Genomic DNA, 47747 nt, shown 5'->3' with positions numbered 1-47747 from the left:
AAAGTATAAACAACTTCTATTACTGCTGCTTTCTGACCATTGCCCTGCATCAGTGCCGTTGGTATTCTGGCCCAGGCCGTCCAGGTATAATCCGGTAGCACGATTCTTCAGCTTGATATAACTTCCTGATGTAATCTGCTGCCATTGCTGGTTATAGCTGTTACTATTGCTCCATTGTCCCGCTATAGAGCCATTGGACGTTCTGCCCATGCCATCAAGATATAGGCCTGAAGCACGGTTTTTAATCTTTACATAGCCATCGTTAGTTTCCAGGGACCATTGCTGTGCATCACTGCCGCTGTTACTCCATTGCCCCACATTGGATCCATCGGAGTACCTGTACATACCATCCATCAGTAATCCGGTGGCACGGTTAGCCATTGTCACGTAAGTAACAGGAACAGTGGCTTTATTCAGCAGCATTGCCGTTGTAGAAAGAGCCGGCACAGTGATGGTAATTGAATTTGAGTTTGCCGCTACTGTATTTTGTTGAAGGGCATTTTGCGTGTGCGATACAAAACTTTCCGTTGCCGGTAAAGATGACAACTGCAACGTTTGGTAATTTCCATTGGCAACATCGAAATTGCTTAAATTGATGGTAACAGTGCGGGAATTAGTCCTATCACGGTTTACGAGTATCACGGTTAAAGAGTCGGCATTTTCATTTACAGAAGAGTAAGCAGATACAGTATTTTCGAGTGAGGAAGTACTTGAAACACTATATTTCTTTGCATTCCTGCTAAAGAGGTGCAATGTTTCCCACATGCCAATAGACCAGTTCCAGGGAGAAAAGAATTCAACGCCATTGTTGGCAAATGTGCCAAGATGCGAAGCATATATTACAGATTCAAGGCTTGGGTTACTGCTTGACATGGTCCCCCATTCGCTTATACCACATGTGATGCCATGGTTCGCGCCAAAATGTTCAGTCAGCCAGCCCTCGATACGCTTGAATATATATTGTTTTGTCAATGAGGCATCCCATCCGCCAGTGAGTGTTTTAATACCGTTTGAACCCGGATAGTCATATGTTGTATCATAATAAATCCGGTGCCCCTGCAGTGCAGCATCGTCATCGCTATTATACCAGGGATAGTTGTGAATATCTACTACATCAACCAGCTTGATACCGGTTGCTTTATACTCATCTCCAAGGCGTTTTATAAAATACTCAAGCCAGCAATAATACCTGCCATTTACGTAAATACTTTCATTTGACCATTTGTACCATTGCCATTCCGAAGTGGTAACAGGTCCGCAGAGCTTAATATCAGGATATAAAGCTTTGGCCTTTTTTGCCAGTGTAATGTAGTTATCCATAAAAGTTGCGGCAGAAATCTGCGTTGGCATGGCATAATCATGGGTACCACTCCAGATATCTACTTCATTATCCATATTCCAATATAAAAATTTATTTTTGTTTAGTCCTAAACCATTGGTTCCAAACCAGTGATTAAGGATTCCCACAGAAGAGTCGGCAGGCCATAGCTGTGTAAATAAATTAACATCGCCTTCTACCAACGCCTTACCGGAAGGGTCCTGCGTATTGGGTACACCTCCGCCGGCTAAATTCTGACCAACCCCGGCCCAATACTGGGATTGGTTGTAAGCCCAATCATCGAAGTTGTTATTGGTGTTGGATGCAGCTCTACCGAGTAATTGAAAGGCAAACATGCCCTGTATATCAGGATAATTGGCCGCAATGTTTTGTGCGTATGCATCCCAATCCGTTCCATACACATTATTATACCAGTCCGGATGGACCGTAATTTTTTTACGCCAGTTGTAACATGTTGCGTTATTGCCTCCGTTCATACGGGCAAAACGTAAACCTGCGTCTTTATAAAATTGTACCGCCTTATCAAAGCCTTCGTTTCGGCCATATATGTATGGGGAAATCAAACGTTTGTTTTGAGTCGGATTAATTGAAATGGTAACATTTTGTGCAATGGCTGTATAAAGTATAACGTGGCACAACAAAAGCAATATGGTTTTCTTACGCATTGTTTTGTTTTTTTACTAATTGTTTGCAATAGAATTTTCATCCAATAGTTCTGCCGCAATATCAACCTGGAACGGCGTCGTTTAATACTTATATCATTAAAGTTTGATCATATTCAAAAAGAAAACATCGTTCTCACGAATCTCCAACTCTTTTGTAAAAGGGACGCCGGCTTTTACAGCAATCATTTCCCTGGTAACGGGCGAACCATCGTTTTGCTTCTTTATTTGTTCTACTTCCTGTCTGTTTAGCTGTACCGGCTTGCCCAGGGCGAGATAACTGGAGTATGCATCATTGCTATGATAGCCTACTTTATATATTTCAAGTGCATACATCCCATCAGGCACATTTACAATATTTACCTTCAGTTTTCCTTTTGATTTTGAAGGAAGATCGCGGATATAATATTGCTGGTTATGTACGGAATCTCCTGGATGAGTATTGGTAAAGTCCCATGCCAGCGCCTGGATATTTCCTGTGGAATCCCTGCATACCCATGAAGTGGAATCGTTATTGACCAATTCAATACTCCCCAGCCTGTTCATAAACTGGTATGCATAGAACACCGGTTTGTTGATGCCCTGTGTGTTCAGCATACCGAAGCCTCCATGAAACGGCGTAAAACGCGGTCCTGGCTCTTCGAAAATGTCAGTAAATACCCAATATGACATTGAATTGGCCGCCTTTCCTACCTGCTTTATTTTTTGCAGCACATAGGCAGCTTCATGATAGCTGTCGTGGATAGGATCAGCCGGGGTATAAGAAGCGCTCCATTCAGTGTAATGAAGCTCCAGGTGAGGCATAGTGGAACTGTCAATTTCCTTCCGCGATTGGAGTACATCCCCGCTAACGCTCATGGGATTTTTATCAAGTACGGTACCTGAGTTCCCAAATTCATCGAGATATCCCTGCTTTACGCCATAGGCGTGGGTGCTGATGAAATCTATCGGCACATTATTTTTTTTACAAAAGGCAATCATTTCCGGCTCCCAGGCAGCTCCGGCTGTTCCCGGACCACCAACGCGATAAGAGGAATTAACGCTTTTAATAGCCTTCGCGCTGTAGGTATATAATTTGAAGTAGTCTTCCTGTGTTCCTGCCCAGAAACCATCCAGGTTAGGCTCGTTCCAGACTTCGAAATACCAGGTTTTTACTTCCTCAGCGCCATAACGTTCCGTAAAATGCCGGGTAAGATCCTTCACCAATGCGGCCCATTTTTCGTAATCCTTTGGCGGGGTTACATTCCCCCGCCACCAGAAGATAGTTTTGGACCCGCTGGCCAGCGCATTAGGCATAAAGCCTAACTCAACAAAGGGCTTCATGCCTATGCTATGTAAAAAGTCGAATAAAACATCGATGTACATATAGTTGTACATCGGGTTGCCCTTACTGTCGACTGTATAAACCGCCATGTCGTCTGTCAACAGGCCATGCATACGGATATACCTGAAACCGCATTCTTTTTTTACATAGGCAAGCTGCTGCTGCCAGTCTGCCCGAAGTCCTTCGTTCGCACGGCCTGCGCCAACACAGTCATTAAACATTGTGTTCAGCTTTCCTGATGTTTTGTTGAAATCAATATTGATAACCCTTTCCGGGATGATTGGCGGTTGCTGTTTTTTTGTTTGGGCAACCAATATGTCAGAAATGGATAAAAGCAGTAGTGTCAATAACAATAAAATTCCTTTCATTTTTTAATATTTTAACTTTTGTTATAATTACTCACTCCAGACCAGCACTCCACCAGGCGCTAATATTTTATCGCCCACAATAATATTGGCTGTTTGCCCCATATTCATTGTATAATTCTCCGAAGAATAATTTACGGCCACATAAAAGCCATCCCGCCAATAAACAAATACGCCAGGGGGATAATTTTCAGTGGTAATACCTGCTCTGTTATAAATCTGTTTCAGTATGTCCGCTTCCAGTTTAGCATCATCCGTATCCACACCGATATAGGTAACAGTACCTTTGCCAACCTTATGTTTCACTACTGCTGCTTTTCCGCTGTAAAACTGGTTATCAAATACGGCGAGTGTTTCTGTATGCTTATCAGGTGCAAGTAAATCGGCCCAGTTATTCCAATTGTAATGAGTAGTACCCATCAGGAGATCGCCTTTGGCGTTACCAGAAAGCATATCTGTTGCTTTCACCTGTGCACCTATCAGTCCTGATATAGGAGCGGCGCATTCGGCCTCCCAGAAATGTCCCATGCGATCTTTGGTGGCTGTACGGCAGGTAAGAATCAGGTGCCCTCCGTTTGCTGCGTATTCCTGCCACTTCTTTATCAAAGCACTATCCACCATCTCGTAGGCCGGAACAATCACAAATTTGTACTTCGACAAATCAGCCGTCTCCGGGATCACATCTACAGGGGCACCAAATGACTTTGCTATTTCCAGGAATTTAATCGGATAATTCCAGGTATCCCATTGCGAGGTCTGTTTTTGCCGGTCAATCGTCCAGTAATTTTCCAGGTTCCAGAGAATAGCTGTTGACCGGGCAGCCAGTTTTTCAGGCATGGAAGTTCCAGGCTTATATCGTTTCCGCAGTTCTTTTATTTCTTTCATGTATTGCATGTATTCCTCTCCACCTTGCGAAGGGGTTATACCATCTGTTTGTATTACACCCGCATGGTATTGCTCCGCACTATAATTGATCTGACGGAACCGGTAGGAACAGGCAAGCTTTCCGCCCGCTGCAAAAGTGTGGTATAGCCAAATTCGTACAGTACCGGGTAACAGCAATGGGTTGTAACTGCCCCAGTTTACCGGGCCGGGTTGAATTTCCATTACTCCCGACACGCCCCCTACTGATTTATAATATTCAGCCGCAAACAGGATAACGCTGCTGTTTCCCAGCCTGAATCCAAGGTCACCAATATTATGGGTACCTCCATTTGGATAAGCGGTATACGTCGCAAAATCCAGCTGTTTTGTCCGCCGCGGATCAGCACCCGTGGATACTGCTGTATAATTGGTCGTCACAAACTGGTCCTTCGAAATGAAGCGTCGTAGTGTAACTGCCTGAAAATCGAGGAATTCCGCCTGGGCGTCGGCCGAATACCTTTTAAAATCAAGCAAAGCATGCGGATTATTGCCCCACCAGCCCACCAGTGTGGTATTGGGAATGATAACCTGGTTGAAGTCGTTGTACCACTGACTCCAGAAGGCAGTTCCCCAGGCGGTATTCAGCGCATCTATGGTGTTGTATTTGTTTTTTAGCCACTGCCTGAATGCTTCCTGAGAAGCCGGACTGTAATCAGGTTTGGCATCAGGCTCATTATCAAGTTGCCAGCCAATCACATTTTTATGTTGTCCGTAACGCCTGGCCATTTCAACTACAATTGTTTCTACAAACTTGCGATAGCCAGGATGAACGATTGATCCTAATCCACGGGTGCCATGCTCTCCACGGATATAATGACCGTCCATCACAAAAGTTTCCGGATAATTTGTCCTCATCCAGGCTGGCGTGGTGGCGGAAGGAGTACACATCACCACTTTCAGGTTGTATTTGGTACAGAGGGCTATCACCTTATCCAACCATGCAAACTCAAATTCCCCTTCTTCCGGCTCCATTTTAAACCACGCAAATTCAGCCAGGTGTACAAACTCATAGCCCATACCTGCAATTTTCTTTATATCCCTCTCCCACTGGTTTTCGTTCCAATGCTCAGGATAGTAATAGATGCCGGTCGTTGTGAGATTCTTCTCCTGAAAAAAAGGATTGACTACCTGTGCGGTCGCATTCAATCCTACGATCAAAATGGTGATAATAACAAGTATAGAAAATTTATTCATCTGAAGATTTTTTAATGACCACCGGCAACAAGGGCATCAATTGTACGTTTATCAAGCACTGTATTATTTCTCCTGTCCAAAGCACCGCCTGTATCCCAGAAAAAGGGTTTCATACCATTGGCGAGTGCCTGTTTGGTTACATAGGTTAACCAATAATCCACCGCGTCGTTGTGAGTGGCTGGATCTTTAGGAACATACTTACTCCCGTTTCGCCTGTAGGCTCCGTATTCACCCAATATAACAGGAATTTGTTTGTCAGTGAATTTGGTCTTCATACTACCAAAGGATTTGTTTACGTCACTTTCTTCTCCGAAGGTGGCATTCCGATCAGGTTCAATGGTAGAATGATGTCCTGCACCCCAGTAATAGCATACTTTACCCCAGGACGCATCTTCTTCCATTAAACAGAACTGGTATGGTGTATAGTAATGGACTTCCACCATCATGCGATCTTTCACGATATCTGTGGGGAGAGTATTCATCAGGTTATTGGTTTTGTCAATATCCGTTGACGGCCCCTGGACCACAAGAACCCGGTAGCTGTTACGTCCACCAGTGGAGCGAACTGCATTGATGAAGGTTTGATGATACCCGGTGAGTATTTCCATTTGCTCCGCATTTTCAGCCGGAGGTTCATTGGCGCTGGCAAACATCAGGTGCTCATCAAAATCACGCATGGTGGTCGCAATCTGTTCCCAGAATGCTTTTTGTTTGGCATTGACTGAATCCTGCTTTGCCTTGTTGATATTGTGATCCAGCCAGCCGCCATCCCAGTGAATATTGAGTAAAACGTACATGTCATTATTTACACAATATTGAACCACCAGTTTTACCCGGTCGAGCCATGCATCCTGGATCTTAGCGGTTGCTTTGTCGGAATGCTGGTTCCACGAAACCGGAAGCCGGATGGCATTAAATCCCTGCTGTTTTACAAATTGAATATAACTTTCACTAATCAAAGGATTGCCCCACGCAGTTTCTCCTCCAATAGCTTCCATTGTATTGCCAATGTTCCAGCCCAGTTTAAATTTAGCGGCCAACTGTACTGCGGTACTTTCCATACCGGTTGAATTGGCTGGAGCAGGTGATGTGTTGTAGCCAGGATATAAACTACTGGCTTGTGAGATGTTAATCCTGCGCATCTGGCTATTTCCTGCATTCACCACCAGTACAGCCGATCTGGTCGCGCCAGTGGTATTGGGCGTGGTCGTCAACCGGACGGAAGCCTGGCTACCATTACCGGTAGACTGACTTAACTCCAACCAGGCAGAAGCAGGATTATCAATAGTCCATTCTACGTTACTGGAGATCGTTACATCAGAGGCGCCTCCATCTGCCTCAAAAACAATTTCAGATAAGGAAACCGCTACTTCAGGCGTAATTACGCTCTTTTTACTACAATAGGAAAACATTACAACGGAAATCATTAATCCGATAAATCCACACAAACCTCTGGTTGTCATATTTATGATATTTGGTTAAAAATTTCGATACTATTGAATCTTAACTACCCTGATATTATCGATGGCGGCATGTAAACCTGAGGCCGAAGGAGAGGCAGAAAAATTTCTGGTATGGATATTTACAGATCCATTGGCCGAACTGCCCAGCAAAGTGGTCAGGTTTTCAGCTGCCGCACCTTTACCGTCATTGGTCCTGAACATTGATAATGGAATGGTGACAGTACGCCAACCCTTTGTTGTAAAAGGAGAAATAGTGCCATCTGAGCCTTGCCACGGCTCATAGCGAGCCATATAGTCAAATGAGTTCCCTTTTACTACATAAACAGAAGTGCCTGTCCATGCAGCAGGAACACTGATCTCAAACTTAATAGCGTATTGATCAACCGGAACAGCTAAACTGTCCTGAGGAATCCACTGTACATCGTTGGTATTTATACTCCGTTGCCAATTCCACCAGTTGCCATCGCCAGCGGGCAGAATATCATTGTTTAACACAGCATAATAGCCCCTGTTACCTGGGAAATTGACGCTGCTATTATCTGTGCCGGTACCCCAACTTAAAGTATTGATATTATCAAAATCACAGAGAACGCCGGTCACAGGATCGTTTACATTAAAGGTAGTGAACACCGTACCGGATTTAGTGCTGATCTCTACGGGTCCACTATGTGAAAGCGCCGGCAGTACAAATCCGATGGATGTACCATTACTGGCTGATGTATATTCGGTAATTGGCGTACCGGCAAAAGTTATTTCGTTTATAAAAAACAGATTTAACCCGGAGATATAAACGGAATCCCCCTCGTGGGCATTTTCGTTGGAAATGCTGCTAATAGTGGGCGGAGGCGCCACGATGGCGAATGAAAAAGTGGTAGTTCCGTGTTTGGTAACATAGCTGATAGTATTCAGGCTTTCCGCAGGCACTGTTGGAAATGGAATTATATCGGGTACCAATACGGTAGCACTGGTATCTGAAAACATGATGCTATTGATAGTGGCGGGTACGCCGTTGAAGGAGATCTGTACGGCATCCTTTAAGTTATGTCCTATCAACACTACCCATTGACCGGTAGTGATGTAATTAACAAGCGTATCAGCAGGAGAAGCTGCATAATTTCTAACGTTTGTTATGACAGGTGCGCCATCCAAAGAATCCTTCTTACAGGCAGCATGCAGCAGGGCAAATGCAGCAGTAAGCACCCAAAACAGCAACCTGGGGTAACTCTGGTTGAATATTATTTTATTCACGGTATAATAGTTTTAGTAATTATTAATAATAAGATACCGGATCTTCCAGCAGTTTAGGATTGGCCGTCACCTCTGAAGAAGGTATGGGAAAAGTGAAGCTTTGAATGGTAGCAGGCGTAACAGCGCCAAATGGATCTTTTGGTGTTACCACACCATCCGAAATGGAAAATGTTACACGACTTTCCCCATTTAATTTGCTGATGGCTTTGGCAGCGTTATAATAAGATAACCTAACCAGGTCTATCCAATATTGTCCCTCTGCCGCGAGTTCAATTCTTCTCTCAATTATCAGGCTGTCAATATCTATCATAGGGGCTGGATCCATTCCGGCTCTTTCACGAACTTTGTTAAAGTAAAGCAGCGCGTCGCCGTCTGCAGTAACACTGCTGTTACCAAGTATTGATTCTGCATAAATGAGGTAAACATCTGCCAGTCTTAATAAAGCATTATGTTCTGTAGAGGAAGTCAGGTTCATCGTTGGGGCATTGTTATCTTTGTTTGTGCCAATAACATGTTTTTTCAATCCTGCATCTCCCCCAAATTTATATCCTCCGCCTGCTGCGTTCAACTCAGGGTAATAATCTCCTTTAATCATAAAAGTCGCTTTCCGCCTTATAGAATCCCGTGTGGCATAAAGATTATACATATCCACGGTTGGGGCGATAGCAAACCAGCCCGCCGAGCCATTGGCAGATATTTCTGTACCTCCCGGAGAATAGATCTGCAGCATATTTCCTTCCAGCCAACCTCCTCCCGGAGCCCATTGCAATGCAAACAAGGATTCCGGGTTGTCGTTAAACTGGGTTTTAAAGATGTCGGCATAGTTAGCGACCAATGCGAGGCCACTGTTCTTACATACATTCCCGGCGTATTTTCTTGCACTATCCAGGTAAGCCTGGCTCCTGGTACCTCCGGACTGATTTAATCCGGATGCTGTCAGATAAACCTTACTTAACATACCTTGTGCTGACCACGTAGTTACTCTTCCGGCGGCATCGGTAGTTGGGAGATGCCCGGCTGCAAAAGTCAGGTCATTGATAGCGAATTTATATACGTCCTCCGTTTTTATACGGTTAACCAGTGGAGATACAATCAGTTTACTGTTATCTTCAATAACGGGTACAGCTCCCCATAATACCGCCAGATTATAATACGCAAATCCACGTATAAAACGGGCTTCAGCGATAGCAGCATTCTTATCCACGTCTGGAATAGAAGCCGGCGCCTTTTGAATAATAGCATTAATGGTAACATTACAATATGCAATGACTTTATACATTCCTTTCCAGTTGGCAATCATGATGCCGTTTAATCCGGTAATAGTAAAAGTATTAAGCTGTACAGCATCTCCCCAGAAATTAACTGCCATATTTCCACTCAGCACATCGCCAACAGGTAAATAACAATTATAATTCCAGTCAGCCCATGGTGTACCTGCATACAATGCAGCAGTTGCCAACCGAAGATCATCGGAAGTTTGATAAAAATTATCAGCACTTATCTGCGACAGGGGCGGACGATCCAAAAAGCTTTTGGAGCATCCTGTCATAGCTATCGTAATTAACAGCAAGACAATAATTTTATTCAATATTGATCTCATAACTATATATTAACAGATGAATATTTTATTTGCTCAATCTTACGTTCGCACCAAGGGTAAACACACGGGGCTGCGGGTAAAAACCGCCGTCAACACCAGCACTCAGCGGGTCCCATGATCCGATCTCAGGATCCATTCCTTTATAGTTTGTAATGATAAATGCGTTGGAGACATTGAAATATACCCTCAGGTATTTAATGCTGGCTTTAGAAAGCTGCTTTCCAGAAAAAGTATATCCTAAAGAAATATTTTTACATCTTACAAAGGAGCCATCCTCTACGAATTTGTCCGAATTCCTGTTGTTATCATTGGTATTATCATTTCTAAGCCCTGGGATCCTTGTTTCCGGGTTAGTCACTCTTACGTTATTGATATCAGTGGCTTCTCCGGCGGGATCAATTAAAGTAACTTTCGCATAGTCGTTTAATGACTTGAAATAACCAAAGCTGGTACCAGGGTATTCTCCATTTACGCGAAGCTGGTTAAATACTTTGTTACCAACGTTTGCAGCAAAAAATATATTCAGATCAAGATTCTTATAGGAGAAAGTATTATTGAAACCAATCTGGTATTTCGGTATAGGAGAACCCAGAAACGTTTGATCATGTTCATCAATAATGCCGTCACCATTCAGATCTTTGAACTTCAGATCACCATACCAGATGCTTCCGCCGGCAGCCCCTACTGGCAATGGCACGCCATTTTTAGTGGGTCGTGCGTGTGTTTCTAAATCTTTTTTGGTTGCATATACGCCTCCATCAATAACATATCCGTAAAACTCGCCGATAGATCTGCCTACAACTGTTTTGTTGTACTGCTTGTCCAGTGAAGCGCCATCTGTATTGAGCCTAAGTACTTCATTAATATTGCGGGAAACGGTTATGTCAGTTTTCCAGGTAAAATTTTGGGTCTTAATACTGGTAGAACTGATCCTGAAATCGATGCCCTTATTATTCACCATACCTACATTCACATACGGCGCGTCCATCGAGCCTGGCGAATAACCAATCGCTGTTCCGGAATACATAGGTAAAGGAATCTGCAGGACGAGACCATCAGTTCTGCGATTATAAAAATCCAGGGAGAAGTTTATTCTCCAGTTAAACAGCGTTCCGTCTACCCCTATGTTGGCATATTTCGTTTTCTCCCATTGTACATAAGGGTTTCCTACATTCTGGGTAAGCTGTGCAATGCCCGTCAGCCCGGTAGCTACAGTAGCCAGTGTGGAGGTATAGGCATAATCCCGGATATTCTGATTATTCGTTAATCCATAACCCAGACGCAACTTTAACTCATTAATATTCTTTACTGTTTTCAGAAACCCTTCATTATTCAATTTCCATGCAAATGCGCCTGAGTAGGTAGTCACCCAGCGGTTTTCAACGGCAAACTTTGAAGAGCCGTCTGCACGAAGATTGGCAGTAAACAGGTACTTATCATTGATACCAAAATTAATACGGCCAAAGTACGATTCCTGGGCATTTTGTCCTTTACTTCCGCTATTGGTGGCAGTGGTTGGATCACCACTACTGATTACCTGCACATTATTGGAAGGGAAATTCGATCTGGATGCACCGACACCTTCACTGGTGCCAAGTTGCGCTTCATGTCCCAGTAATACATTTACATTGTATCTGTTTTTAAACAGATGTGCATAGGTAAGGAAGTTCCTTATCGTTGTATATAAATTTTGCGAATATTCGTAAGACGCGCTGTTGGTATTATTTTTTACAAGGCCAAAGGTATAGGAAGGGTTAAAACGATCTTGCGTTGCCATCGAAAAGCTTGCTGTTGCTTCATTCCGAAGGCTCAGATCTTTGGTAAAGGCAACTTCAGCATATAAATTTCCAAAAAGCTGATTCCTTTTTGCCAGGTCTTTATTAATGAGGGCTATCGCATAAGGGTTCACGGTACTATTCACCCATCCATTCGGATTATAAGCCCCTCCCCAGCTACCGTCCTCATTTTTTACGGCGATATCGGGCGTCTGACTTAATGCAGTGTTAATTACATTCGAACTGGTCGAATTCACACTCTCTTTCATACTAACTAATTGCAGGCTGGTACCAATCTTTAACCAACTGGTTGTTCTATTGTCCAGATTGAGTCTTAATGAAATCCTTCTGAAATTGGAGCCAAGGGCAATACCTTCCTGGTTGAAATAAGACCCTGACAGCAGATACTGTGTTCTTACATCTCCTCCATTAATAGTTAAAGTATGGTTGGACATCGGCGCATTTCTAAAAAGTTCTTCCTGCCAGTTAGTGCCTTCACCCAGGTACTTTGGATTTACAAATTCCGGCCGGGTGTCAAATCCCCATCCTAAACCTGTATTTCTTTCATTTATAAAAGTTGCGTATTCCCTTAAATTCATCACAGGCAACTTTTTAGGTATTTGCTGGTAGCCTGCATACATGTCATACGAAATACTAGGCGGAGCCACCTGTCCTCTCTTGGTGGTGATTACTATTACCCCATTTGTTGCCTGTGAACCGTAAATGGCTGTAGCGGATGCATCTTTCAACACATCAATAGACTCAACTTCAGAAGGATTGAGCCCTGCCAATGGATTCACTCCCGAGCCCAATGAAGCTGTACTGCCAATGATGATTCCATCTATTACATACATCGGAGAACCTCCGCCAAAAGAAGACAAGCCACGGATCTGTACAGACACAGCTCCACCTGGTTGACCTGATATTTGTTGAACCACTAATCCGGAAACCTTTCCCTGTAAAGCCTGGTCCAGGGTTACTGGTTGTGTTTTACGAATCTCATCACCGGAAACCGAAGAGATGGCGCCGGTAACGTCTGGCCGTTTTACTTTGCCATAACCAATTACCACCACATCTTCCAGCTGTGAAATATTCTCCGTCATTTCTACTTCGACGAAGGTGGTTTTGGCAACAATTTCATTTTTCTGGTAACCAATCATGGAAACTACTAATACACTTCCAGTAGAAGCATCTATCGTAAACCTTCCGCTTTCATCGGTAATAGCGAAACGGCTTGTATTTTTTAAGGTAACGGTAGCTCCCGGAATCGGAGACGATTTATCTTTACTGATGATTCTACCATTAATTTTGGTTGTTTGTGCGGAGAGGTTTATACCAGACAGGAATCCCAAAAGGATACCCAATAGCGGTAGTATTCGCAAGCGAATCATTTTGGTTGACTTCATTTTTCATAATTTTAACGTACGTGGATGATGATCCTCTGCTGACATTCTTCAGCGAGGAGGACATTTTATAAAGTCAGAACATAGTTGACAGGAGTGCGGCAACGGCTTGCGCTGTCCTCATAAGTCACTTTTTCTTATATGATTTGTAAGAACCTCAGATTCAATAACCTGAGGTGAACGATTAAGTAAAGGAATTAAAAAAGGAAACAGGTGATCTGGATCTGCAATATAGGCAGATGGACTTGCCAATAAGTCTCCATACGAGACATAGGGCGGCAAGCGAAGTAGCAGCAATTGTAGTTTCATATACGTGGATTGAATATTGTAAAGCTATTCTGAAGTTGTCGGAAACAGGGGGGTCAAATGATTCAACAAGGGGGGACAAATGTTACAAATGACTGAATATCATAGGTCATATTTCGATGAACAGGTTATTAAAGACTTTTATTCTTAAGGTTTTCCACATACTCGGAAGGTGTAGTTTTGAACTCTTCTTTGAAAAGCTTACGGAATATTTTGGGATCATTAAATCCTACCTGGTATGCCACCTCAGAAATAGACAATCCACTTTTAGCAAACAATTGAACAGCTCTTTTCAAGCGGATCGAACGTATAAAATCCAACGGCGACTTGCCGGTTAGCGAATGTATCTTTCTGTATAAGGTAGCCCTGCTCATATACATTTCCTTACTGAACTCATCCACTGAAAATTCCGCGTTGTCTATTTGATTTTCAATAATTTCCAATGCCTGTTTAAGGAATTTTTCGTCTACGGGGGTTATAGTTACCTCTCCGGGATTGACCTCAATCTGCTTTTGGAACCTTTTCTGCAATAATCTTTGCTGGGCCAGCAAATTATTAATGCGTGAAGCCAGGATCTCAAAGGTGAATGGTTTCGTAATGTAATCGTTTACGCCTGCTTTCAACCCCTCCAGTTGTTTTTCTTCACTTCCCATGGCAGTGAGCAGTATGACAGGAATATGTGCGGTGAGCATTTCGCTTTTAATTTTTTTGGCGAACTCAACACCGTCCATTAAGGGCATCATGATGTCGCTTACCACAAGATCAGGATTTAGCAGTTTTACTTTCTCCCAGCCTTCCTTTCCATTTGTGGCTTCTTCAATATGATACTCCCCTCTCAGGTTATCCTTTAAATAAAAGCGTATGTCTTCATTGTCTTCAACTATGAGTATTGTCTTCTTCCTGTCACCTTTTTTATGCGTTTCAACTACTATTTGCTCCCCATCTTCTGAGAATATGGGACTAGTTAAGGTTCTACCTGAAGCAACATATATTTTTCTTGCAGGAAGCAATACTGTGAAACAGGTACCCTGATCTGGTTCGCTTTTAACAGTGATGATGCCGTTATGTAATTTTACAAACTCTTTTGTGATGGCCAGGCCTATACCGGTTCCCTGGTTTACCATGCTCTCCGGAACATCTGTCTGAAAAAACCTTTCAAATACCCTTGCCTGTTGATCCGCGGGGATACCAATACCTGAATCTTGTACCTCGATAGCCAGCGTTCCATCGCCCTCACTATTTTCCGGTTGTTTATACGTCAGTTTAACGCTTACCGTTCCGTTATCATGCGTATATTTAAAAGCATTGGACAGCAGGTTGAATAAAATCTTTTCAATTTTATCCTTATCAAAGTAAACCTCCAGGCTATCTATGTTAGACGAGAATGAAAATCTGATCGTCTTTTTTTCTGCAAGATCCGTAAAAGAATCACTGGTTTCCTTGCAAAATCTGACGATATCACCTATTGAGGGATGCAATTTTATTTCCTGTACGTCCATCTTCCTGAAATCGAGCAGCTGATTTACAAGATTTAATAAGCGTTTAGCATTACGCTGTACCAGATTTAATTGTTTAACCTGTTCTTCATCCACAGTCTGTTTAATGATCTTATCCAACGGCGCTATGATAAGGCTTAACGGCGTGCGGAATTCGTGGCTTACATTGGTAAAGAATTTCGTCTTTACCTGTTCCAGTGCATGTGCTCTTTCTGCTTCTGTGCGTTGTTGCCGAACTTCAAAGCGCATATGTATCCTGTCTAATGTAATACGCCGGATAAGCAAAAACAATCCAGTAATGATCAACAGGTATATAATATAAGCGATAGAAGTTCTCCAAAATGGGGGTTCAATATTGATCTGCAGTGTTTTTACATCACTCCACAATCCGGCCCTGTTCAAAACTTTTACTTTGAAAACATAATGACCTGGATTAAGATTTGTATAGGTGGCTCTCCGCTGGTTGCCATCGGCATACAACCAGTCTTCATTAAATCCTTCCAGCATGTATGCATATTTATCATATGCATTATGAAAAAAATCCAGGGCAGCAAAGTCAATAGAGAAAACATTTTCTTTATATTTCAGGTCAATACTTTGAAGCTGAGATAAAGAACGTTTGAGTAGCACCCGGTTGTTGACGGATTCTCCGGGTTCAACATTCTTATTTAATATCTGAAAACCGGTGAAAACAATCTTAGGATGATAAACGGATTTATTGATAAGAGCAGGATTAATAATGTTAAAGCCCGAGGGTCCGCCAAAGATCAATTCGCCAGTGCTCGTCTTTAATGCTGCGTTATCGTTGAATTCACGGTTTTGCAGGTTATTGGTGGCATCATAACTGATGACAGAAAAAACAACATGGTTATTTTCCTGGTGCGGTATAGCGTTACATAGCCCATTAGGCGTGGAAATCCAAAGCGTTTGATGGTTATCCTCAAGAATATTCAGGATCATATTATCGGGAAGACCGTCAGCTATTGTGAATGCCTGAAACTCCTTTTTTTGATCATCAAACAAATTCAGACCTTCTCTGGTTCCTACCCAAATCCGTCCCTTACTATCTTCCAAAAGACAAATAATACCATTATCGCTTAAACTATTCCTCTTATTTGTATCCTGATAAAAAACAGCCGCAGTTTTATTCTTTTCCATCACCCCAATACCTGAGGCTGTCCCAATCCATAAATTGCCCTTTCTATCCTGCATCATAGCGGAAACATAATCGGAAGGTAAAACTCCCTTTCCACTTTTATAATGATGAAACTGATTTGTTTGTTTGTCAAAACGATCTAGTCCCCCTCCCAATGTGCCGATCCACAAATTCCGATCGCTGTCTTCAAAAATTTCCCAGACTTTGTCATCTGCCAGACTTGAAGAATCATTGTCACTATGCCGGTATCGGGTGAATTTCTCACCGTCGAAACGATTGAGCCCTCCCAGGTAAGTTCCTATCCAAAGTATATCTTCATCATCTATCCACAAACTCACTATTACATTTTCGCTTAGGCTGTTTCTATTTTGGGGATCGTACAGATACTGTTTGAAAGTATTATTTTTCCTGTCAAAATAAATCAATCCTCCGCCATTGGTACCAATCCAGATATTACCTACCTTGTCTTCAGCAAACCGGTTTACATCATCGAATTGCAGGCTTTTTGCATTTAATTCCTGGTGATGATAATATGAAAACTGAACGATATTACTATTATAATAATTCACGCCTTGCTTGTAGGTTCCCAGCCAAATAATTCCCTGATCATCTCTATACATGGTAGTGATACTGTTTTGGCTGATGCTCTTAGGATCATTGGGGTTATTTACCAGATAACTGGTGTTGAGGCCGTTCTTCTTATCGATCAGCGTTACCCCTCCATGATCGGTTCCGACCCAGATCAAACCATTACTATCCTGCACAACCTGGCTGACCAGTTCTGAATTCAATCTGGTTGGATAAGAATGCTTATCAAACTGACTGATGGTATTATCGGCCGGGTGAAAAAGAAAAATGCCAAAGTTGTACCCCCAAATCCAGATATCGCCATCATTATCTATAAAAAGACGATAGAAGTTATCACCTTTATGCCGCTTCTGTAAAGCAGTGGTGGAAGAAATTATTTTGTCCTGATGGATGTCATATTCCTGTAAAAAACCGGATTGATATACCAGCCACAACTTTCCGTCCTTTGTTTCATTTATGGAAGTAATTTTTTCAGTAAGAGAAACAACTTTCTGCTTAAATGGCTTTACAACTTTATCACTATCCGAGTACAAAAACAAACCCTTGTCTTCATACAGGAACCAGTATCTATGGTTGTTTCCTTTTACTATATTAGAAATAGCACCGGATGGCAAACCGATGGAATGTAAATAGTTATCATAGTTGGTATTAAACTTCTCTGTATCCGGATTATAAATACAGGGACCGCCCATTGTTGACACCCACAGTTTTTTATCCGGAAGCTCATAAAGTGACAATATATTGTTGTCCCTCAGTGAAGAACTGTCATTATGATCTTTACGAAAAATTCTACAGGAATATCCATCATAGCGATTAAGGCCATACGTAGTTCCAAACCATAAAAACCCGTCCCGATCTTTTAACAATGCGGTCACCTGATTATGTGACAGACCGTTATAGGTATTAAGTCTGGAAAAATTATAATGTTCGCTTTGTGCTAAAACAGAAAGAGATTGTAAAAACGGAATAATCCAGAAAAGGTAACGCATTGCATCAGGTTTGACATTTAAAAAATTGCGTTTTCCAACTAAAACCAGGTCTACAATCTCGTAATATAGGAGCTAATAAATTTAACAGAAGTATGAGTTTCATAAAAAAGCTGAAATATCACTTCAAAAAAGGTGTCAAAATAACAATAAAAAAATAAAGAACCAACTCTTCGTAGGGAAACATATTTCCGATATGTATTATTCTACCTATATAACAGCTTTAACAGGACTTTTCTTTACTTAAAACTGGCTATCAATTTATCATTGATGTGCCGAAATTTTAATGCTTATATTGGGAAAACCAGATACTGCTTTCCAAAAAGGTAATTTCAATTGACATAGTAATTAATTTTACAACATGATTGAAATTCACTAAAAGCAATTAGTGGTTTCATGTTAAGTGTTTTTTGTACAAACTTTTCTATTTATTTTGAAATTATTGATCTATTCCCGGCATCAAGCCTGGTAAATAGTCATTAACGTATCAGCTAGTTCTTTTTAATATGCAGACTTCGCTTGGGGCTTCCCACAGATAATTTCTACTATGCCAATTCAATTATTTAACATGAAATCCCTCCTCTTAATTCTATTCCCGGTTCTGCTCACCATTTCTACAACAGGCCAAACACACAATACCGTTAGCTTCCAAAATTCCACAAAGCATCTTTCTTATTGACATCATTTCGGTTACAGTGGGCTTTTTATTGTACAAGGACTTTTGGTCATAACGGGAAAGTGACCAGAAGCCGCCCCCATTAGGATATGTTCATATCAAAACTCAGGGAAAACTGGAATTTGATCGGAATACTTTGTAATTTGTGTTCTATGATCCGGTTATATGAAAACTTCAACCAGCGCAGGGCAAAGGTAGAGCTATTATATGCTGATGGCATAATGAACATGGCTTTCTGCCAGTACCACCGTTCTTCCGAGGATGCGTTCTTTATGCCTTACGCTGCACTTACCTACGTACGCGAAGGCCGGAAAGTGGTTTTCCTGAACGGTGAACAATATGATATGAAAGCTGGTGATGCGCTTTTCGTTCCGAAAAATTCCATATTATATTCTGATATCCTTGTGAAGAGGGAGCCTTTCGTAAGCCTGAACCTACTGCTTGGCGATGCGGATATCCTGCTCAGTCCCATGGCATGCCATATTACAGACCGTATGCAGCTACAATATTACGCCAGCGCTCACAACATGAGTCTGAGCACTTTTAAACGATGGTTCAAAAAGAACGTGGGCTGTAGTCCTGGTCAATGGATGATCGAAAAACGTTTACAACAAGCCAAATACCTTCTGCAACACAAGCGTCTATCCGTGAAGGAAGCCTGCTATAGGAGTGGATTTGAAGATGTATCTTACTTTATTCGCAGGTACAAACTGGCCTTCGGCCATACACCAGGTCAAGTAGCAATTTGACCTTTTTGTCTTATTCCCTAATATTCCTACGCTGTACTTTTATCAAAAAAATATGATCTCACGCGAACAATCCCTACAATTTGCGGACGAATGGGTAGCCGCATGGAACGCGCATGACCTTGATGCGGTACTCGAACATTATACAGAGGATTTTGAAATGAGCAGTCCCTTTATACTACAAATGGGCATCAGCCCGGATGGCCGCCTGAAGGGAAAGGAAAACGTGCGGAATTATTGGGAAAAGGCGCTGGTGAAATATCCGGATCTTCATTTCGAGCTGCATGAAATCTTATCATGCATGAATACTGTGATCATTTACTATACGAGTGTTAATGGAAAGAAAGCGGCAGAATTTTTTGTGTTTGATGAGGATGGGAAGGTGTTTCAGGCGATGGGGCATTACAATTAGAAAGATCGCAGTTAGTTTTGGCTAAGCTATATTGAAACCCCTGGCTACAACCTTCGCCATTGTATCTCGTACGGATGCCATGCATCTTTTAAATGCATGGCATTCTGCATAGCTTATATCTATTTCCCATATTATATAATTATATCCGGTACCAGCTCATGTAATTTCAGTTATTAATTATGTCAAGTCGGTCATTTTAAGAAATTCCTCTCCATTCTTCGTCCCACATTTGCCTAAAATCAAGCACAAAAATGAACTGGACCAAGACGAAGAAAATATTGTTACTCCTATCCGTAGTAATTATTTTATTTGCAGGTATTTATTTCAAATTAAGTGAAAATCAGGCAGCTGTTCAAAACGAAATTAAAGAAGAGCAAAGCCTGGGATGGTATAATGCACAGGCAACTATTGTTCGTGATTCTGTATTTATAGATTCTCTTATATATCGTGGTTCAGTGGAGGCGGGCCAGACTATTTCCGTAACTACTGAAACAGAGGGTAAGATAATTTATTCAGGCATCGAGAAAGGAAAACAGGTATCAAAAGGAACGCTGTTAGCAAAATTAGACCCCGTTACCAAAACAGCCGCGCATAAGATCAATCAGGATGCATATGACAAAGCGGTTAAAGATTATAATAACCTGAAAGCCCTGTTAGCGACTGGTAATGCGTCAGCGATCGAAGTCTCAAATGCAAAATTGCAAATGCAAAATACGGAATCGCAATTAAGTATCAGTGAAAAGCAATTGTCCCAGACAATAGTAACTGCTCCTGCCAAAGGCGTCATTTTTGAGAAGAAAGTAAATATCGGTGAATTTGTTGGTTCCGGCACACAATTATGTGCAATTGCAGCCCTGGACGAAGTTAGAATCACTGTCTATTTACCTGAAACATTGATTGCAGGTATTAGGATCGGTGACAATGTAAAAATAAAAGCAGATGCCTATCCAGGTTTGATATTTTCAGGTAAGGTAAATGCTATCATTCCAGTTTCTTCTGATGCTAAAACTTTCCCCACAGAAATTATAATTAAAAATGATCGTCCATCTAAGCTATTAGCAGGGATGAGTACATCTGTTGTTTTTAACGCAGATAAAACAAGCATAGGCATTGCCATCCCCCGTACTGCTATAACTGCAAATAAAAAAGGAAATTTTGTTTATGTGATCCACAGATCTGACAAAGCAGTATTGACACCTATTACTATTGGAAAATCATATGGTGATTATATAGTGGTATCTGATGGTCTTCATAAAGGAGATACCATCATGATCAATGGTATGCTGAATGCAGCCGATGGTAAGCAAATTCAACATCTGGATATTCACCAATCATTCTAAACTATTTAATGTTTCAATATGAGCATCACCGGACTGGCTATTAAAAGGCCGATCTTATTTATAGTACTATTCCTGATTTTAGGTGGATTAAGTTTTCTTAGTTACCAGAATTTAAAATATGAATTACTCCCAAATCTTGCTACTCCCTCAGTTACCATCATCACCGCTTATCCTGGTGCTTCACCGGAGGACGTGGAAAACAGCGTGACAAATAAAATTGAAGAGGCTGTATCCACAGTTAGCAAAACCAAAAAAGTAAGCGGCAATTCTGCTGAGAATCTTTCTGTTGTTTCTGTCGAGTTTGTGGCAGATGCAGATCAGGACCAGGCATTACAAGATGTTCAGCGTGCTATTAATACTATACTTGCAGACTTCCCCGCTGGCGTGAAGACACCTGTGTTAGAAAAATTCAATGTGAATGATTTACCTGTGGTAAAGCTGGCGGTAACATCAGATCTAAGTGCAGGTGAATTATATGACCTGGTAAATAACCAGATTAAGACAAGATTAGCGCAGCTAAAAGGAGTAGGTAAAGTAAAGATATTAGGAGGGACACCAAATGAGATTAAAGTACTTGCCAGGCAGAATAAACTAACAAGTGCGGGACTACCGATCACCGCTTTGTTTGAAGCCATTCAGAGAGAAAACCTTGACTATCCGGTTGGTACAATTAAAGACGACGATGCGCAATTTGGTGTACGGTTAAGTGGCAAATTGACGGACACCAACCAGGTGAAAAGCATTGTGGTAAAAAAATTCGACGATGGCAGCATTATAAAAGTAGGTGATCTGGCATATGTCCATAGTGGCCCCAGGGAAGAAGATGTGCGCTGTCGTTTAAATGGAAAATCATCAATAGGCATTTTTATAAATAAACAATCTGGATCTAACGCAGCAGCGGTGGCAAAATTGGTCCGGGAGTCCATTGTTGCTATTGAGAACGATTATAAACAGGATCATTTGCAATTCAATGTTGCACAGGATAGTTCTGAATTCACGCTTGCCGCAGCTCATCAGGTATATGAAGATATAGGAGTAGCTATTTTTCTTGTGGCAATTGTAATGTTGGTATTCCTGCATAGTCTTAGGAATGCAGTCATTATCATGGTATCTATTCCTGCATCTCTTTTCAGCGCATTTATCATGATGTATGCGCTTGGGTATTCACTTAATCTGATGACATTACTTGCTATAAGTCTTGTAATTGGTGTATTGGTAGATGATTCAATAGTGGTCCTTGAAAATATATACCATCACCTTGAAATGGGGAAAGATAAAAGAGTAGCTGCCCTGGATGGGCGTAATCAGATTGGTTTTGCGGCCTTATCGATCACGTTTGTGGATGTAGTTGTGTTCTTGCCAATGACATTAGTAACCGGACTGGTAGGCAGTTTGATTAAAGAGTTTTCACTGGTAATTGTTGTATCTACCTTGTCAAGCCTGGTTGTCTCTTTTACACTAACCCCTATAATGGCTTCAAGGTTTTCAAAACTTGAACACCTGGATGCTCAGACATTCTTAGGTAAATTGGGACTTTGGTTTGAAAGCCGGATCCAACAATTGACACAAGGGTATGGGAGACTACTTAACTGGAGCTTAAAACATAAAATCATCATTGGGATTGTTGCTATTTCAACACTTGGAGGGGCTGTTTCATTATTGACAACAGGAATCGTAGGAACTGAGTTCTTACCTGCAGCGGATAAAGGGGAAATGAGTTTGTTTATTGATTTAGAAGCAGGTACAAAACTTAAAACAACAGATTCAACAGTGAAAGTGATAGAGAAAAAGTTGAAAAACATCACGGAAATAACCAGGACATTTTCAAATGTTGGTTATCAGAATGACGGATTTGATGAAAGATATAATACCAATATTGCTACTATTAATATTACTCTGGTACCAGTAAACGAAAGGGGAAAATCACTGACAAAATTAGCAAGGGAGGTAAAGTCGCTTGCTATGCAGGTGGCAGGTGTGAAAAGCAGAGTATCACCAATAGGTCTGTTTGGAGCAAATGAGGCTCCTATACAATTATTAGTTACGGGTACAAACCGGGACAGTGTAAACCTGGCTGCTGAAAAGATCTTGCAAATTATTAAATCTATCAGGGGAATATTAAGTCCCCGTTTATCCACTCAGGATGGAAAGCCAGAATTGAAGCTGGTGCTTGACAGGGAAAAAATGGCGAGAATGGGATTAAGTACAGCTGTTATAGGAGAAGCATTACGTATGAGTATTTACGGATATGATGAGATGAAATTCCGTGATCATGATAAAGAAAAGGATATTCATATCCAGTTAAATGAAAGCGACATTAATCATACAGCTAACCTGATGCAGCTGAGTTTTATAAATGAACAGGGACAGGTAGTTTACCTCAACCAGTTTGCGGAAGTATCAAGACAGGCAGGTTCATCAGTACTTAACAGAAGGAACAAACAACCGGCTGTTACTATTATAAGCCAGGTGTCAAGCCGCCCGGTAGGCGATGTAGGTGAAGATATTAAAAATGCGATAAATGGTTTACATCTCAATAGTAGTATTACAGTGAGATATGAAGGTGACCTGGAAATGCAGGATGATTCATTTGGTAGTCTGATAACAGCATTACTTGTATCCTTAATATTTGTATATCTTATCATGGTATTACTATATAATAACTGGATCTCCCCATTTATTATACTGTTCTCTATCCCGCTGGCACTTTGTGGAGCATTATTAGCATTGGCCCTGACCGCGAAGTCATTGAACGTATTTGCGATATTTGGTTTAATCATGATGATGGGACTGGTGGTAAAGAATGGTATCCTGTTGGTTGACAGAACAAATGAATTGCTGGGAGACAATGTCAGTACTGGTAAAGTAATTCAGGCTCTGATAGAAGCTGGTGAATCCAGGTTCAGGCCGATCCTGATGACCACCCTTGCAATGGTAATTGGCATGTTGCCACTCGCTTTGGCAAGTGGCGCCTCTGCTGCCTTTAGTAGCGGACTGGCATGGGTACTGATTGGCGGCTTAAGCAGCAGTATGTTCCTGACCCTGGTGGTAGTACCCGTTGTATATTACCTGGTAACAAAGGTAAAAAGACTGCTTCACGCCAGAGGTGGCAAACGCATGGCATATATACCGGCTAAAGCTATCCTGTTATTAATGGTACTATCCGGTTTCACAATGAGGGGTAAAGGTCAGGAGCAAGTATCGATATCTTTAAAGCAAGCCATTGATTCAGGTTTAAATGCCAACCAACAAATTAAATTAGCTCAGATTGAGGCTAAAAAGGCTAAATACGGCCTGAAGGAAGCCCAATCTTATTTATATCCGCAAATAGAAGCAACTGCTACTTATATGCGTAATATAAAACCTGCTGTATTTTATCTACCAACCTTTAGTGTGAATGCAGCCGGGCAGGTTACCTATGATGCTAAACAACTACAGGCTGTTCCTGCATCTGCTGCAAATGCTTACAATGGTACAGTCAATGTCAGCATGCCTTTATTTAATGCCTCCGTTTTTGGAAATATTAAATCAGCAAAATTGAATGAAGATCTACAGATGGCAAATTTAGCATTATCCCGCTGGGAGCTTGCTGATGAGATCCGTAAAGCCTATTTCAATATCCTGGTTACAAAGCAGAATCTGGTGACAGCAAATGCAGCATTGAATAGGGCCGAGCAACAGTTAAATGAGAGTAAAGCACTAATGTCAAATGGGTACGCGAGTAGTAATGATACATTGATGGCCTGGAGTAAAGTGTCATTGATGAATATAAATGTTAACAAGGGGCAAACAGCTGTAGAAATGAGCTCCAATTATCTGAAAAGCCTCCTGGACCTTTCCCCTGATGCAGATCTCGATTTGACAGATAGTATATCAATGTCATTATTAGGTAATCAGCAGCAATTATTGGATGAAATATCCAAAGCAGCCAGTAAACGCCCGGATCTTCAGGTGAATGACTGGAAAAGACAGATGGCTCAGCAGGAGATTAGTAATGAAAAAGCAAAACGATTGCCATCTTTAGGATTTGTAGGCCAATATGGTATACAGGCTCAATCCGATAATTTCAAATTCGGTAATTATCAATATCCCAATAGCCTCTTTGTAGGATTACAATTAACCATACCCATTTTTACCGGCTTCAGAACAAATGCCAGCGTGCAACAAAGTATGTTGCAACTGGACCAGCTTTCAGCCGAGCGGGCATTATTGGATAACCAAATGAGCTTACAGATACGTAACAGTATAGCATCATTAGTAGAGAATAAGAAAAATATAGAACGGTTAAAGGAGGTATGTGCGGCAAGAGAAAGATCCCTTGACTTTATGCGTAATCGCTGGAAGATGGGTTTTGTTAAATATACTGAAGTAGCGGATGCTGATCTGGCATTGTTACAATCAAATAATGACTATACACAAGGTGTCTTTGAATATTTATCCTCCATAGCCACTCTATCTAAGGTGACGGGGAATATCCATTAATATTGTTTTAGGGTTTTGCCAAAAGCAAAACAGTTGTAGGATAAGTAGACGGGCCTGATAATCATATCAGGCCTCCCTAAAAAACAATAAAGATATGAACAGCCAGCATCTGAATTTGTTCTAAATAGTAGTAAGTTAGCGTATGCGTAACCATAATTATAAATTATTTAGATTTTACGGGTACCCGATCTTTGGGATTTTATTATATCTTTTTTTTCAGCTGATCAATCCAGTCGGGAATTGGTTAAGAGACGTTATGCAAATGGGTATCGGTGAATTCTTTTTACAGATCTTATTCTGTATTGGTTATGCTTCTATTTTATTTGAGCTGGGAATTCAGCTTACACATTTGTTAAATAAATGGTATCCGTGGGAGAGAAGTATAGGTAAAAGGATTGCAATCCAGTTAGGGATTCATAGTGTTATTACCTTACTGCTTATACTATTCTTTTTTGAGGTATATCTATCAGTATACTTTCATGATGATACACTCTTCAGGCAGGTAATTATCATTGGGATGATATTGTGCCTGCTCATTAATGCAGTATTTACAGCTGAATACTTTTTCTATAAATGGAATGATGCCAGCGTAAAGAGTTTAGAACTTGAACGTCTTTCCAATCAAGCGCAGCTGGATGTCCTTAAACTGCAATTGGATCCGCATTTCCTGTTTAATAATTTAAGTGCTGCGATTTCATTCATTGAAGACGAGCCAAAAATTGCAATCAATTTTATGACAAAATTGGTATCAATTTATAGGTATATGCTTTCAAACAAAACCCAGCATATTATTTCCTTGCGGGATGAGCTGGATTTCATTAAGGGCTATTTATTTTTATACCAAACCCGGTATGGGGATAGTATTAAAGTTGAAATAGGGGAACTTGCGTTTGCGCACAAATATGGTGTACCGCCTTTAACTCTTCAACTGTTGATTGAAAATGCCATTAAGCATAATATGTTTTCCCTGGACCAGCCGCTAACAATTCAGATATATTTTACAAATGAAGAATTGTTGTCCGTTAAAAATAATAAGTCCCCGCGTTTACACAAAGAAAATGGGCTGCAGATGGGATTGAAGAATATTGAGCAGCGATATTTGCTGTTGAATAAGAAGGTGCCTGCTACTATTGATGATATTGATTTTTTTACTGTTGAGATACCTTTAATAAAATTGAGAGATCAGGAATAAATTTTTCAAATGATTACAGCGTTAATTATAGAAGATGAATTGCCCAATATCAAAAGGCTTGAAAAATGTCTTTTGGAATTAGATGTAATTATTTTGGTTGTTGGCAGGCTACAAACTGTTAAGTCTAGTGTGGAATGGTTCCAAATGAACACCCATCCTGATATTGTTTTTATGGATGTTCAGTTAACGGATGGTAACAGTTTTGAAATCTTTAACCAGGTAGAAATTAAGTCTTCTGTTATTTTTATCACAGCATATGATGAATATGCATTGAAAGCATTTCAGGTAAATGGAATTGATTATCTCTTAAAGCCATTAGAAACAGATAAACTTGAACGGAGTATCCGGAAAGTACAGTCAATGAACCACAAAGTAAGAGATGAAAGTCTGGTACAGCTGATAAAAAACATGCAACATAAGCAGGAGGTCTATCGGTCAAGATTTCTTCTTCCTCATCGTGACAGACTGGTACCAATAGGAGGATCAGAGATTGCCTACTTTAAATCTGCAAATAAAAATACTTATTTGATTACTCATAATGGCGATTTGTTTGTTGTTGATCAGACATTGGAAGAATTAGAAAAAGAAATGGACCCTGCCAATTTCTTTAGATTAAACAGACAGTACTTTGTTAGTTTAAAATGTATAAAAGCTATTCATCTTTCTCATAATGGACAATTAAAAATTGAGTTAGCACCTGCGGTCGATGAAGAAATATTAATTAGCCGCGAGCGATCCAACCAGCTGAAGAAATGGCTGAATCAAGCCTGATCCATTAATCTTTGATCATAATCATTATTAGTCACATGCGCTGATTTTCAGCGTACGGAAATCTATTACCAAATAAATAATATCATGAGGAACCTGTGTCTCTTTTTTCTGCTCTTTTTTACCTGTGCTCATGCCAGCGGCCAGTCATCAGGTGGAACGTTTTTCGACAAATTATATTTACCATTCGGTATTGGATATACATTATCACCAGGCGGGGGGATTCAGTCCGGGTTTGTTTTAAGTACCAGTGCGGAGGTAAGGATAAAGGACCGACAGGGTATATTTCTGCGCTTTAACTATAACAGTCGTACTAATAACTACCGCAATGGGGCAGTTGATAATACGAATGCTATTATAGGAAAAATTAATGCAGACGATTTTTTGTTAGGAATGGGATATAGGTTTAAGGTTTACAAGAGGATTAGTGCATTTGCATTGGTGCAGGGCGGAATGAGTGATTATTCTTATCCTTATATAACATCGCTGACCAATGGATACAAGGTATCACAACAGTCAAAAATGGTTCCTGTGATGGCAGGTATTGGTGGTATTGAATTCTATTTCGTAAAAAGTGCCGCAATTTTTATTGAAGGGAGTTATCTCTATCATATTAAACAGCCATTTATAAAAAACAATAACTATGATGTGCCAGGAATTTCAGTAGGTATAACAACAAAACTGTTTTAGTATTAACCGATGCTGAATACAAGGTATCTTTTTTATAAACAGAAATGGGGGTTTGATTCCAGAATATACTGTCGCCATGAATTGTCATCTGCATCCGGTGATACCACTTTCTTTCCGGATGTCCGGCATATTGACATTACAAAAATTAAAAAAGCTCTGTAAATCAATCGCTTACAGAGCTTTATCGTACCTGGTAGCGGTATATTTTCGAACCAAACGGTTTTAGTTATCAGTAAATTACGTAAAATGTGTGCGCAAATTCCTGAATTGTTAGCTATATAAATTTATATAGTTAAATTCTTTGACCTGCGCTGAAAATGCATTTATGCAATATTTTTGTTCTGACGTTGGTACAACGTGATACTGAATATCTGCCGAGATGTTCCGTTGCATTTCAATTGGACTTTCACAAAGAGAAATGCAATGATTTTTGAGCAACCCAAAGTTAGTGTATGAAACGCACCAGTTTTGGAATAAAATTCCGTATCAGTTTCGGAATAATTAGTTTTCAAGTTTTTATAAAAAGCTCACATGACAATTGTAATAAATGTCGTTTTATTACAAACTCGTATTAATGAATTGCTTATGAAAAAAAGAACAATAGTTTTAATAGGATTCATAATATTAAAATTCTTATTACAATATATTTTAATAAGCCCTGAATACGATTTACAACGGGATGAATATTTACATCTTGATCAGGCACACCACCTGGCATGGGGCTATTTATCGGTACCTCCCGTGACTTCCTGGATTTCCTTTCTGATCCTGCTACTAGGAAATTCAATCTTCTGGATTAAGTTCTTTCCTGCGCTATTCGGAGCCTTGACTATCCTGATAGTATGGAAGGCGATTGAAGAATTAGACGGAGATCTGTTTGCCTTAACTACAGGAGCAACCTGTGTATTGTTTTCAGCCATATTGGCTTTAAATACCCTCTATCAGCCTAATTCATTAGATGTTCTGAGCTGGACGGCCTTTTACTACTGCATCATAAAGTATATAAATTCAGAAAAGCAGAAATGGCTGTTGCTTGCCGCCATTGTTTTCGCCGTTGGATTCCTGAATAAATACAACATAATATTCCTGCTCCTTGGGGTTTTCCCGGCACTTGTACTATCACCTCAACGAAAAGTATTTACCCGTAAGGGATTCTATCTGGCAGTTTTACTTGCATTATTACTTATTCTTCCGAATCTGCTATGGCAATACAACAACGATTTTCCGGTTGTTCGCCACATGAAAGAGTTATCGCGCTACCAATTGGTGAATGTAAGCAGGGAGGGGTTTTTAAAATCCCAGTTGCTATTCTTTTTTGGTGCAGCTGTTGTAATTTTATCTGGATTAGGTGCTTTGGTATTATACAGGCCGTTTCAAAAATACAGGCTCTTCTTCTGGACATTCATCTTCACCTTATCTATTTTCATCTACTTTAAGGCAAAAGATTATTATGCCATTGGAGTATATCCGATTTACATAGCTTTTGGCGCTGTTTTTCTTTCAAGGGCATTGTCAGGAGACTGGAAAAGATATTTACGCCCTTTTGTAATTATTATCCCCCTGCTTGTCTTCTTTCCAATGTACAAGGTTGCTTTTCCTAATAATGGTCCAGAATATATCTTGAAACACCAGCAACAATATAAAAGATTAGGACGTCTTCGCTGGGAGGATGGTAAAGACCATGCTTTACCGCAGGACTTTGCAGACATGCTTGGATGGAAGGAACTGGCACACAAAGTGGATAGTATCTATGCGCAGCTTCCTACCTGGCGCAAGACCCTGGTGCTTTGTGATAATTATGGACAGGCAGGCGCCATAAATTATTATTCTGAAAAAGGTATACAAGCAGTCTCATTTAATGCCGATTATATCAATTGGTTTGTACTGAATGAGCGGTATGAAAACCTGATCAGAGTGAAAGACTATTATGACAGGGATGATGAACTGCAACAAACAGGTCCTTATTTCCATACCGGAGTGGCAGCTGATTCTATCACCAATCCGAATGCAAGAGAATATAGAACAACAATTTTCCTTTTTACGGGTGCCAAAATCGACATAAGGCAGCGAATAAAAGATGAAATTGTAGAAGAGAGAAAATATTAGCAAATTGTTGCTCTTGCCTTTTTGACACTACCACTTGTAAAAACCAGATCAGATGATCTATGAAAAATTAGTCAATTCAACTTGATCCAAAACTTGATCCGGAAAAAGCGGGATCAGGTTTTGAGATAACCATAAACAAAAAGGCTTGATAAGCAATGATTATCAAGCCTTACCAATGCCCAGTAGTGGAACGTTTTCGAACCAATTAGTATTGATTGTTAATAGATTAAAACTCCTGGGCTGGTAAATCTTAATCTTATGTGGTAGTTTGATAGTCCCTATTTCTGCAAGTATAGCGGTAGGCACTGGCTTAATTTTTTTAATTATTCCCAACCATTTTAATAACGATACCAAAGCGGCGCTTATTCATTCTCCTTCTCTATCTGTATCTTTTCGTAACAATAATCCTGGTCTGAAGATGATGTAATTGTAAAAGCCTAATTCTGAAATGTCGCTTTTACATAGTCCTCTCAATCTGGTAATTCCATCTGATCTTTTTTTTAAAAGCGTTAAATACCGTTTCATCAGGGCTGTCTTCCTTTAACCGTATTGTTTCTGATCCTACTCAGCGATTTGGGAGCGATACCCAGATAGTTGGCAATATGGTACAAGGGGACTCTTTGCAAAATTTCCGGCGATTCTTCCATCAATATCAGGTAACGTTCTTTTGCATCGACTATCTGAAAGTGCAGGCTTTGTCGGACGATCTTCAAAAAAGCTCTTTCAACCAGAATCCGGAGCAGCCTTTCCAACGCTGGGATAGCAATAAGTAATTCATCCAGGTCCTTTTGATATAAAATATGTATCGCCGAATCTTCCAATGCCTTAATGTTGAGAAAAGAAGGGATGCCATTCAGCCGGCTATACATATCTCCAATCCATTCACCGTTGAAACCGAAATCAGTGGTATACTCCGTTCCATTTTCCAAAGAGCGGAAATAAACAAAAGCTCCCGATTGGACAAATGCCACGAAATCACAAACCCGGTCCTGGTATAAAACGTAATCTCCTTTTTTGATCTCCCTATAGTTTAGCCGTGCAGCAAATGTCTGCCACTCTTTATCGCTCAAGGAACAAAGGCTTTCAACCTGTTGTTTTAGATCCTGTTTATCTGTCATCCCACAAATACATATGAATTGTGGGACAAATTTACAAAAACAAAAAAGATTACTTAAATATTGTAAAACTATCAATGGGTCTGCGCAGGCTGCGTGTTGTGTGAACTACCTGCCAATGAGGCATAATACAATAGCTGTTTCATTGCAGGAGAAGATTGACCTATAATTGTCATGTCCTTGTGTGTATAGTTGCCACAAGCGAATAACATACGCACCCATAACATCATTAATCTTATTGTTTTTCCCATAACCTGAAACCTATACGGATGACCGGGGCAACATCTGCATTGGGTATCGTGTATTTTACGCCATTGAAATCGCGGGTTTTATCGCCCCGCAAATAAAAGTGAAGACCAGGTTGCAGGTAAATGTATTTCCCAAAGAAAAACTGGTAGCTGATCCCCCCGCCAAAGTCATTGCTCCGTATATCCTGGCGAATGCCGGTAGACTTTTGTTCAATGGCAAAGGTGTGCATTTCCAGAAATGTATAGAGTTCCAGGTTCTTCCAGATATTATATCCCAGGAAGATACCTGGAGATGTTTTGTAGAATCGTTTGAAATCATCCTTTTGGTTTTTCAGTCCGGCAGGTTCTGCATTGTAGTGGCCACCATTGATAATGCTTACTCTTACGCGGAATTTATCGTAGCGGAATCCTGCGGCGGCGTGGTACCCACCAGTAAAAAACATCGGGAAGAGCGATTCCGCTTCAATGGCTTGTTTAGCTTTATAATGCGGTGGATCAGGGTGCCAGAAACTGCTTTTCACACCATACTGTGCATGCAGTACCATCCCGTAAAAGAAGGCAATGGTCAATAATAGGTAACATTTCATCTTTGAAGTATTTTATCAATACCGCAAAGATGAAATGTTTACATCACGCCATTACTCCACATTTGTTACCAAATGAACAGGAAACTATCTTAATTTGCTTTTGCAACTGATAGCGATAAACTAAAAAACGGCTTTTTTTGAGCCTTATTATAGAAGTTATTACATTTGTTTCAGCCTCAACATCAAAATATCAACCAAAAGGAAGTAATCCATGTGATTCCAATTCTATACATACAACAACAATTAGATGAAAAACAAATCAAAACCAGTGCCTTTTATATTCGGGGTACTAGTATCGCTTCTTCCCATATTCACTTTCCTGAACTGCTCTGCACAATCCTACACCCTCAAGATAAAAAAGGGGGATTACTGGCTGGGAGGGGGCCTGGGTATACAGGGTTCTGTAGCTCCTATGGGGCAGTACATTGGCACGTCTGCCAGTCTTTCTGCCAAAGGAGGATATTTTGTAGCAGATAAGTTGTCAGTCGGGATAACCGTGACGGGGGGATATAGTATTGTGGACAAGAAAGACAAAGGTGTCTATAACCGTGGGATCAGTTTCCTGATGGGTCCTCTTTTGAATTATCACATTCCTATTTCCAGGAACTTCTTCCTTGAGCCGATTATCTGTACTACCTGGGGACCTGTAAGTGTGAAGAGCATGGTGAGTGCCAGTCCTGAGCAGTATGTAAAAGTGAAAGGTCATGCTTTTTGTGAGATTGGCGGGATAGGGCCTTTCTTTGAAGTCATTCCGCAGAAAGCGGAGTTTGGCGTACAGCTGCTGTTAGCGGTGTTACAGCAGAGTACGACCGTCTATGGATCAAACGGGGAGGCTGTTCCCGGGTCAAAGGTGTGGGACAATAAGACAGGGCCTGCAATGAACGTAGAGTTCAGATTGCATTTTTAATGTGATGCCCATTCTTCGGGAAGATTTAGCTCCCGATCTTACAGTTGACAGTTTTTAATTTGACGCCTCCATTTTTCTGAAGTGGCAGGATGGGATGGTTCATTTATAAGAAGGTGTTTCATAAATAAGGCACCCTTTTGCATAAAAATACTGTAATGTACAGTAGTATTTTAGCACCTCTTGCCATATTTAAATAAGGCAAGAGGTAAAACTTTGTTGGTAGTATTTTAAAGCACTCATCAGAATAAGTGAACACTTTTCCTTCCTGATCTAACTAAATGAGATGGTGCAGCTAACCACCGGTTAGAAAAACGCTGGCCGGGTTTTCTCCCGTTATCATAATAGTAGATTCTTTTGTCTTCTGCTCTGTTTAAGTAAGATTCAACTTTCATATCGTTGTGGCTTTGGGGCTATAGGAGACAGAAAGCAATGGATATGCCGCGCCACAGGACTGTGGCATTGGATTTAATCTTGGGTTTTGACCGCTTCGGTAAGAAAAGGTGTGAGTTGTACGGCAATTTCTGCTTGTCATGCTGCTTGTCAATAATAGTGGCAGAATGCGTAAAAAAGGCGGCAAAAATTGACTTCGACATAAAACAAAAATGGTTGTAAGTATTTAACTTACAACCATTTTACGTGCCCAGTAGCGGAGCATTCTCGAACCAATTGGGTTTAATTTTTAATAAATTAAATAATACTTGATTCATGGCCATGAAGTTGGGAATGTTATGATATGTTACCTTTTAAAGGTTTCTATCTCTTAAGGGTGGTGGGTGCATGGAGTTCTAGCTCCCAATCATCTCTACATTAAACATATTGACGAGAAAGGACAATGGGTCAATGTTGAATTAACAAATGCCGGTTTCCCAAGAGATCAATGGATAATCAAGGAGTTAGCCATTTCAGTAGAAGCTATAAAGCAGGGAACATACATGACGCCTTTAACGGAAAAGCAATCAATTGCTTTTGCAATGTTTGATCTGGCTTGTGCTTACAGGTTTCAGCATGGTTATGATACCTTTCTTTTAAAGATAATGAATACAGCTTTAACTTATTACCCAAAGTGTGTCCCCCTGTTAATGATCAAGGCTAACTTCTTTAGAGCAATTTGTTTGACTGAGCTGAAAAAGGCCCATCCAGATATTGCATTTGTGAAGAACAATTATGATCTGTACAAAAACAATCAGGGAACAATTGATCAGCTAGGATATAAAGATATGCCTGCAGAACTTTATGAAGATTGGGTAAAGTCTGTTGAAAGAGAGAAAATCAAAAGAAGGGGCCTGCCAGCAAAATAAATATAATAATATTGCCAAATGAAAAAGAGAATTTTACTTTATACCTTGCTACATCTATCCGCCACTGCATTTTGCCAAGACACATACAAAGACCCATATGCAATTTTTGGACATAAGTCGAATACAAAATATGAAACAATTGTTGACGAAATGCTTTATGTGAAAAATGGAGATACTACTTCCCCGATTAAAGCAATGGCTTTCAATGTAGAGAATAATGTTGTATTAATATTCGGAAAGAATGATAGTTTAATTGATAAGAAAGATATTCAGCCTGAACAAGTGCTCCGGTTTATATCAAGTGACCCTTTGTCTGCCCAATATCCGGAACTTACACCATATCAATTTGCAAGTAATAGACCAATACAAGCAACTGACATAGATGGTTTAGAAGCCTATTTTAACAACAGCGGTGAGTTTATCAAATGGGGACGAGACAAATCCCAAACGGCGCCTGTAATATTTGTTAGTGGTAGCACATCGATTCAATTAAAAACGGTTAATATTTCGCAATTCATTAACAGAGTTCACTGGGCATATGGAGAGGGTGGCGGTACAGCTGCTGATTACTTTGCTTCCACAATTAATAATGCGGCAAATAAGTTTGGTGAAGATCAAATGTATGCAGGAATGACGACAAAGATGAAAGCAGATAAGGTTCCGATAACATCTGAGAATCAAAAGAAAATTTACTTTTATCAGACTATGCCCGCAGGCAAAGAAAAAGTAAATGATAATTATACTGGTTTCAATACGTTGGTTGGTGGCGAAGATCTGACCTCTTTACCAAATATTAATGCCGATAAAAAAGACGATTTAAAACTGTAGATTCGTAAAACGAGGATTAGAGAAGGAATTGTTGCAGCTAAAAAGGTACTGACTGGAGAAACAACGGATTTAGTTGCTGGTGCGACTAAATGGGGGTCGGGTTCTGGAAGTCAGGCGGAAAAAGCTAATAGGGATCAGAGTACGCAAGGCACTGTAATTACAAAGGTAAATCAGAATACAGGATTCATAAATACTACTACCTGGTTTTATTTGCCCAAACCATGGACTCAACGAACAGGTAACACAACTGGGAAAATCAATGAGGTTAATTTGGATAAACAGAAAATACATTGAAATTGAGTTATAGAATTATTTTGTATGGATTTTTTTTGTCGTGGTCTTGCCTGGGATATACGCAGGGTTTTAGGAACCTAAGACAATACGTTTTGCAAGACAGTTTGTCTGACTACGGTTTTGGCCTCGAGAAGACTACTATTGTTGAAGATACAGGAGTTCACATGTTCTCTCTTAATAGCTTGCTTGATTCTAATATATTGTTCAGAGAGATTACTGACGATAGTATAAGAGTAGTAGTTAATGGGGATGAAGTAGAAGCTAAAGTGTCTTATAAGAATGAAATGTTGGACCAGTTTTATGTTTATAAGAATGGTAAATTACTAGCAAAGCACAAATATCCTAATGGACTTTTTTTTGAATCTGCGGGATATCTGATGATGTATCGGGGAAGCACTTGGTTTGTAATGTATAGTACCCCCAAATTTTTAGGATCTACTACTTTGATTCAAAATGAAGGTGTAATGGTAAACTTGAATACATTCCAAGTGTATAATTTACCAGATTGGCAGAGCACAAATAGTCTTTTGTGTTTTACGGACTATAACCTGGATGGTACACTGGATTATGTTCAATTTAAGGGTGGAATTGATAAGGAGGTGAAATTTTTCCAAATTGGTAAAGACTCGTTCATTCCAGATAAGAGATTTTTATTAAAGATGTCTGTCTGGGATAGTAGAACGTACTTCTTAGATAGCTTAAACAGTAAGATTCCTCCAGTATATCACGATGTTTTTTGATGTTTATGTAAAAGGAATATAATAGGCTCAACAAGTCCAACCGTCAAAGATATGTTAAAAGAGGCGAAGCTATATCATCGAAACGATTTAGAAGCATTTGAAGAAGTTAATCTTCAATGCGACGCATTGCAAAAAATACCACACGCAATTAAAAATCATTTCATTCCTCTACATGTTAAATCCAACGGCAATATAAATTTTTACAATCTTCTTGCCGCACATTATCCATCAAATACAAAGATTGAGGAATTTAAGATCGTCAATAAGGGAAGATATTCCTGCAATAAACCGCATGAATTTGAAATTGACAGATTTACACTTCAATTTGATGTTGCAGGACATCTAATTAAAGCACAGAAACGATAGTTACCTTTCGAACATAAATCCGGAATCGAACCTATTGGTACTTGATTATAAATCATTTATAAACTATCCATAAATACTGAAAAGCAGAGAATCCGCTACTAGAGCGAACTTTCTGCTTTTGGTGCCCAGTAGCGGAGCGTATTCGAAGCAAATGATATTGATTTTGTGTTCATTAATTCAATAATTGACAATTTGCCGCTTCTAATGTGCACATGAAGCGCAAACAGCCGAAATCAGGTAAATTATTTTGTTCAATACTTATATAGTCGGATCTGGCATTAATAAACGGATTAAGTTATCCATTTCCACCGTACTTTCGAGCGATTTACTCACCAATTCCATTACGCGTATGGACCGCTGTAAATCCAGCATGTCTAGTAATTTGTGTTGCTTGTCTCTTAGCAAATCGTCAGGCATAATTTCTAATAATCTGCCATAAAAGTCGGCCATTACATGATCTTCTATTGAAGTATAATAGAATAGCCATGCTGTATTGAAATGCATAAATTCATTAATATGAAATGAGCTACGGTGACTATATAGCTCGAAAAGATATTTTTTTGAATTAAATACAGCAGGCATTTCATTTGCCCGGTCGTTGGCGACGAGATAATCGGCGTATATCGTTTTGCCTACGAGATAGTCTGGGAACAATCTCAACGTTTCAAAAATTTCTGCTTCCGCACGTTCATAATCATTTAAAAGTAGATAAGCATTGTACTGATAATTCCTAAACAAAGGATTGTTTGGCCATCTTTTGATGCAATCCTGGATCGAGGACAAAACTTTTTTTATCTCTTTGGTGGTTGCTCCGTTTTTAGTAATCTGGGAATATATCTTCTCAATGGCAGTATTCTCTTCCGGTGTTTTTATATACTCATTTTCATCTCCTTCTTCATGCCAATCTACCCCCTTGTCAGCAATAGACAGTTCAACGGCTAAATCCAGCCCCCGATTTTCAAGATCTGGTTTCGTGATGGCCATTAAAAAAATATAAGAGAATTCTTGCCTAAACCTGCTATGATTTTCCGGAGAAATGTTATTAATAAATGATTTCCAATCATCGATCTTCCATAAATGACAATCTGGAAAATCATCCTCCAATTCTTCATCTTCATAGTCTTCATCAAAATAACCATCTTCTTCAATAATCCCTTCATTTTCTAAGACGGTATAATGATATCCCCCTTCTCCAGCAAACTTTTTAAGGCAGGCCAAAGCTGAAGGATTACTATCCGAAGATGGTACAATTAAGTGGGGCAATCCGTCCTCATCCCCGGTATGAACTTCAATCAAAGGTACCTTTTCATCATCTTCTTCAAGTAAATACTTCGTCACGTTAACAAAATCCCGGTGCTGAGGAATATGGTATTCTGATGCCAGCTCTTGTCCTGCAAATATGATGTTATGAGCCAGGGGATATTCAATTTCTACCATTTCATTTTCCATCTCATGTACGTCCAGCAGTTCCTTCACGTCGTCCTCGTCGTGGTTAAAACCGTAGAAGGTGTCCTTAACACCCAGGCAAAGTAAATCTACCAGGTATCCAGCAAAAGTAAAGTTCCCATTCGTATGTTTTCGTATGACGATTACATGAGCGAACATGCTGCTATTCCAATCAGCATTTACCAGACAACGATCTATCTTCAGCGTCCTTGCACGCGTTTTAATATATTTTTCAGGAGAAATGGATTGATTCATTTTTAATTCTATTTTAAAAAAAATATAGCACAACACGCATCACTGTGAGGTTTACCGATAATATAAATACAACTTTATTCACTTGACATTTGGCTATCGGGAAATGCAATTTCCAACTTCACTTTCTTTTTTCCTAGAAATTATTGTTAGGCTGGAAATTTTAATTTGATATCCTGGGGACCCTAAAATTTTTCATGACAGCGGGGCATTGTTGAGACTGATTTTATCATACCCATAAAATCACCCATAAATACCCATATAATTATTGGATGTCTTCAAAACAATAAAGGCTGAGATATCATCGCCGGCTTTCGTCATTTTAGTACTTGGTAGTGGCGTGTTTTCGAACCAATTGATGTTGATTATTAATAGGCTGTATGAACAGTAATCTATCATTTTGCTAGTAGTAAAAGTCTTTTGTTAGTTTCTCTTATACTGCATAATTCTGCGTTCCATTTTTCTCCGTCGACGAGACCAAGCCACTGAATATATTGGGCTTTTCCCGGATGACTTTTTTTGTTTAGTATCTTCACCATTTGGTAATATCCGGACAAACCACCAACATCTTCTGGAGGGCATGCTCCTTTTCCATCGATACAATACGGAGCATTTAAATCTCCTGCAAGCGTTTTTTCAAAGATAATCTGATGGTCCCATCCATCTCCAAAATCATAGATATAGCAATATGTTTGACCTTCTTTTTTAAATATGCGGCTTACCTTTGTTTTTCGCGCATCAATAGTTGTGACCTCTGGATCGATATCGTCTCCAGGGTAGCCATAACAAATCTTATCCATAAATCCAGTTTGGGAAAACTGAAACAGGTGACTGTTTTCCCAGCCGAATGCACCTTGAATAGCCATGTGTAATTTGTATAAAGTATAATCGGCGGGAACGGCAATTCTTCTCCATACTAAAGGATCACTTTCCTTTAATGTAATAAGAAATTGGTAGATCATTTTTTTATTTGTTTGTCTTTAATCGAGGTTTTCACCAGTTGATAATGTTGTTGCAACCGGTTGACATACGCTACGTCAGTATTGAGAATGTCAGTTAAAATTTCGAGCCATCTTTGGGCAAATTGTGATTGAGTGGCAAAAGTTGTTAATGCTGGTCCTTTGAATTCGGCAAGCATTTCATCATCGCCCCCCATCCATTCTTTATAAAAAGCAAGCTCCTCCCAACCATAACTGATTGTAGCTAAGGGAGCATCGAACGCTTGATTAACTACGTTAATATATACATTTCGACAATCACAATCGAGATCGGTGCAATACAGTTCGAGAAGTGCATAAGTTCCTCGAGGAAGCCCTGTGATTTTCTGGTCCACGACGGTTATCACTCTGGTTTCCTTTTGAGCCATTTCCGGAAATAAGTTACCAAATGCTGTATGCAAAGTATTGAGGCTTTGATGAATAGCAAACTTCGTAAATTCTATGAAATTCCGGAAGAATTACATTGTTATGCAAATCATCGTCTCGTATTCGATCGAACCGAAATGGTGTTGAAAATTAATGAGTTATGCTATAGGTTAAATGCATGTAAAAAGGCAAGACCCGCTCTATGAGCGGGTCTTGCCTTCTTTGTGCCCAGAACTGGAATAATATCTGTCTGGTTATTAATACCTTACAGTCGCGGAATGTCGAATTGGTGTCGGTGCTTTTAGAGAGCGGGGAAGTGAGCCTGTTAAGCGCTTTTTAGCTCTTTTTCACCTGTCTAAATGAAGATAAGAATATTATTGTAAATGCTGTCAAATTGAAATTTTTTCAATGATGCTGTTAGGGTACCTATTTAGCAGTTTTTTATACTACTCAATTCTAAATTTTGTCCATAATAATTCAGGGTTAGCCAACTGTTATACTATCTTATTTAGGACTACAAGATTCTGCAATTCCATGCAAAAAATAAAGTAAAACGATGAATCCCAGTATTGCAGTAGTCCAAAATGCGAGTCAGCACGAAACTGAAATCATAACCACCAAATAACAGTACTTGCCAACATGATGTATTTACTCTGGAACTTAGTATATGTGCCTATGCCAGTAATTCTTTGAAGGCAATTTGCAACTATTAAATATACTTTAGGGGCTACAAAACACTTTTAATTGCGCGCCCAATGAGCCAACAGCGGCTAGCGTGTTTTGAAGAATAAGCCCAGCCTGTATAGCTTCTGGGGCAGGTTTTCCTTTGGCCATTTCTCCTAAAAAACGATTTCTTGAGAAAAGCTTTCCCATTACTAACCAAACCTCCCGTTCAGCGGACGCATTATATTTAACCTCTTCAATTTTCTGCCAAACCTTTTTTGAGTCGGCTTTTTGCAAATTCCGCGTTTTGTTAAAATACCGTAACCGCGTATTTACAGTCAAATCGATACCCTGCTTGGTATTCACAAATTTATAGGGTTTTTCTAACCGGTCAAGATGCTTCGGTGCCGTCCTGTCGAACATACTGATATAATGAAGGTTCTTTACTGCCTGGTTACAAACTTCGCTGATTTTGGAAGCTCCATAAAGAGAAGAAGTTTTGGCAGGATCGTTACCAATGCCTTTGACATGTATTAAAACCAACTTCCCATTGTGAAGAAGTATGAAGTCGGCAATCTCAGTACCTAGGTCATCACAGACCAATAATTCTGTGTCGTCGAAATGAACAGCCATCTCGGTTTTTGTGCCATCTACATGCACTCCAAGGTTATCAATCAATCCAAATAGGCAAGAAGGGTCCCAGCCGGTTCCATCGGGTTTTGCCTTTTTCCCTTTCTCTGAGTGCAACAAGCTCAACACTGTGGCTCCGATAAGAATGTTTGTTAACGGGAAACTTTTAAGTTCAAAGCCTTTTCCATATTTTAAAACCGGCCGGTAGAAATGGCCATTGGCATACAGGTTATGGGATGATGCGAGTATCCTAAATGATTGCTTCCTATTCAAAACACTTAGAAGCCCGGCAGCTTTTTGATTGGATTTAGATATCAATATTTCATCTTTTGAAGAGTCTTCAAGTTGTAGCTTGAATTTCTTGCTCGCCATGTTAAATTCAATAAATACAGTATGCTGTATAGCGGTGCCCTCTGTGTTTTTAACGGGAAGAATAAATTGATGCTTTTTTTTATTGGGTTGAACATACTCAATCTCCAGGCATCGGTCAGGAATTATCGAATCCCAATCGTCACCCGATTCAAGATCAAATTCGTTTTCTATATCAAATAAGTCTATTAGGATATTTTCCGGTATCATATCCTCAGGCGTTACTTCCGGCAAATGAATTGCATATCTATCAAAGAGGCTATTGTACCTGCGGTCAGAGTCCCGCACAAGGGCCATTAAATAATCCAGCCACTTGATATATTCTCCTGCAGTCAGGTAACCGGCCTCAGTCTGGCTTATTCTGCCTTTTGAAAACCCCAGGTAAGATCTTAATTGTACAGGCTTTAATGCCGGGATATCTTTTTTTTTATCACTTTTGTAATCTTTAAATGGTTTTTTATCCATATATGATCCAAAAGCGGAACCAAGAAAATGTGAAAAATCATTCAAGTAGGGAGTGGTGTTGGCGATCGATGGTCCCGTAAAGGAGTGGTCCCTGGGGTCCCTGGAACCTATATTGGCATTTTTTAAATAGATACGGTGCAAAACCGTAGTGTCATCTTCGATAAATATTTTCTTTAATAGAGCTGGCTCAATCGCAAGGCCAATCCCACAATCGTCCCTCCCTATAGGCAAAGAGCCGGAACTGTCGTAAAAAGCGATGTAATCTGCAAACTCTTTTATGAAGCAAATATCATGGCTAATGGTGGGGAAATATTCCTCTCCGAGAAATGGTGAGTTTGCGATAGTAAAATAATAATATAACAGGGCATTGCTGTCTATACCGTTTTTATAAAACAGACGATCCCTTTCCTCAAATTCGAATTCCAATACTGTTGAAAATTCGGAAAGCTTAAAGCTGGGTAGCTTTTGCAGCAAGTTTACTTTTAGTGGTAATTTGATATTTTCAAACACCTGTTTTTGAGACCAGCTATTAAAAGCTCCGGGATTAAATTTCCCCCTAAATCGCTTGTCAACATAAGCTTTCATCTCAAGAGAGCTGTTAAACTTTTCAAACACTTCTCTGTTAAACGCCTTAATTAACGCCCCGGTTTTATCCAGTTCCAGGAAGTCTTTCCAGTCCTTTTCAAGATCAACGCCCGTCCAGTTAAATACATAAGCTGGCTCGTCTAATTGTCGGGGATTTCGTATAATCCTGCCGATTTGCTGGATTAGGGATCGCGTATTCCTCAAAGGTTCAAATATAGCCAGCATCTGAAAAGAAGGGTCATCAATTCCCTCTAGTAGTTTATATTGATGTATCCAAATAAAGGCAAGTTCTTTTTCGGGTTCACCCGGAACCCTGTGGTAAAAATTGTCCTTTAACTTTCTTTTTTGGCCCTTCTTTCTTTTTGAATCTTCAAATGTTTCATGTATCGCAATACAATCATAACCTCGTTTGTAAAATTCTTTTGCCAGCCGCTTTATCGAATCCGGGTTGTCACAATTGATAATGAGCTTTGGCGTTCGGCTCTTGGCTTTTTCAAACGCTTGATTATACTCTTCCAAAATACTATCGACAAATATAGGTATGGAGAGCGAGGGGCCTTTTTGAACAAAAACAACCTTTCGCAGGTAATTTTGCGCCAACAAAGTGTCATAGCTGATAAAATGAGCAAGCGGCCAGTCAATATCGAACTGCTTAAAGTCATTGCGAAACGGAGTGGCTGAAAATATGATTCTTGGACATTTAAATTCCCTGATAGTATCGCTCCATGATTCAGCAGGTTCGTAGTGCCCCTCATCAAAAATTACTAGCTCTGCTTCCCTTAGCAAAGCTTGATACTCGTCTGTCTTCTCCCTTTTTAAGTAGTCTATTTTCTGGATTGTCGCGACTAAAACAACCCCGTTTTCGGGATATGCGTCAATTGGCTTGTCATAGAGAAATACTTTTTTGGGTAGCTCTTCTGGAAGGTGTATTTGCTTTTTTCTAACAAAGAAATTCTGCCCTTCCGCATTCTCCTTCCCACCAATCTCTGTTTTCAATTGTTCGGTCACAGCAATCCTAGGGCTTACAACAAGTACCAATCCTTTGATTTGCTCATAATATACGGAGAGGAAGGCAATAATAGCTGATTTACCACTCCCTGTAGGCATTGCAACAAGCCCGGTCTTCAACTCGTTTTTGGCCATCGCACGGGCATCTTTATATTTATCACAATATTTAATACAGCTATAAACTGCCTCCTGTTGGTAATCCCTAAGAGATTGAAATGCTTTTTCCTGGTATGATATGCTCATGCTGATGACAAAAAAAGGGGTTGTTAGGTTCGTACAGTTAACTCTACAAACAATTTAGTAATGTCTATATTTTCTTTAAACACAGTCCACTCTTTTGTACTAAGGGCATCTGGCTTTTTTATTAGCACATTTTCTGCTGGGTAATTCTTGTCTGCCGAAACAACAAGCCTTCCCTTTGTTTTTTGCTTTAACTTAGTTAATAATGGCTTAAAAGGAATACCGTTATATTGTTTCTCTTTTTCAGGTACCAATGCGACGAGATCCGGGCTTGTCATCAGCTCCAGCCCCTTCGCCTTCAGGGTTGCATTATGGCTGGAATGATGCCCTGCTTTGTAGCAAACTGTACGCTCAAGCAAAGATGCTGCATTGAGTTTTTCTTTATTGCCATTATGCTCAATCTCCCATTCAAGTTCGTGCCAACTCAACCAGTTACCTACCTGCGCGTCACCTGGGAAAAGCAGTACCTTGCCGCTCTCAATAAACTCAATAGCCAGCGCAAGGCTCGTGTTGTTGGTATCGGTGTCCATTTGCATCGCGAGAGCACCGGCCATATCCAGCCAGTCGTCATCGATTGTTCGGTAGGCTTCCCAGGCATGAAAGTAAGAATTCTTTAAATATTGCTGAGCCTGGGCCTCAATAGCAGTCATGCATGTTACCGTGCCAAACGGCCTGCCATTATCTGCAGAGGTATCGCCAGGATTTCCAGTTTCCCTTTCCTTACCCGCGATCACGCCCTCCACAAATCCAGCCAGTGAGCTATCCCCGAAATACACTTCCTTTTTAACACCGCTGGAAGGAGCAGCCTTATTGAGCAACTTATTTTTAGGCGGTCCAAGCACATATATACGGATGCCGGGCAGCTTCTGCTGGTCAATTACAACTTTGCCGGGGGACATATACCTGATTCCTGCACCCGCTTTATTGGCCAATACTCGGATATTATCCATGGCATCCTGTGTGTCCTGGCTTATTTTATATTTCTCCTTTACTTTTATGCCTCCAGCTGTTGTTTTAGTAAGCGCGACAGGTCCCAGGAAACCCATCACAGCTTCAAGTGATTCTGTGTAAGCCCGTCTCGCTGCCATAATACCCTCTCCTCCAACCTGCTGTTTGTAAAATTCCGCCTTCGAAGTATTGCATTCTTTCAGCCTGTCGGCAGCAATTTTCAATGCTTTGACTCTTTTTAAAAGACCATTATTTAAAATTTTCGCGTCAACATCATCCGGGTCCTCTGTCCACGCCATCCAGAGTTCGCCAATTCCAAAATTATCAAAGAGTTTTTCACGTGGATGAAAACCCGACACATGATCCCAGTGTTCGTGCGTGACAGCAAGTATATCCAGGTGGGGGGCGGTTTTTCGGCTCTTGCCCAGTAGAGCTTTTGAAATATCATCTCGTACATTTATCAGTGATACCCCCTCGACTTTATCATTGAGTTTTAACCCGCAGTCAATCAGCAGGCTGCATTTGCGTTGCGCTCCTACAAAAAAACGAAGCAGGAAACAATCACCAAAACCGTGGCGGTACATGCGGACTTTAATGGAATCGATGTTTTTCATGCTTCTCCGAGTTGATGGTTAAAAGAATGCATAAAAGCAAATGGTCCTGACAACGCAGCGAGCGTTTCATTACTAAAATACACTTCGCCTTTTTTGCCGTCAAGATCATTGGTATATCTGAATTGCTGCTCAATCCTCCCCACATCGTCAATATCTTTTTTTACAGCATATTTTAGTTCAAGTTTATCAAGGTCAAATATCAGCGTGCAGCCGCCCCTGAAGACAAAACCATTAGGAGGGACGTCTTTAGAAGGATTAAAATAACCTGTGATAGAAAACACGTCGTCTTCATTTACGGCAGCTATGATCCCTCTTTTTTGGACCAGGGTAACAATGACATGATTTACATTCGTATCAGCCGGGGTGATTCGGCTGGCAAGCCAAAGATTATCTACAGCATAAGTAGCCGTTTGTGATCTGGCCGAATAGTTTAGCCCCATTTTATCGCAATCGGCTTGGTTCATAGGAAAAAGCAAGCCTGAAAGTTCCCCGAAACGGTCGCCAGAATTGGACATAATGAATTTTTGGTTAATTCGTGAATAGAGCCCCATATGGGCATCCGGGCCGCCTGCAATAAATTCTTTCGTCTTATTAAAGATTGTTTCTCTGTCGGTTTCATACGCAATAGCTTCCTTAAATCGTCTTAGGAACTCAATGAATATCTCTTTATTACTATCTATAAGGTTTAATTCAGGGAACGGTTCGTAAATGAGTGATTCAACTGACATTGTTTTAACGCCAATGGGGTAAATCCCTCTTTTTTGAAAAGCTTCAATAAAGGCAACTCTGTAATTTTTTTCATCATAGGGCACCATATCGGCATCAGCGGTAATAATGGCTCTTAGATAATCGCCAAAATTAATATCTACGGGCGGGCAATAATCCAGTGCCCTGACACAGATGCGCAGTACCCGCGAAGCTGTATCGGCCGCAGTAGCGGAGAGCAATTCTACCATATCAGGGTGTAACTCACCTTCCCGCAAAATACCCGAGCCGTCTGAGGCCACACGAAGGTATATTCTTATGCGCTGTTTATAAATCGTAAGGAAGGCGTCAAAAATGGCCGCTACGAGAATGGCTCCCCGGTCATGAAATTCCATTTTTGTCACATAGTCATCGGGGTCCGGCTTATTAGCTATCCACTCTCCTGTATCCGGGTCATTATGGCCGATGGCATCACGCAGGCTGCTGTAGCCCCCTAACGCTTTCCCAAACTGCTGGGCGAGTTGGCCAAGCAGGTTTTGGGATGCCAGGTCACCCCTTGTGCGGGATATTTGGTGCCTTAGCACTTCGGGAAAACTAAAATGTTGAAAAAGTGCTACCAAGTCTGCAAAGGCTTCATGGAATGCCCTGGTATCCGGGTGGGTGTCCTCAATGAAACGCTGACGGAGGCCATCAAGTATTGCATGCGTGGTCTCATGGGCAATAATGTCATGGCTAAGGCATGTGAACACTGTTCCCCCGGGCAATTGTAACTGGATATTGGCTGGCTTGGCTGGGAAATATCCGAATAACAGGCTTTTCTTGTAAGGGTTATAATAAGCGTTCGCCTGCCTCAAAGCATGTGGGTAAATCCGCAGTCTCTCCACAAAATCTTCGTCTATCTTTCCAGGCTTGTCCTTGTTCAAAATAAGGTGAGGCGACCATTGTATCTTTCGGCCAAGGGCTCTCTCAAAGTTTTTAATTGTGGTCATTACGACAGCGTAAACCATTTGCTGGTGGAATTGCGGGTTACTTACACTGGGATTTAGGCCGTCCTGTGCCAGTAGGAAAGGATCATTAAGGTCGACAGGGGAGTAAAAATAAGCAGAAGCAGGATCATAATCAATGATCTCAATATATTCCCCCGCAGGAACAGTTTTATAGAACGATGCAGTTTCTGAGGTATTGGTTTTGATCTTTAACTTATAGCCAGGTACCGGCTTGACGCTCATGTCAGTTTCTGGCGATGGAGCAGGGGGATCGGCAGGATCCAGATCCTCCCACTCCACTTTATAAGTAATTATGTTCATATCAACCATATCTGTCGTAAGAGAGAGAGAGGGATCAAATGCATAGGCTCTTAGTTTACGGACAGAGGGTTTACTCAGCTTAGTTAGTTTGGATTGCAGAGCAGGCATTGATATTTATTTAAGGTGGTCAAGTAATATAAAAAACTTTTTTGAGTCCTGCAAGCTTTTAGGAGTATTAAGGTATGTCGTTGTTTTTAATGATTGAATAGCTGCTACAAATGATAAGATCAGGAGGGCTGGCCGGTCCAAAGCCGAATTTGCGATCTGCAGGGGCCACAGTAAGATTCTTCTCAATGTAGTTGATGCGCGACTGTCGGAATTTTGAATGAGATTTAAATCCATCATTATATTAGTCCACCGGTGGGAACGCCATTTTATGAAGGGTATAGATGGTCCAGGGCTGTAGGGGAATTGAAAATGGTGATTTAGCATCAAATGAGGGCTTTAGATGCCTTACTAGAAGGGAAAATCAAGAATATTGATAATTAACTATCTACAACATGAAGTACTAAGAACATGTTTAAAAT

The 47747-nt window shown here is 40.5% G+C and carries 29 protein-coding genes; 13 read left to right on the top strand and 16 right to left on the bottom strand.

Annotated elements, in window-relative coordinates; translation table 11 throughout:
• The 8 genes from BW716_RS28820 to BW716_RS28785 form a co-directional block, all read right to left on the bottom strand.
• On the bottom strand, nt 1-2004 hold a 2004-nt coding region (locus tag BW716_RS28820), incomplete at its 3' end, for a glycoside hydrolase family 44 protein (RefSeq protein WP_083729533.1).
• 96 nt (nt 2005-2100) lie between these two features.
• Entirely contained in the window at nt 2101-3693 is a 1593-nt protein-coding gene (locus tag BW716_RS28815) for a glycoside hydrolase (protein WP_083729532.1), read from the bottom strand.
• 27 nt (nt 3694-3720) lie between these two features.
• A complete protein-coding gene (locus tag BW716_RS28810) occupies nt 3721-5808 on the bottom strand; it encodes a beta-galactosidase (protein WP_083729531.1) in 2088 nt (695 codons plus the stop codon).
• A gap of 11 nt (nt 5809-5819) precedes the next feature.
• Nucleotides 5820-7271, bottom strand: coding sequence for a cellulase family glycosylhydrolase (locus BW716_RS28805; RefSeq protein WP_143709093.1), 1452 nt, complete (start codon nt 7269-7271; stop codon nt 5820-5822).
• A gap of 30 nt (nt 7272-7301) precedes the next feature.
• Entirely contained in the window at nt 7302-8519 is a 1218-nt protein-coding gene (locus BW716_RS28800; protein ID WP_083729529.1) for a glycan-binding surface protein, read from the bottom strand.
• 22 nt (nt 8520-8541) lie between these two features.
• On the bottom strand, nt 8542-10068 hold the full coding sequence (locus tag BW716_RS28795) for a RagB/SusD family nutrient uptake outer membrane protein (protein WP_235643970.1): 1527 nt from the start codon (nt 10066-10068) through the stop codon (nt 8542-8544).
• A gap of 76 nt (nt 10069-10144) precedes the next feature.
• Complete coding sequence (locus BW716_RS28790) at nt 10145-13300, bottom strand: TonB-dependent receptor (RefSeq protein WP_083729527.1); 3156 nt, start codon at nt 13298-13300, stop codon at nt 10145-10147.
• 434 nt (nt 13301-13734) lie between these two features.
• On the bottom strand, nt 13735-17832 hold the full coding sequence (locus BW716_RS28785; RefSeq protein WP_083729526.1) for a two-component regulator propeller domain-containing protein: 4098 nt from the start codon (nt 17830-17832) through the stop codon (nt 13735-13737).
• A gap of 825 nt (nt 17833-18657) precedes the next feature.
• On the opposite strand from BW716_RS28785, the gene BW716_RS28780 reads away from it, so the two are divergent.
• The 8 genes from BW716_RS28780 (at nt 18658) to BW716_RS28745 (ending at nt 30241) form a co-directional block, all read left to right on the top strand.
• Nucleotides 18658-19254 (top strand): AraC family transcriptional regulator, encoded by a 597-nt coding sequence (locus tag BW716_RS28780; protein ID WP_179091314.1) that lies wholly within the window; start codon nt 18658-18660, stop codon nt 19252-19254.
• 52 nt (nt 19255-19306) lie between these two features.
• A complete protein-coding gene (locus BW716_RS28775; RefSeq protein ID WP_083729524.1) occupies nt 19307-19663 on the top strand; it encodes a nuclear transport factor 2 family protein in 357 nt (118 codons plus the stop codon).
• Between the two features lie 251 nt (nt 19664-19914).
• Nucleotides 19915-21003, top strand: coding sequence for an efflux RND transporter periplasmic adaptor subunit (locus BW716_RS28770; RefSeq protein ID WP_083729523.1), 1089 nt, complete (start codon nt 19915-19917; stop codon nt 21001-21003).
• 18 nt (nt 21004-21021) lie between these two features.
• Nucleotides 21022-25485 (top strand): efflux RND transporter permease subunit, encoded by a 4464-nt coding sequence (locus BW716_RS28765; RefSeq protein WP_083729522.1) that lies wholly within the window; start codon nt 21022-21024, stop codon nt 25483-25485.
• 256 nt (nt 25486-25741) lie between these two features.
• Nucleotides 25742-26677: a sensor histidine kinase gene (locus BW716_RS28760; protein WP_179091313.1), complete on the top strand. Its 936-nt coding sequence runs from the start codon at nt 25742-25744 to the stop codon at nt 26675-26677.
• A gap of 9 nt (nt 26678-26686) precedes the next feature.
• Nucleotides 26687-27448: a LytTR family DNA-binding domain-containing protein gene (locus tag BW716_RS28755; protein WP_083729520.1), complete on the top strand. Its 762-nt coding sequence runs from the start codon at nt 26687-26689 to the stop codon at nt 27446-27448.
• An 84-nt stretch (nt 27449-27532) separates the two neighbouring features.
• A complete protein-coding gene (locus BW716_RS28750; protein ID WP_083729519.1) occupies nt 27533-28135 on the top strand; it encodes a hypothetical protein in 603 nt (200 codons plus the stop codon).
• A gap of 585 nt (nt 28136-28720) precedes the next feature.
• Nucleotides 28721-30241: a glycosyltransferase family 39 protein gene (locus tag BW716_RS28745; protein WP_083729518.1), complete on the top strand. Its 1521-nt coding sequence runs from the start codon at nt 28721-28723 to the stop codon at nt 30239-30241.
• 524 nt (nt 30242-30765) lie between these two features.
• Here the strand turns inward: BW716_RS28745 and BW716_RS28740 are convergent.
• Both BW716_RS28740 and BW716_RS28735 read right to left on the bottom strand, forming a co-directional pair.
• On the bottom strand, nt 30766-31359 hold the full coding sequence (locus BW716_RS28740) for a Crp/Fnr family transcriptional regulator (protein WP_083729517.1): 594 nt from the start codon (nt 31357-31359) through the stop codon (nt 30766-30768).
• 232 nt (nt 31360-31591) lie between these two features.
• Complete coding sequence (locus BW716_RS28735; protein ID WP_083729515.1) at nt 31592-32191, bottom strand: hypothetical protein; 600 nt, start codon at nt 32189-32191, stop codon at nt 31592-31594.
• A gap of 247 nt (nt 32192-32438) precedes the next feature.
• On the opposite strand from BW716_RS28735, the gene BW716_RS28730 reads away from it, so the two are divergent.
• The 5 genes from BW716_RS28730 (at nt 32439) to BW716_RS28705 (ending at nt 36624) form a co-directional block, all read left to right on the top strand.
• Nucleotides 32439-33098, top strand: coding sequence for a hypothetical protein (locus BW716_RS28730; RefSeq protein ID WP_083729513.1), 660 nt, complete (start codon nt 32439-32441; stop codon nt 33096-33098).
• A gap of 773 nt (nt 33099-33871) precedes the next feature.
• On the top strand, nt 33872-34396 hold the full coding sequence (locus BW716_RS28720; protein WP_083729509.1) for a hypothetical protein: 525 nt from the start codon (nt 33872-33874) through the stop codon (nt 34394-34396).
• An 18-nt stretch (nt 34397-34414) separates the two neighbouring features.
• Nucleotides 34415-35224 carry a hypothetical protein gene (locus BW716_RS28715; RefSeq protein ID WP_083729507.1) on the top strand — a complete coding sequence of 270 codons (810 nt, stop codon included), beginning with the start codon at nt 34415-34417 and terminating at the stop codon, nt 35222-35224.
• A gap of 386 nt (nt 35225-35610) precedes the next feature.
• Nucleotides 35611-36258 carry a hypothetical protein gene (locus BW716_RS28710; protein ID WP_143709092.1) on the top strand — a complete coding sequence of 216 codons (648 nt, stop codon included), beginning with the start codon at nt 35611-35613 and terminating at the stop codon, nt 36256-36258.
• 51 nt (nt 36259-36309) lie between these two features.
• A complete protein-coding gene (locus BW716_RS28705; protein WP_083729503.1) occupies nt 36310-36624 on the top strand; it encodes a hypothetical protein in 315 nt (104 codons plus the stop codon).
• 258 nt (nt 36625-36882) lie between these two features.
• Here the strand turns inward: BW716_RS28705 and BW716_RS28700 are convergent, their stop codons facing one another.
• From BW716_RS28700 to BW716_RS28675, 6 genes are all read right to left on the bottom strand, one after another.
• Nucleotides 36883-38325, bottom strand: a complete 1443-nt coding sequence (locus tag BW716_RS28700) for a tetratricopeptide repeat protein (protein ID WP_083729501.1) — start codon at nt 38323-38325, stop codon at nt 36883-36885.
• Between the two features lie 392 nt (nt 38326-38717).
• Entirely contained in the window at nt 38718-39284 is a 567-nt protein-coding gene (locus BW716_RS28695) for a plasmid pRiA4b ORF-3 family protein (RefSeq protein ID WP_083729499.1), read from the bottom strand.
• Nucleotides 39281-39721 carry a hypothetical protein gene (locus tag BW716_RS28690; protein WP_143709091.1) on the bottom strand — a complete coding sequence of 147 codons (441 nt, stop codon included), beginning with the start codon at nt 39719-39721 and terminating at the stop codon, nt 39281-39283. The genes BW716_RS28695 and BW716_RS28690 overlap by 4 nt, the downstream gene beginning before the upstream one ends.
• 685 nt (nt 39722-40406) lie before the next feature.
• Nucleotides 40407-43649, bottom strand: a complete 3243-nt coding sequence (locus BW716_RS28685; RefSeq protein WP_083729495.1) for a DEAD/DEAH box helicase — start codon at nt 43647-43649, stop codon at nt 40407-40409.
• Between the two features lie 23 nt (nt 43650-43672).
• Nucleotides 43673-45208, bottom strand: coding sequence for a hypothetical protein (locus BW716_RS28680; protein ID WP_083729493.1), 1536 nt, complete (start codon nt 45206-45208; stop codon nt 43673-43675).
• Nucleotides 45205-47328 carry a hypothetical protein gene (locus tag BW716_RS28675; RefSeq protein ID WP_083729491.1) on the bottom strand — a complete coding sequence of 708 codons (2124 nt, stop codon included), beginning with the start codon at nt 47326-47328 and terminating at the stop codon, nt 45205-45207. The genes BW716_RS28680 and BW716_RS28675 overlap by 4 nt, the downstream gene beginning before the upstream one ends.
• Nucleotides 47329-47747: the final 419 nt, after the last annotated feature.

This window comes from [Flexibacter] sp. ATCC 35208 (assembly GCF_001975825.1).
Classification (GTDB): Bacteria; Bacteroidota; Bacteroidia; order Chitinophagales; family Chitinophagaceae; genus Chitinophaga.
Note: the sequence above shows the minus strand (reverse complement) of the source record. Positions and strands in the feature narration are given on the sequence as shown.

Bases quoted from the DNA above. Each gene is read 5' to 3' on its own strand.
- BW716_RS28815 (WP_083729532.1), bottom strand. From the start codon at position 3,693: ATGAAAGGAATTTTATTGTTATTGACACTACTGCTTTTATCCATTTCT.
- BW716_RS28810 (WP_083729531.1), bottom strand. From the start codon at position 5,808: ATGAATAAATTTTCTATACTTGTTATTATCACCATTTTGATCGTAGGA.
- BW716_RS28805 (WP_143709093.1), bottom strand. From the start codon at position 7,271: ATGACAACCAGAGGTTTGTGTGGATTTATCGGATTAATGATTTCCGTT.
- BW716_RS28795 (WP_235643970.1), bottom strand. From the start codon at position 10,068: ATGACAGGATGCTCCAAAAGCTTTTTGGATCGTCCGCCCCTGTCGCAG.
- BW716_RS28790 (WP_083729527.1), bottom strand. From the start codon at position 13,300: ATGAAGTCAACCAAAATGATTCGCTTGCGAATACTACCGCTATTGGGT.
- BW716_RS28785 (WP_083729526.1), bottom strand. From the start codon at position 17,832: ATGCGTTACCTTTTCTGGATTATTCCGTTTTTACAATCTCTTTCTGTT.
- BW716_RS28780 (WP_179091314.1), top strand. From the start codon at position 18,658: ATGATCCGGTTATATGAAAACTTCAACCAGCGCAGGGCAAAGGTAGAG.
- BW716_RS28775 (WP_083729524.1), top strand. From the start codon at position 19,307: ATGATCTCACGCGAACAATCCCTACAATTTGCGGACGAATGGGTAGCC.
- BW716_RS28770 (WP_083729523.1), top strand. From the start codon at position 19,915: ATGAACTGGACCAAGACGAAGAAAATATTGTTACTCCTATCCGTAGTA.
- BW716_RS28765 (WP_083729522.1), top strand. From the start codon at position 21,022: ATGAGCATCACCGGACTGGCTATTAAAAGGCCGATCTTATTTATAGTA.
- BW716_RS28760 (WP_179091313.1), top strand. From the start codon at position 25,742: ATGCAAATGGGTATCGGTGAATTCTTTTTACAGATCTTATTCTGTATT.
- BW716_RS28755 (WP_083729520.1), top strand. From the start codon at position 26,687: ATGATTACAGCGTTAATTATAGAAGATGAATTGCCCAATATCAAAAGG.
- BW716_RS28750 (WP_083729519.1), top strand. From the start codon at position 27,533: ATGAGGAACCTGTGTCTCTTTTTTCTGCTCTTTTTTACCTGTGCTCAT.
- BW716_RS28745 (WP_083729518.1), top strand. From the start codon at position 28,721: ATGAAAAAAAGAACAATAGTTTTAATAGGATTCATAATATTAAAATTC.
- BW716_RS28740 (WP_083729517.1), bottom strand. From the start codon at position 31,359: ATGACAGATAAACAGGATCTAAAACAACAGGTTGAAAGCCTTTGTTCC.
- BW716_RS28735 (WP_083729515.1), bottom strand. From the start codon at position 32,191: ATGAAATGTTACCTATTATTGACCATTGCCTTCTTTTACGGGATGGTA.
- BW716_RS28730 (WP_083729513.1), top strand. From the start codon at position 32,439: ATGAAAAACAAATCAAAACCAGTGCCTTTTATATTCGGGGTACTAGTA.
- BW716_RS28715 (WP_083729507.1), top strand. From the start codon at position 34,415: ATGAAAAAGAGAATTTTACTTTATACCTTGCTACATCTATCCGCCACT.
- BW716_RS28705 (WP_083729503.1), top strand. From the start codon at position 36,310: ATGTTAAAAGAGGCGAAGCTATATCATCGAAACGATTTAGAAGCATTT.
- BW716_RS28700 (WP_083729501.1), bottom strand. From the start codon at position 38,325: ATGAATCAATCCATTTCTCCTGAAAAATATATTAAAACGCGTGCAAGG.
- BW716_RS28695 (WP_083729499.1), bottom strand. From the start codon at position 39,284: ATGATCTACCAATTTCTTATTACATTAAAGGAAAGTGATCCTTTAGTA.
- BW716_RS28685 (WP_083729495.1), bottom strand. From the start codon at position 43,649: ATGAGCATATCATACCAGGAAAAAGCATTTCAATCTCTTAGGGATTAC.
- BW716_RS28680 (WP_083729493.1), bottom strand. From the start codon at position 45,208: ATGAAAAACATCGATTCCATTAAAGTCCGCATGTACCGCCACGGTTTT.
- BW716_RS28675 (WP_083729491.1), bottom strand. From the start codon at position 47,328: ATGCCTGCTCTGCAATCCAAACTAACTAAGCTGAGTAAACCCTCTGTC.